General features: G+C 71.7%; 54 protein-coding genes (1 of these 54 cut by a window edge). 27 read left to right on the forward strand and 27 right to left on the reverse strand.

Features of this window, described 5'->3' with window-relative positions; all coding sequences use genetic code 11:
- Both U870_RS0102125 and U870_RS0102130 read left to right on the forward strand, forming a co-directional pair.
- Window positions 1–1,423, forward strand: a 1,423-nt coding sequence (locus U870_RS0102125) for an APC family permease (protein WP_025155770.1), incomplete at its 5' end; no start/stop codon positions are given.
- Window positions 1,424–1,547: 124 nt separating this feature from the next.
- Window positions 1,548–2,738 (forward strand): MFS transporter, encoded by a 1,191-nt coding sequence (locus U870_RS0102130; RefSeq protein ID WP_025155771.1) that lies wholly within the window; start codon window positions 1,548–1,550, stop codon window positions 2,736–2,738.
- Between the two features lie 84 nt (window positions 2,739–2,822).
- Here U870_RS0102130 and U870_RS22990 read toward each other — a convergent pair whose 3' ends face one another.
- The 3 genes from U870_RS22990 to U870_RS0102145 form a co-directional block, all read right to left on the reverse strand.
- On the reverse strand, window positions 2,823–3,188 hold the full coding sequence (locus U870_RS22990) for an SIP domain-containing protein (protein WP_025155772.1): 366 nt from the start codon (window positions 3,186–3,188) through the stop codon (window positions 2,823–2,825).
- Between the two features lie 150 nt (window positions 3,189–3,338).
- Window positions 3,339–4,511 carry a thiolase family protein gene (locus tag U870_RS0102140; protein ID WP_025155773.1) on the reverse strand — a complete coding sequence of 391 codons (1,173 nt, stop codon included), beginning with the start codon at window positions 4,509–4,511 and terminating at the stop codon, window positions 3,339–3,341.
- A gap of 51 nt (window positions 4,512–4,562) precedes the next feature.
- A complete protein-coding gene (locus U870_RS0102145; protein WP_025155774.1) occupies window positions 4,563–5,306 on the reverse strand; it encodes a glucosamine-6-phosphate deaminase in 744 nt (247 codons plus the stop codon).
- Window positions 5,307–5,362: 56 nt separating this feature from the next.
- On the opposite strand from U870_RS0102145, the gene U870_RS0102150 reads away from it, so the two are divergent.
- The gene (locus U870_RS0102150) at window positions 5,363–6,226 is read left to right on the forward strand and encodes a GntR family transcriptional regulator (RefSeq protein ID WP_025155775.1); all 864 of its coding nucleotides are present in this window, start codon (window positions 5,363–5,365) and stop codon (window positions 6,224–6,226) included.
- 10 nt (window positions 6,227–6,236) lie between these two features.
- Here U870_RS0102150 and U870_RS0102155 read toward each other — a convergent pair whose 3' ends face one another.
- Genes U870_RS0102155 through U870_RS0102165 form a run of 3 tightly spaced genes read right to left on the reverse strand, consistent with a single transcriptional unit; the run spans window position 6,237 to window position 9,930 of the window.
- The gene (locus U870_RS0102155; protein WP_025155776.1) at window positions 6,237–8,006 is read right to left on the reverse strand and encodes a dipeptide ABC transporter ATP-binding protein; all 1,770 of its coding nucleotides are present in this window, start codon (window positions 8,004–8,006) and stop codon (window positions 6,237–6,239) included.
- Window positions 8,003–8,977, reverse strand: coding sequence for an ABC transporter permease (locus U870_RS0102160; protein ID WP_205288709.1), 975 nt, complete (start codon window positions 8,975–8,977; stop codon window positions 8,003–8,005). The genes U870_RS0102155 and U870_RS0102160 overlap by 4 nt, the downstream gene beginning before the upstream one ends.
- Window positions 8,974–9,930, reverse strand: a complete 957-nt coding sequence (locus tag U870_RS0102165; protein ID WP_025155778.1) for an ABC transporter permease — start codon at window positions 9,928–9,930, stop codon at window positions 8,974–8,976. Before U870_RS0102165 ends, U870_RS0102160 begins: the two co-directional genes overlap by 4 nt.
- A gap of 114 nt (window positions 9,931–10,044) precedes the next feature.
- Here U870_RS0102165 and U870_RS0102170 point away from each other — a divergent pair, with 114 nt between their 5' ends.
- From U870_RS0102170 to U870_RS0102195, 6 genes are all read left to right on the forward strand, one after another.
- Window positions 10,045–11,688: an ABC transporter substrate-binding protein gene (locus U870_RS0102170; RefSeq protein ID WP_081815143.1), complete on the forward strand. Its 1,644-nt coding sequence runs from the start codon at window positions 10,045–10,047 to the stop codon at window positions 11,686–11,688.
- Window positions 11,688–13,316, forward strand: coding sequence for a leucyl aminopeptidase family protein (locus U870_RS22995; protein WP_025155780.1), 1,629 nt, complete (start codon window positions 11,688–11,690; stop codon window positions 13,314–13,316). The genes U870_RS0102170 and U870_RS22995 overlap by 1 nt, the downstream gene beginning before the upstream one ends.
- Before the next feature lie 60 nt (window positions 13,317–13,376).
- The gene (locus U870_RS0102180) at window positions 13,377–14,723 is read left to right on the forward strand and encodes an aspartate aminotransferase family protein (protein ID WP_025155781.1); all 1,347 of its coding nucleotides are present in this window, start codon (window positions 13,377–13,379) and stop codon (window positions 14,721–14,723) included.
- A 37-nt stretch (window positions 14,724–14,760) separates the two neighbouring features.
- Window positions 14,761–16,236 carry a xylulokinase gene (locus tag U870_RS0102185; RefSeq protein WP_025155782.1) on the forward strand — a complete coding sequence of 492 codons (1,476 nt, stop codon included), beginning with the start codon at window positions 14,761–14,763 and terminating at the stop codon, window positions 16,234–16,236.
- 87 nt (window positions 16,237–16,323) lie between these two features.
- Complete coding sequence (gene lysA, locus U870_RS0102190) at window positions 16,324–17,622, forward strand: diaminopimelate decarboxylase (RefSeq protein WP_025155783.1); 1,299 nt, start codon at window positions 16,324–16,326, stop codon at window positions 17,620–17,622.
- Window positions 17,619–19,394 carry a serine hydrolase domain-containing protein gene (locus U870_RS0102195; RefSeq protein WP_025155784.1) on the forward strand — a complete coding sequence of 592 codons (1,776 nt, stop codon included), beginning with the start codon at window positions 17,619–17,621 and terminating at the stop codon, window positions 19,392–19,394. Before lysA ends, U870_RS0102195 begins: the two co-directional genes overlap by 4 nt.
- A gap of 12 nt (window positions 19,395–19,406) precedes the next feature.
- Here the strand turns inward: U870_RS0102195 and U870_RS0102200 are convergent, their stop codons facing one another.
- The 3 genes from U870_RS0102200 to ctaD are packed head-to-tail and all read right to left on the reverse strand — an operon-like array spanning window position 19,407 to window position 22,038.
- Window positions 19,407–20,048 (reverse strand): vitamin K epoxide reductase family protein, encoded by a 642-nt coding sequence (locus U870_RS0102200; protein WP_052357512.1) that lies wholly within the window; start codon window positions 20,046–20,048, stop codon window positions 19,407–19,409.
- Window positions 20,045–20,311: a hypothetical protein gene (locus tag U870_RS24205; RefSeq protein WP_025155786.1), complete on the reverse strand. Its 267-nt coding sequence runs from the start codon at window positions 20,309–20,311 to the stop codon at window positions 20,045–20,047. The genes U870_RS0102200 and U870_RS24205 overlap by 4 nt, the downstream gene beginning before the upstream one ends.
- The gene (gene ctaD, locus U870_RS0102210) at window positions 20,308–22,038 is read right to left on the reverse strand and encodes an aa3-type cytochrome oxidase subunit I (RefSeq protein WP_025155787.1); all 1,731 of its coding nucleotides are present in this window, start codon (window positions 22,036–22,038) and stop codon (window positions 20,308–20,310) included. The genes U870_RS24205 and ctaD overlap by 4 nt, the downstream gene beginning before the upstream one ends.
- Before the next feature lie 203 nt (window positions 22,039–22,241).
- Here ctaD and U870_RS0102215 point away from each other — a divergent pair, with 203 nt between their 5' ends.
- On the forward strand, window positions 22,242–22,865 hold the full coding sequence (locus U870_RS0102215; protein WP_025155788.1) for a helix-turn-helix domain-containing protein: 624 nt from the start codon (window positions 22,242–22,244) through the stop codon (window positions 22,863–22,865).
- A 15-nt stretch (window positions 22,866–22,880) separates the two neighbouring features.
- On the opposite strand, the gene U870_RS0102220 is transcribed toward U870_RS0102215, so the two are convergent.
- Entirely contained in the window at window positions 22,881–23,780 is a 900-nt protein-coding gene (locus U870_RS0102220; protein ID WP_025155789.1) for a hypothetical protein, read from the reverse strand.
- 81 nt (window positions 23,781–23,861) lie between these two features.
- Window positions 23,862–26,399 (reverse strand): MMPL family transporter, encoded by a 2,538-nt coding sequence (locus U870_RS0102225; protein ID WP_025155790.1) that lies wholly within the window; start codon window positions 26,397–26,399, stop codon window positions 23,862–23,864.
- Window positions 26,400–26,483: 84 nt separating this feature from the next.
- Between U870_RS0102225 and U870_RS0102230 the strand changes: the two genes are divergently transcribed.
- Window positions 26,484–27,062: a TetR/AcrR family transcriptional regulator gene (locus tag U870_RS0102230; protein WP_043709215.1), complete on the forward strand. Its 579-nt coding sequence runs from the start codon at window positions 26,484–26,486 to the stop codon at window positions 27,060–27,062.
- Between the two features lie 81 nt (window positions 27,063–27,143).
- Here U870_RS0102230 and U870_RS0102235 read toward each other — a convergent pair whose 3' ends face one another.
- Window positions 27,144–27,809 carry a TetR/AcrR family transcriptional regulator gene (locus U870_RS0102235; protein WP_052357511.1) on the reverse strand — a complete coding sequence of 222 codons (666 nt, stop codon included), beginning with the start codon at window positions 27,807–27,809 and terminating at the stop codon, window positions 27,144–27,146.
- 96 nt (window positions 27,810–27,905) lie between these two features.
- Here U870_RS0102235 and U870_RS0102240 point away from each other — a divergent pair, with 96 nt between their 5' ends.
- The 4 genes from U870_RS0102240 (at window position 27,906) to U870_RS0102250 (ending at window position 30,942) form a co-directional block, all read left to right on the forward strand.
- Complete coding sequence (locus U870_RS0102240; protein ID WP_430623514.1) at window positions 27,906–29,633, forward strand: MDR family MFS transporter; 1,728 nt, start codon at window positions 27,906–27,908, stop codon at window positions 29,631–29,633.
- Between the two features lie 23 nt (window positions 29,634–29,656).
- Window positions 29,657–30,175: a MarR family winged helix-turn-helix transcriptional regulator gene (locus U870_RS0102245; RefSeq protein WP_240183612.1), complete on the forward strand. Its 519-nt coding sequence runs from the start codon at window positions 29,657–29,659 to the stop codon at window positions 30,173–30,175.
- Between the two features lie 109 nt (window positions 30,176–30,284).
- A complete protein-coding gene (locus tag U870_RS23495; protein WP_081815145.1) occupies window positions 30,285–30,548 on the forward strand; it encodes a type II toxin-antitoxin system Phd/YefM family antitoxin in 264 nt (87 codons plus the stop codon).
- Between the two features lie 4 nt (window positions 30,549–30,552).
- On the forward strand, window positions 30,553–30,942 hold the full coding sequence (locus U870_RS0102250; protein ID WP_025155795.1) for a type II toxin-antitoxin system VapC family toxin: 390 nt from the start codon (window positions 30,553–30,555) through the stop codon (window positions 30,940–30,942).
- Between the two features lie 91 nt (window positions 30,943–31,033).
- Here U870_RS0102250 and U870_RS23940 read toward each other — a convergent pair whose 3' ends face one another.
- Both U870_RS23940 and U870_RS0102260 read right to left on the reverse strand, forming a co-directional pair.
- On the reverse strand, window positions 31,034–32,158 hold the full coding sequence (locus tag U870_RS23940) for a hypothetical protein (RefSeq protein ID WP_025155796.1): 1,125 nt from the start codon (window positions 32,156–32,158) through the stop codon (window positions 31,034–31,036).
- 20 nt (window positions 32,159–32,178) lie between these two features.
- Window positions 32,179–33,285, reverse strand: coding sequence for a DUF3533 domain-containing protein (locus U870_RS0102260; protein ID WP_025155797.1), 1,107 nt, complete (start codon window positions 33,283–33,285; stop codon window positions 32,179–32,181).
- A gap of 53 nt (window positions 33,286–33,338) precedes the next feature.
- Here U870_RS0102260 and U870_RS0102265 point away from each other — a divergent pair, with 53 nt between their 5' ends.
- Window positions 33,339–34,091, forward strand: a complete 753-nt coding sequence (locus tag U870_RS0102265; protein ID WP_240183613.1) for a hypothetical protein — start codon at window positions 33,339–33,341, stop codon at window positions 34,089–34,091.
- Window positions 34,092–34,174: 83 nt separating this feature from the next.
- Here U870_RS0102265 and U870_RS0102270 read toward each other — a convergent pair whose 3' ends face one another.
- Window positions 34,175–35,185, reverse strand: coding sequence for a PHP domain-containing protein (locus U870_RS0102270; protein WP_025155799.1), 1,011 nt, complete (start codon window positions 35,183–35,185; stop codon window positions 34,175–34,177).
- A 52-nt stretch (window positions 35,186–35,237) separates the two neighbouring features.
- Between U870_RS0102270 and U870_RS0102275 the strand changes: the two genes are divergently transcribed.
- Window positions 35,238–35,795: a dihydrofolate reductase family protein gene (locus U870_RS0102275; protein ID WP_025155800.1), complete on the forward strand. Its 558-nt coding sequence runs from the start codon at window positions 35,238–35,240 to the stop codon at window positions 35,793–35,795.
- 113 nt (window positions 35,796–35,908) lie between these two features.
- A complete protein-coding gene (gene acs / locus U870_RS0102280; protein WP_025155801.1) occupies window positions 35,909–37,888 on the forward strand; it encodes an acetate--CoA ligase in 1,980 nt (659 codons plus the stop codon).
- Window positions 37,889–37,990: 102 nt separating this feature from the next.
- Here the strand turns inward: acs and U870_RS0102285 are convergent, their stop codons facing one another.
- From U870_RS0102285 to treY, 4 genes are all read right to left on the reverse strand, one after another.
- The gene (locus U870_RS0102285) at window positions 37,991–38,842 is read right to left on the reverse strand and encodes a serine/threonine-protein kinase (protein ID WP_025155802.1); all 852 of its coding nucleotides are present in this window, start codon (window positions 38,840–38,842) and stop codon (window positions 37,991–37,993) included.
- Entirely contained in the window at window positions 38,839–40,953 is a 2,115-nt protein-coding gene (gene glgX, locus U870_RS0102290; protein ID WP_025155803.1) for a glycogen debranching protein GlgX, read from the reverse strand. The genes U870_RS0102285 and glgX overlap by 4 nt, the downstream gene beginning before the upstream one ends.
- A 242-nt stretch (window positions 40,954–41,195) precedes the next feature.
- The gene (gene treZ, locus U870_RS0102295; protein WP_025155804.1) at window positions 41,196–42,944 is read right to left on the reverse strand and encodes a malto-oligosyltrehalose trehalohydrolase; all 1,749 of its coding nucleotides are present in this window, start codon (window positions 42,942–42,944) and stop codon (window positions 41,196–41,198) included.
- Window positions 42,941–45,322, reverse strand: a complete 2,382-nt coding sequence (treY, locus tag U870_RS0102300; RefSeq protein WP_043709239.1) for a malto-oligosyltrehalose synthase — start codon at window positions 45,320–45,322, stop codon at window positions 42,941–42,943. The genes treZ and treY overlap by 4 nt, the downstream gene beginning before the upstream one ends.
- Before the next feature lie 178 nt (window positions 45,323–45,500).
- On the opposite strand from treY, the gene U870_RS22310 reads away from it, so the two are divergent.
- The 3 genes from U870_RS22310 (at window position 45,501) to U870_RS0102315 (ending at window position 46,681) form a co-directional block, all read left to right on the forward strand.
- Complete coding sequence (locus U870_RS22310; protein WP_043709241.1) at window positions 45,501–45,674, forward strand: CsbD family protein; 174 nt, start codon at window positions 45,501–45,503, stop codon at window positions 45,672–45,674.
- A 157-nt stretch (window positions 45,675–45,831) separates the two neighbouring features.
- Window positions 45,832–46,365 carry a DUF6611 family protein gene (locus U870_RS0102310; RefSeq protein WP_025155806.1) on the forward strand — a complete coding sequence of 178 codons (534 nt, stop codon included), beginning with the start codon at window positions 45,832–45,834 and terminating at the stop codon, window positions 46,363–46,365.
- 49 nt (window positions 46,366–46,414) lie between these two features.
- Window positions 46,415–46,681 (forward strand): hypothetical protein, encoded by a 267-nt coding sequence (locus tag U870_RS0102315; protein ID WP_025155807.1) that lies wholly within the window; start codon window positions 46,415–46,417, stop codon window positions 46,679–46,681.
- Window positions 46,682–46,701: 20 nt separating this feature from the next.
- Here U870_RS0102315 and U870_RS0102320 read toward each other — a convergent pair whose 3' ends face one another.
- Window positions 46,702–47,553, reverse strand: a complete 852-nt coding sequence (locus U870_RS0102320) for a 3-hydroxyacyl-CoA dehydrogenase (protein WP_025155808.1) — start codon at window positions 47,551–47,553, stop codon at window positions 46,702–46,704.
- Window positions 47,550–48,245, reverse strand: a complete 696-nt coding sequence (locus U870_RS0102325; protein WP_025155809.1) for a TetR/AcrR family transcriptional regulator — start codon at window positions 48,243–48,245, stop codon at window positions 47,550–47,552. The genes U870_RS0102320 and U870_RS0102325 overlap by 4 nt, the downstream gene beginning before the upstream one ends.
- A gap of 79 nt (window positions 48,246–48,324) precedes the next feature.
- On the opposite strand from U870_RS0102325, the gene U870_RS0102330 reads away from it, so the two are divergent.
- The 3 genes from U870_RS0102330 to U870_RS0102340 are packed head-to-tail and all read left to right on the forward strand — an operon-like array spanning window position 48,325 to window position 49,209.
- Window positions 48,325–48,546, forward strand: a complete 222-nt coding sequence (locus U870_RS0102330) for a hypothetical protein (protein WP_025155810.1) — start codon at window positions 48,325–48,327, stop codon at window positions 48,544–48,546.
- 9 nt (window positions 48,547–48,555) lie between these two features.
- Entirely contained in the window at window positions 48,556–48,819 is a 264-nt protein-coding gene (locus U870_RS0102335; protein ID WP_025155811.1) for a hypothetical protein, read from the forward strand.
- A 24-nt stretch (window positions 48,820–48,843) separates the two neighbouring features.
- Complete coding sequence (locus U870_RS0102340; RefSeq protein ID WP_025155812.1) at window positions 48,844–49,209, forward strand: DUF2200 domain-containing protein; 366 nt, start codon at window positions 48,844–48,846, stop codon at window positions 49,207–49,209.
- A gap of 11 nt (window positions 49,210–49,220) precedes the next feature.
- Here U870_RS0102340 and U870_RS0102345 read toward each other — a convergent pair whose 3' ends face one another.
- Together U870_RS0102345 and U870_RS0102350 are read right to left on the reverse strand one after the other, a co-directional pair.
- Window positions 49,221–50,165, reverse strand: a complete 945-nt coding sequence (locus U870_RS0102345) for a quinone oxidoreductase family protein (RefSeq protein WP_025155813.1) — start codon at window positions 50,163–50,165, stop codon at window positions 49,221–49,223.
- Between the two features lie 233 nt (window positions 50,166–50,398).
- Complete coding sequence (locus U870_RS0102350) at window positions 50,399–51,373, reverse strand: helix-turn-helix domain-containing protein (protein WP_025155814.1); 975 nt, start codon at window positions 51,371–51,373, stop codon at window positions 50,399–50,401.
- A gap of 85 nt (window positions 51,374–51,458) precedes the next feature.
- Here U870_RS0102350 and U870_RS0102355 point away from each other — a divergent pair, with 85 nt between their 5' ends.
- The 3 genes from U870_RS0102355 (at window position 51,459) to U870_RS0102365 (ending at window position 53,519) form a co-directional block, all read left to right on the forward strand.
- Window positions 51,459–51,677 carry a hypothetical protein gene (locus U870_RS0102355; RefSeq protein ID WP_240183614.1) on the forward strand — a complete coding sequence of 73 codons (219 nt, stop codon included), beginning with the start codon at window positions 51,459–51,461 and terminating at the stop codon, window positions 51,675–51,677.
- A gap of 62 nt (window positions 51,678–51,739) precedes the next feature.
- Entirely contained in the window at window positions 51,740–52,396 is a 657-nt protein-coding gene (locus U870_RS0102360) for an HAD-IA family hydrolase (protein WP_029947083.1), read from the forward strand.
- A 121-nt stretch (window positions 52,397–52,517) separates the two neighbouring features.
- Window positions 52,518–53,519 (forward strand): aldo/keto reductase, encoded by a 1,002-nt coding sequence (locus U870_RS0102365; RefSeq protein WP_025155817.1) that lies wholly within the window; start codon window positions 52,518–52,520, stop codon window positions 53,517–53,519.
- 124 nt (window positions 53,520–53,643) lie between these two features.
- Here U870_RS0102365 and U870_RS0102370 read toward each other — a convergent pair whose 3' ends face one another.
- The 4 genes from U870_RS0102370 to U870_RS0102385 all read right to left on the reverse strand — a co-directional run.
- Window positions 53,644–54,009, reverse strand: coding sequence for a hypothetical protein (locus U870_RS0102370; protein WP_025155818.1), 366 nt, complete (start codon window positions 54,007–54,009; stop codon window positions 53,644–53,646).
- Window positions 54,010–54,249: 240 nt separating this feature from the next.
- The gene (locus U870_RS0102375) at window positions 54,250–55,170 is read right to left on the reverse strand and encodes an inositol monophosphatase family protein (RefSeq protein WP_025155819.1); all 921 of its coding nucleotides are present in this window, start codon (window positions 55,168–55,170) and stop codon (window positions 54,250–54,252) included.
- Entirely contained in the window at window positions 55,167–55,967 is an 801-nt protein-coding gene (locus tag U870_RS0102380) for a glycerophosphodiester phosphodiesterase (RefSeq protein WP_025155820.1), read from the reverse strand. The genes U870_RS0102375 and U870_RS0102380 overlap by 4 nt, the downstream gene beginning before the upstream one ends.
- A protein-coding gene (locus U870_RS0102385) for an ABC transporter ATP-binding protein (RefSeq protein WP_025155821.1) crosses the window boundary here: on the reverse strand, window positions 55,964–56,113 show its final stretch. The gene runs 879 nt beyond the window's last position; 150 of the gene's 1,029 nt are visible here — the last part of the coding sequence; its start codon lies beyond the right edge, outside the window; the stop codon is at window positions 55,964–55,966. The genes U870_RS0102380 and U870_RS0102385 overlap by 4 nt, the downstream gene beginning before the upstream one ends.

A 56,113-nucleotide genomic window follows, 5' to 3' on the forward strand; every position in this document is an offset into this window, starting at 1 on the left:
CCCGGCGGACGCCCCCGCCTCCGCGCCCGCCCGCCCCCGCCTCCGAGGCAATCTCGGCGTGGCCTCCATCGTGTTCATGGTGGTCGCCGCGGCGTCCCCGCTGGGCGTGATCGGCGGCCCGGTGCCGCTCGGCATCGCCATCGGCAACGGGGCGGGTTTCCCGGCCACGTTCATCGTCGCCACGGTCGTGCTCCTGCTCTTCGCCGTCGGCTTCACGACGATGACCCCGCACGTGAGGTCGGCCGGCGCGTTCTACTCGTACGTGGACCGCAGCCTCGGCCGCAGCGCCGGTCTCGGCACCGGCTTCGCCGCGCTGCTGTCGTATCTCACGCTCGAGGCGGCGGTGTTCGGACTCATCGGTCCGGGCGTCGACTCGCTGCTCGGCTCCTACGGGGTGCCGAGCATCCCCTGGTGGATCTACGCGCTCGTCGCCTTCGTCGTCGTGGTGTTCCTGGGCTACCGCAACATCGAGCTCTCCGGGCGGGTGCTCGCCGTGCTCCTGATAGCCGAGGTGGCGATCGTACTGGTGCTCGACGCGGTCATCGTGTTCAGCGGCGGGGGACCGGAGGGCCTGTCGACCGGGATCGTGTCGCCGTCCGCCATCCTCTCCGGGGCGCCGGGCATCGGCATCCTGTTCGCCATCCTGAGCTTCATCGGCTTCGAGGCGACCGCGGTCTTCCGCGACGAGGCGCGCGACCCCGACCGCACCATCCCGCGCGCGACCTACCTGTCGCTCGCGCTGATCGGCGTCTTCTACGCCCTCTCGAGCTGGGCGCTGATCAGCGCCGTCGGCGACTCGAAGGTCGTCGCGACCGCCACCGACCACGGCGGCACGCTGCTGGCCGACGTGACGCAGCGGTACCTGGGCACGGTCGGCGAGCACATCATCCAGGTGCTCTTCGTGACCAGCCTGTTCGCCTGCATCCTGTCGTTCCACAACATCGTGTCGCGCTACGTCTTCACCCTGTCCGGCCGCAGTGCGCTGCCGCGCCGGCTCGGGCATGCGCACGCACGCCTGGGCTCGCCGCACCGCGCGTCGATCGCCGCCGGCCTCGTCGTCGGAGTGCTGCTCGTCGTGGGAGCCGCGACCGGCCTCGACCCGATCAACCAGTACTACACCTGGCTCGCCGGCTTCTCCTCGGTCGGCGTCGTGCTGCTGCTCGGCATCACCAGCGTCGCGGTGCTGGTCTTCTTCGCCCGCAACCGCGCGGCGGCGTCGCTGTGGCGGCGAGCCGTCGCGCCGGCGCTCGGACTGCTCGGCCTCGCGGTGTTCCTGGTGCTGATCCTGCAGAACCTGCCGACCCTCGTCGGCGGCAGCGTTCCGCTCGCGATCGGGATCGTGGTGCTGCTGCTCGTCGCGTTCGCGCTCGGCCCGATCGTCGCGCGCTTCCGCGCGAGCGCGGGCGTGCGCGAGGAGGACTGACGACGAGGGCCGACGTGCCGAGGCGGCACATTCTGAGCCGCCTCGGCACGATTCGTGCGATTTCGCGCCGCCTCGGTGTCGAATCGGTGGACGAGCGCGATGTGTACGCTTGTACAATGAGCACGTGACCCGACCGATCTCCCGCCGCAACGCGCTCTTCGCCCTGTTCTTCCTCCCGGGCATCACCATCGCCTCCTGGGTCACCCGCACGCCCGACGTCCGCGACCTGCTCGGCGCCTCCACGGCCGAGATGGGGCTCGTGCTGTTCGGGCTCTCCGCCGGGTCCATGATCGGCATCCTGTGCTCAGGGGCCCTCGTGACGCGCTTCGGGACGCGGCCGGTCATCGCTGTCGGCACCTCGCTGATCGCGGCCGGATCGGCGACCATCGGCGTCGGCGCAGCGCTCGGCTCCGCCCCGCTGGTCGCGCTCGGTCTCGGGCTGTTCGGTCTCGGGATGGGCGGCGGCGAGATCGCGATGAACATCGAGGGGGCGGAGGTGGAGCGCGCGCTCGGCCGCTCGACGCTCCCGGCGCTGCACGGCTGCTTCAGCCTCGGCACCGTGGTCGGCGCCGTGATCGGGATGCTGCTGACCGCGATCGCCTTCCCGGTCGTGGTGCACCTGGTGGTCGTCGCCGTGGTCGTCGTGGCCGGTCTCGCGCTCGCGATCCGATACATCCCCGCACCGCTTCCCCGCGCCGAGCGGACCGCTGCGGCGGCGGTCGACGGGCCGCGCCGCCGCCCGCAGGTGTGGCGGGACCCGCGCCTCCTGCTCATCGGCTTCCTCATCCTGGCGCTTGCGATGGCGGAGGGATCGGCGAACGACTGGCTGCCGCTGGTGATGGTCGACGGCCACGGTTTCGACGCTGCTCTGGGCTCCGCCGTCTTCGCCGCGTTCGCCGCCGCGATGACCGCGGGCCGCTTCATCGGCGGGCGGTTCGTCGATCGCTTCGGCAGCGCGGCGGTGCTGTGCGTCAGCGCGATCGTCGGCGCGATCGGGCTGGCGCTGGTCATCTTCGTCGACGACCAGCTCGTCGCCGGCGTCGCCGCGATCCTGTGGGGCCTCGGTGCCTCTCTCGGATTCCCGGTCGCGCTCTCCGCGGCCGGGGAATCGGGGGAGCATCCGGAGGCCCGCGTCACCCTCGCGGCGACCATCGGCTACGTCGCGTTCCTCGTCGGACCGCCGCTGCTCGGCTTCCTCGGTGAGCACTTCGGCCTCCGCCACGCCCTCATCGTCGTCCTGGCGCTCGTCGCCCTCGCCGCATTCGTCGCCCCGGTGACCGCGCGCCGCCGCAGCCCCCTCCCCTCCCGCCCCTAGCCCCGGTCGACATTTCGCCGAGGCGGCGATCGCCGGGGTCTTGGGTGGCGAGAAGGCCGACTATCCGCCCCTTTTGGCGCGATCTCAGCGCGCGCGGCGGGACTCGATGCGGGCGCCGAGGTCGCCGAAGACGCGATCGGCGTTCGCGTTGCCGCGGCAGCCGAGCCACAGCACGAACGGTGCCTGGGTCTCGCCGATCGCCTCGGGCATCCACTCGTCGATCCACGCGGACACCGCCCGGATCGCGTGGTCGCCGCGACTCGCGTGCGGGCCGTCGCTCTCCAGCCAGGTCAGCTGGACGCCCGGCGGCACCGACCAGACCGCCGCGTCCATCCCGGTTCCCACCTCGATGAAGATCTGCCCGTAGGCGTCGACGGGCAGGCGGGCGACGAGCGGCTGGAGCACGGCGATATCGGTCTCGTCGCCGACGAGGAGGAAGTGGGCGGGCACGTCCTCGACGCTAGCCGAGTGCTCGTACTTAGGCAAGCCTTACCTAACCAAACCCTCAGCTCACCGATCTCTCGGGCACGCGCTCGAAGCGGCGCATTCTTCGCCGTCTCGGCGCGGACGCGTGCACTTCCCGCCGTGTCGACGCGCCGGTCAGGCCTGCAGGACGACCGCCATGCCTTGGCCGACGCCGATGCAGATCGCTGCGACGCCGATGCCGCCGCCTCGGGCCGCCAGCGCGTGGGCGAGGTGGCCGACGATCCGCGCGCCGGAGGCTCCGAGGGGATGCCCGATCGCGATCGCGCCGCCGTGCACGTTGACCATCGCCGGGTCGAGCCCCGGCCAGAGCCGCAGGCAGGCGAGGGACTGCGCGGCGAACGCCTCGTTGAGCTCGACCAGGTCCACGTCGTCCCAGGTGAGCCCGGTGCGCGCCAGCGCCCGGTCGACCGCCGCGACCGGGGCGATCCCGAAGGCGTCCGGCTCGTTGCCGACCACGGTCCGCGCGACGATGCGGGCCAGGGGCGCGGTGTCGAGCGCGTCCTCCGCACCGAGCAGCAGCATCCCGGCGCCGTCGTTCAGCGGCGAAGAGTTCCCGGCCGTCACCGTGCCGCTCTCGCGGCGGAACGCCGGGGCGAGTCCGGCCAGCGCCTCCGGCGTCGTGTCGGACCGGATGCTCTCGTCGCGGTCGAGGGCGACGCCCGGCACGGGAACCGCCTCGGCGGCGTAGGCGCCGGCCTCCCATGCCGCGGCGGCGCGCCGGTGCGAGCCGAGGGCGAACGCGTCCTGCTCCTCGCGCGGGATGTCGAACCGGTCGGCGAGGAGCTCGGCCGTCTCCCCGAGCGGCACGGTCCAGGCGGCGGGCATCGCGGGGTTCACCAGCCGCCAACCGAGCGTCGTCGAGACGAGGGCGGCGTCGCCGGCGGGATAGGCACGGTCGGCCTTCGGGAGCACCCACGGCGCCCGGGTCATCGACTCGACGCCGCCGGCGACGACGAGGGCGGCGTCGCCGGTCTCCACCGCGCGGCTCGCCTGCACGACCGCCTCGACCCCCGACCCGCACAAGCGGTTCACGGTCGCGGCGGGCACGGTCACCGGCAGTCCTGCGAGCAGCACGGCCATCCGCGCCACATTCCGGTTGTCCTCGCCCGCCTGGTTCGCGTCGCCGAGGAGTACATCGTCGATCCGTGCCGGGTCGAGCCCGGGATGCCGGTCGAGCAGAGCGCGCAGCGTGGAGGCGGCCAGGTCGTCCGGCCGCACCCCCGCCAGCGCCTTGCCGTAACGGCCGAACGGTGTGCGGACGGCGTCGTAGACGAACGCGGCGGTCATCGTGGCTCCTCACGGACCGCGCGCCTCGTCGCGACACGGCCCTCCGCCAGCCTAGGTCGCGGCGCCGACGCGGTCGAGCCGCGCGGCGGCCGCCGGGTCGGCGAAGATCGTCGCGTCCGGATGCAGTCGCAGGAAGGAGGCGGGGCAGGCCGGCCCGATCGGGCCGGCGACCGCGGCGGCCAGGGCGTCCGCCTTCGCCTCTCCGATCGCCAGCGCCACGATGGTGCGGGCCCGCAGGATCGTCGCGACGCCCTGGGTGAGGGCCCGATGCGGCACGTCCTCGGCGGCCGCGAAGAAGCGGGCGTTGTCCGCCCGCGTGCGCTCGGCGAGCTCGACCACGCGGGTGACCGAGTCGACCGGAGAGCCCGGCTCGTTGAACGCCAGATGGCCGTTCGCGCCGAATCCGGCGATCTGCAGGTCGACGCCTCCGGCTTCCTCGATCGCACGCTCGTAGTCGCGGCAGGCCGCGTCGAGGTCGGCGCGTGTACCATCCGGCACATGGAGGGCGGACGGGGCGAGTCCGAGCGGGCGCGCGAAGGCGGCGGCCAGGGTCTCGGCATAGCTGCGCGGGTCGTCGGGGGCGAGACCGACGTACTCGTCGAGCGCGAACGCGCGCACGCGCGAGAAGTCGAGGCCGGCGCGAGCGCGTTCGGCCAGGACGCGGTAGACCCCGAGCGGGCTCGACCCGGTCGCGACGCCGAGCACGGCGTCGCCGCGCGTCGTGACGAGGCGCGCGACGCGGTCGGCGGCAGCCTCGGCCAGCGTGTGATGATCCGTGACGACGATCAGCTCCATGTGTCCTCATTCCTTGTATGATGTGTGGCCTGACACGTTGAGAAGCGGAGGATCCCGTGCCACCGACGGCGCAGACGAACGACGAGGGCCGGCAGGCCGGGGGGCAGAAGCGGGTGCTGCGGTACCAGCACGTCTACGACCTGGTCGTGAACCTCATCCAGGAGCAGAACCTCCAGCCCGGCGACCAGCTCCCGAGCACCGCCGAGCTGGCCGAGATGGCCGGCGTGAGCGTGATCTCGGTGCGCCGCGCCCTCGACGACCTCACCCATCGCGGCAAGATCGTGCGGCACCAGGGCGTCGGCACCTTCGTGGCGCCGCGCCGGATCGTGAGCGAGCCGTCGCGACCCGGTGCGCTGCTGCAGACGCTGCGCGGGCCGGCCGGCGACGTGCAGCTCGAGACGGAGCTGGTGAGCATGCTCGTCGGCATCCCGAGCGACCAGCACGCGACCGCGCTCGGCATCGAGCCGGGCTCGCCCGTGTGGGAGGTCGCCCGGTTGCGCCGGCTCGGCAGCACCCCCAAGGTGCTCGAGACCGCCGTGCTGCCCCTCTCCCTGGTTCCGTCGCTCGACGAGGCGCACCTGGCGGCGGGCGGCTCGCTCTACGAGCTGCTCGCCGACCGGTACGGCTACACCGACGACTTCGTCGAGCAGGCGATCGAGGTCGACGAGCCGACGGCGTGGGAGCGGCAGCACCTGGGGCTGTCGGCCAAGGACAACGTGGTGCGCATCCGCGGCGTGAGCCTCGGAGCCGACGGTGTCGCGTTCGACAGCTTCCAGCAGACCTACCCGGCGCACGACTTCGTCTTCTACGTCTCCGGCACCTCGCGCCAGCGGCTGGTGGAACCGCACCGCGATGGCACCTGGGCGGTGCGCCCGCTCGGCGCCCCGCCTGCGCCGCCGGCCGGGGTCGCGCCGGCCTGAGCCGTGCCGGTCAGCCCGCATTCCGGCGCAGCGGGTCCGGGCTGGGCACGCTCTCCAGCAGGCGTTTGGTGTACTCCTCGCGCGGCTCGTTGACGATCTGCCACGGTTCGCCCTGCTCGACGATGCGCCCGGCACGCATCACGACGATGCGGTCGGCGTAGGCGGCGGCCGTCGAGAGGTCGTGGGTGATCATCAGGATGCCCATCCGGTGCTCGCGCCGGAGCCGGTCGAGCAGCTGCAACACGCCGGTGCGAACGGAGACGTCGAGCATCGAGACGGGCTCGTCGGCCAGCAGCAGGCGGGGACGCAGGACGAGGCTCGCCGCGATCGCGACGCGCTGGCGCTGGCCACCGGAGAGCTCGTGCGGGAAGCGCCCGGCGAAGACCTCCGGATCGAGGCCGACGTCGTTCAGCGCGTCGGCGAGCAGCGCGCGGCGTTCGGCCGCCGAGCTGCCGATGCGGTGCACCTGGAGGGGTTCCAGCACCAGGTCCTGGATGCGCAGGTGCCCGTCGAGCGCCTCGTACGGGTCCTGGTAGATCAGCTGCACGTCACGGCGCAGCGGCCGCCACTGGCGCGGGCTGAGCCCGGTGACCTCCGTGCCGTCGATGCGGATGGACCCGGAGGTCGCCGCCTGCATCCCCACCACCGCCTGCAGGGTGGTGGTCTTGCCGCAGCCGGACTGCCCGACGAGGGCCACGAGCTCGCCCTCGCGCACGATGAGGTCGACCCCGTCGACGGCGGCGGGCGGCGCGGCCGTGGTCTCGTCGGCATCGGAGAGCGCGATGCTCACCTCGTCGTCGGAGCGGATGCGGCCGGTGGCGATGCCCTCGGTCGGCGTCGCGATCGGCGACGGCGCGGGGTCGGTGAAGTCGATCGCGCCGGGCACGGCCCCTCGGCCCCGACGCCGGGCCTTCTGCCCGTAGACCACCCTCAGGCCGCGGACCTCCAGCAGATCGGCGCCCTCCGCCGGGTGCGGCACGTCCTCCACATCGTAGAGGTTGGGCGTCGCCTCGAAGAGCTCGCGCGTGTAGGGATGCTGCGGCCTCCGGTAGAGGTCGTCGACGTCGCCCTCCTCCACGATCTCTCCTGCGCGCATGACGGCGGCGCGGGTACAGGCCTGCGCGACGACGCCCAGGTCGTGCGTCACGAGCACGAGGGCGAGGTTCAGTTCGCGGGAGAGCCGCACCAGTAGCTCGAGGATCTGGTTCTGCACCACCACGTCGAGTGCGGTGGTCGGCTCGTCCGCCAGCAGCACCCGCGGTTCGCACGACAGAGCCATCGCGATGACCGCGCGCTGCTTCATGCCGCCGGAGAGCTGGTGCGGGAAGCGTGCATCGGTGCCGTCGGGCAGGCCGACCTGCCGCAGCAGCTCGCGGGTGCGCGCGACGGCCGCCTTGCCGCTGGCGACGCCGTGCACCTCCAGCGCCTCCCGGATCTGCCAGCCGATGGTGCGCACCGGGTTGAACGCGCTCATCGCGCCTTGGAAGACCATCGCGATGTCGGTCCAGCGGTACCGGCGGATCCCCGCCTCGCCGCGCGCGATGACGTCCTGGCCGTCGACGAGCACGGAGCCCGACACGGTCGCCGAGGCGGGGAGGAGTCCCATCGCCGCCAGGATGGTCGTCGTCTTGCCGCAGCCCGACTCGCCCACCAGGCCGACGCGCTCGCCGGGGGCGACGGAGAGGTCGATGCCGCGGAGGGTGTGCACCGGCTCGTCGCCGCCGTCGCGCGGGTCGAACCAGACGTTGAGATCGCGGATCTCGAGGGCGGCGGCGGTCATATCGCGTCCTTCCCGCGGCCGACGAGCGGTCGCAGCCTCCAGGTCTTCACCGACAGGTACGACGAGCGCAGCCGGGGGTTGAGCGCGTCCTCGATGGCGCTGCCGAGCAGATAGCAGCCCATGATCAGCACCGCGACCGCGATGCCCGCCGGCACGATCGCCCACCACGCGCCCGTGCTGATGGCGTCGCGCTCGAAGGCGTGCTCCATGATCGTGCCCCAGGTGACCGCGGTCGGGTCGGAGAGGCCGAGGAAGGCGAGCGCCGTCTCGTTGAAGATGGCGAGCGTGACGGCCAGCACCGCGTTGGCGATGAGGAGCGGGCCGAGCTGCGGGAGGATGTGCCGCACGATCACGCGCCCGCTCCCGGCTCCGATGGACTCCGCCCGGCGGATGGAGACCCGCTCGCGGAGCGTCTTGACCTGGGCCCGGACGATGCGCGCGGTGCTCGTCCACATCAGGAAGCCGATCACGAGCACGACGTGCGACAGGCTCGGACCCCAGACGGCGGCGACGACGATCATCAGCACGATCTGCGGGATGACGATGAAGTAGTCCGTGATCCGCATGAGCACGACGTCCACCCAGCCGCCGAAGTAGCCCGAGAGGATGCCGAACAGCGCGCCGATCACGATCGCGATCACCGCCGCCGTGAACCCGACCACCATCGAGACCCGACCGCCGAGCAGCACCAGCCCGAGCACGTCGATCCCGCCGTCGTCGCAGCCGAGCCAGTGCTGGGGGGAGGGCGGGGCGAACACCGCGCAGCTCGGCTCGGTGGTGCTGTAGGGCGCGAGCACGTCGGCGGCGAGCGCCAGCACGACGAACACGCCGATGATCGAGAGGCCGATGATCGCCGGCGGCGTCGTCATCGAGTGGGCCATCTCGCCCCACACCCCGCCACGGGCGCGGGAGCGGCGGCGGGGCCGGTTCGGGGTGGTGCCGGAGGTACCCATCGTCGTCTCCTTGGTCATCGGGACACCCGCGGGTCGAGGCGGAAGTAGACCAGGTCTGCCAGGTAGTTCAGCAGCACGACCGTGATCGTGATGAAGAGGAAGCCGCCCTGCAGCATCGGGTAGTCGCGCTGCAGGACGGCGTTGTAGAGCGCCCGGCCGATGCCCGGCCAGGAGAAGATGACCTCGACCAGGATCGAGCCGCTGACGATCGCGCCGAGGGAGAGCGCGATCTGGGTGATCGTCGGCAGCGCCGCGTTGCGGAACGCGTAAGCCGAGATGATCCTGCGACGCGGCAGCCCTTTCGCGCGCGCGGTGAGCACGTAGTCGGCGCCGAGCGTCTCGAGCATCGCGGAGCGCACGATCAGCGCGTTCTCGGCGTAGAGGGTGAGGACGAGGGTGAGCACCGGCAGGATCATGTGCCGGACGGTGTCGAGGAACTGCTCGGCGGGGGAGAGCCCGATGGCGAACGGGTCGCTCATGCCGACGGAGGGAAGCACGCCGGCGAAGAGGATGAGCAGCATCATGCCGAGGAACTGCGTGGGGAACGCGTAGAACACCACGGCGAGGTTGGTCGAGAGATGGTCGCCGAACGTGCCGCGCCGCACGGCCGAGTAGACGCCGACTCCCACGCCCAGGACGATCGCGATCACCGTGCCCGCCGTCACCATCGGGAGCGTGTTCGCGAAGGCCTGGAGCAGGTTCTCCGCGACCGGTTGCCGGTTGGCGAACGAGACCCCGAGGTTGCCCTGGAACAGTTGCTGCAGGTAGAGCACGTACTGCTTCCAGAGGGGTTGATCCAGCCCGAACTCCACCTCCAGCGCGTGCTTCAGCGCCGGGGAGGCGTTCGGCACGCGGGAGATGCGGGTGACCGCATCCCCCGGCAGCACACGGAACAGCACGAAGTTGATCGTCAACGCGACGAAGATCGTCACGACGGCGAACAGCGAGCGTTTCCAGACGTACCCTCGCATCCGGTCTCCTTCCGATGCTTGACCTCTCGCGGTGGTGGTCATCATACTAAGCGCAACAAGAGTGCGAAACCGAGAACCGGAATCGAAAACCCGACGCGACGAGGGAAGGTTTACATGAAGGTAATACGAGCACTGGCCGCGACCGCCGTCCTGGTGGCCGCCGCCGCCGGGCTGACCGCCTGCTCCCCGGGCGGATCGAGCGACACCGTCCTGCGCATCGGGGCGAGCGCCTCGATCGACTCGCTGAACCCGTTCGTGTCGAGCTCCGACTACAGCAGCGTCGTCTACGAGTACGTCTATCCGCACCTCACCGAGTACGACACGAAGGATCTGTCGCTCGTGCCGTCGTTCGCGACGTCGTGGACGACCTCCCCGGACGGCCTCACGTGGACCTTCGACACCGTCACGGGAGCGAAATGGTCGGACGGCTCGGCGCTGACCGCCGAGGACGCCGCCTTCACCATGTCGATGATCCTGAAGTACCAGAGCGGACCGACCGGCCAGCTCGCCGGATTCGTCAGCCACCTGGAGACGGCGGTCGCCACCGACGCCCACACGCTCACGCTGACCTACAGCCAACCCGTCGCGAACGTGCTGGCCCAGCTGCAGCAGCTGCCCATCCTGCCCGAGCACATCTGGAAGCCGCTCGCGACCGGCGACGGCAAGAAGATCAGCTCGTTCCAGAACGGCGCCCCGATGGTCTCGGGCGGCCCGTTCCGGATGACCCAGTACAAGAAGGACCAGCTCGCCCTCTTCGACACGAACCCGCACTGGTGGGGCGCGACGAAGCCGACGATCACCGGCTTCGGCCTGCAGTTCTTCGCGAACGACGACGCGATGGTCACGGCCCTCAAGACCGGCCAGGTCGACATGATCGGCGAATCCACCCCGGCGACCGCCGTCGCCTCACTGAAGAAGTCCGGGCTGGTCGTCGGAACGACGCCGTCCGTCGGGTTCTACGACTTCATCATCAACACCAACCCGAAGAAGAAGAACCATCCCGAACTCCTCGACCCGAAGGTCCGCGAGGCGTTCGAGTACGCGATGGACCGCCAGTCCATGGTGAAGACCGCGTGGCTCGGCTTCGCCACTCCGGGGTCGACCATCGTCTCCCCTGCCAGCGGCTGGCACGATGATTCGATCGCGGCGCTGCCCTTCGACGTCGCGAAGGCGAACGCCATCCTCGACGGGCTCGGCTACGCGAAGGGGCCGGACGGGATCCGGGTCGCCGACGGCCACCCGATGGCGTACGACGTGATCTTCCCGACCGAGATCAACGGGGCGGGTGACCGGATGTTCCAGATCATCCAGAACGGGCTGAAGCAAGCCGGCGTCAAGCTGACCATGCGCAAGATGGACACCGACGCCGCCACCTCGGCGATCAACGGCCCGGACAATAAGTACGACGAGTTCGATCTCGCGATGTGGGACTGGATCCCCCCGGTCGACCCGGACTTCGTGCTGAGCGTGCTGACCTGCGCGCAGTGGGGCAACAACAACGACAGCGGGTACTGTAACCCCGCCTACGACGCGCTGTACGCCCAGCAGGCGGTGGCGCCGACCAAGGAGGCCCGGCAGGCGATCATCGACCAGATGCAGCAGCTCGCGTTCGACGACCGGCCGTACATCGTCCTGAACTACCAGAACGTGATCGAGGCGCACTCGCCGAAGTGGACCGGGTTCGAGCTCTCCCCACTGGTGGGCTCGGTCAACAACCTCTCCACCCAGACCCTCCTCGCCGTGCATCGGGTGAAGTGATGGGACGCCCGATCGTCCTCGCCGGAGCGAACGAACTCGCCTCCGTGGTCGCCGACCGTCCGGGATCGACGCTGGTCGTCGGCCTCCGCCGCCATGACGGCGGCCTGCGCAGCGGCCCGGGAGCGGTGGCGGCGTCGCGGCTGCTCGGAGTCGACCTGGTCGCGCTGGCTTCGGCCGCCCTGCCCCCGACCGCCCTGGCCGCGGCCGACCCGACCGCGGACCGGTCGCCGTTCGCGACCGCCGTGCTCGTCCTCCCCGGTGCCGGGGGTTCGCCTGCCGGCTCGCCCGGAGGCGGGGCGCGGCGGGTCGTCGTCTGCGCGCTGGGCGACGGCGCGGGGCCGGATGGGCAGGCGCCGGATGGGCAGGCGCCGGATGGACAGGCGCCGGATGGGCAGGCGCCGGACGCCGAGACGGTGTTCGGCGCCGCACTCGCCACGGCGCGCACGGCCGGGGGTGCGATCGTCTCGCTGCTCGGCCTCGACCTGCCGGATGCCGCGGCGATCGGACTCGCCGCGCAGGGGCACCGGGCCGGCCTGTGGCGATACCGCCCGGCCGAGGTGGCCGCCGACGGCGCCGGGCCGTCGACGCCCGAGCTGGTCGTCGTGACGGATCAGGAGGGCGCCCGTCGCCCCGCCGTCGCGGCGGCGCTCGAGCGGGCGCGGATCGTCGCCGACGCCGTCGACTGGGTGCGGACGGTCGTCGAGACGCCGCCGAACCTCCTCGGACCGCGCGCGTTCGCCGACGCGATCACCGCGTTCGCCGCCGGGACCGCGGGCGACGCGGTCGCCGTCGAGGTCTGGGACGCGGCCGGGCTCGCCGACCGCGGCTTCGGCGGCACGCTGGGAGTGGGCGCGGGAAGCGCTCGACCGCCGCTGGCGGTCGAGCTGCGCGTCGCCGGCACCGGTCCCACGACCGCGCTGGCCGGCAAGGGCATCACCTTCGACTCCGGGGGAGTGAACCTGAAGCGCGATCCGGGGGAGATCGCCTGGATGAAGTCCGACATGGCCGCCGCCGCTTCGGTCGCGGCGGCGGTGATCGCGGCGGCCGCGCTCGGCGCCGCTGGGCCACTGCACGCGGTGCTGCCCATCGCCGAGAACATGCCCGGGGGAGGTGCGCAGCGGCCCGGCGACGTCGTCCGGCATCCCGGCGGCCGCACGACGGAGGTCGTCGACACCGACTCGGAGGGCCGACTCGTCCTGGCCGACGCCCTCGCCTGGTTGGCGCGGGATCGGCCGGCGCGGCTGATCGATGTCGGAACGCTGACCGATTCCGGGGCGGTGGGCACCGCGTTCTGGGGATGCTGGGGCACCTCCTCCGCGCTCGCCGATGCGCTGATCGCGGCGGGCCGGGCGGCGGCGGATCCGGGCTGGCTGCTGCCGCTGCATCCGTCGTACACGGACCTGCTCTCCTCCCGTGTCGCCGACATCGCCAATTGCGCGGTCGACGTGCCGGACACCGGCCAGCTCGCCGCCACCTACCTGCGGACCTTCATCGGCGACGTGCCGTGGGTCCACATCGACAACGGGTCCTCCGCCTGGCTCGAGCGCGATGCCGCTCCGTGGCCGGCCGGACCGACCGCCGCGCCGCTGCGCGCCGTGATCGAACTGCTCCGCCCGACGGATGCGTGACCTGCGGTCACCATGTCTATATACTCTGTATAACAAGTAGTCTTCACAGAAAGGGCGAAGATGACGTTCACAACGGCATACGCCGAGCGCACCGTCGCGACGAAAGCTCTCTTCGAGCGGGCGAAGATCACCATCCCCGGGGGCGCGGGCAGCACCGCCCGCCTCCCCAGGAACGGCTGGAACCCGTACCCGCTGTTCATGGCCGAGGGGAGCGGTTCCCGGCTGCGCGACGTCGACGGCAACGAGTACATCGACTACCTGCTGGGGCTCGGGCCGATGATCCTCGGCCACCGGCACCCGCAGGTCACGCAGGCGGTCACCGACGCGATCGCCGATCTCGGCACCTGCTTCGGCCTGCCCTACGAGCTGGAGATCGAGGCGGCCGAGAAGGTCGTCGCCGCCGTCCCCGGCATCGATCAGGTCCGCTTCACCAACTCGGGCTCGGAGGCGGTGGGCACCGCGGTCCGTCTCGCCCGCGCCACGACCGGACGACGCCTGATCGTGCGGTTCGAGGGGCACTACCACGGCTGGCAGGACACCGTGTACTGGTCCAACCACGTCGACCCACAGCTCGCCGGGCCGATCGACCACCCCCGGCCCGTCGCCATGGGCGGTGGCGTCCCGGCCGAGCTCCAGGACACGCTCGTCGTGCTCAACTGGAACGACCCGGAGAGCTTCATCGCCCTGATGGAGACCCGCGGCCACGAGGTGGCGGCCGTGCTCACCGAGCCGGCGGTCTTCAACACCGGCTGCATCCTCCCCGAGCCCGGCTACCTCGAACTGCTGCGCGAGCAGACGACGAAGCACGGCGCACTGCTGATCTTCGACGAGGTGATCACCGGCTTCCGGTTCGCCCGCGGTGGCGCGCAGGAGTGGTTCGGCGTCCACGCCGACCTGGTGACCTTCGCCAAGGGCATCGGAGGCGGCTTCCCGGTCGCCGCGATCGGCGGGACCACCGAGGCCATGCACCTCATCGCCGACGGCACCTACTCGCACTCGGGAACCTACAACGCCAACGTGATCCAGTGCGCCGCGGTGTCGGCGACGATGGACGTGCTCGCCGAGCCCGGCCTCTACGAGCGCCAGCGCGCGCTCGGCAACCGGCTCGCCCGCGGCCTGGAGGAGATCGCGACCGCCAAGGGCATCGACGCCTACGTCGAGGGGATCGGCACGGTGTTCCAGCTCTGGTTCGCCGACCAGCCGATCCGCAACTGGCGGGAGGCGGCGGCGCACGCACGCGAGGACGTGTTCACGCGCTGGTACGAGGAGATGGTCGTGCGCGGTGTGCTCTTCCACCCCCTCCAGTTCGAGAACCTCTTCGTGTCGCTGGTGCACACCGACGAGGACATCGATGCCACGCTGAACGCCGCGGAGGACGCCCTGAGCGTCGTCGCCCGCGAGTTCTAGAGTGGGCGGAGGTGCACACGACCGCGGAGGGACGCGAGTGACAGACCAGGGCGATGTGGCCATCGGACTCGACTTCGGCACCAGCGGGGCCAAGGCGGTCGCGGTGACCCCCGACGGCTCCGTGATCGCGCGCGCGGCCGCCGGGTACGAGACCCGGCGACCCGCGCCCGACGCGGCCGAGCAGGATCCGGCCGACTGGATCCGCGCCCGCGACCGCGTGCTCGCCGACCTCGCCGCGCAGACCGATCCCGGTCGGTGGGGAGCGCTCGCCCTCTCGGCGATGCTCCCCACCCTGGTCGAGCTCGATCCGGCCGGCCGGCCGGTCGCGCCCGCCATCACGTGGGAGGACGGCCGGGCCGACCCGGAGGCCCGGCGCATCGTCGCGGCCGCCGGGGAGGCCGTCGTCTACCGGACCACCGGTCAGCGGCTCGACGGCCGGTACCTGCTGCCCATGCACGCGCGGCTCGCGCGCGCGGGAGCCCACGGCGACACCACGGTCGCGGGTGCCAAGGACTATGTGTTCGCCTCCCTCACGGCGCGGGTCCTCACGGATCCGAGCACGGCCGCCGGATACGGGGCCTACGCGCTCCGCGGCGGCACGTGGAACGCGTCCATCCTCGCGGCGGCCGGCGTGGACGCCGCCCGGCTGCCGCCGATCGCCCCCTCCGGCTCCAGCGCACCCCTGCTCCCCGAGGCGGCCGACCTCTGGCGCTGCCGCCCCGGCATCCCCGTCGTGCTCGGGGCGGCGGACTCCGTCCTCGGCGCCTACGGTCTCGGGGTCCGCTCCCCGGGCGCCGTGGCGTACGTCGCCGGGACCAGCACGGTGATCCTCGGCTGGTCGGCGTCGCCCGACCCCGACCCGCTCGGCCGCTACCTGGTCACTCCGATGGCCGACGGCGGCTTCGGGCTCGAGATGGACCTGATGGCCACCGGCTCCGCGCTCGCCTGGCTCGCCGGCCTCCTCGGCATCGACGGCGGGGCGGCCGGGATCGTCGCGCTCGCCGAGGAGGGCGATCTGACGGATTCCCCGCTCGTGCTCCCGTATCTCTCGCCCGGCGAACAGGGCGCGCTCTGGGATCCGGGCCTCCGTGGGGCGATCGACGGTGTCACGCTGCGCACCACCCGCGGCGACCTCGCCCGCGGGCTACTTGCGGGGATCGTCGTCGAGTCGACGCGCTGCCTCGCCGCGCTCGCCGAGGTCGACGGTGCCGGTCCGGTCGTCATCAGCGGACGCGGCGGCGCCTCCCGGGCGTTCCGGCAAGCACTGGCCGACGCCAGCGGCCGCATGGTGCTGCACGATCCGGGCGAGCAGGACCACTCCGCGCTCGGCGCGGCCCTGCTCGCCGGCCGGACCGCGCTCGGTTGGCCCGACGTCGCGGTCGAGGCCGCCCGTCCGTCACTGCACGACGGCTTCGTCGCCGTCCGTCCCGACCCGCGTGCCGCCGACGCGTGGGCCGACCGCTACGACCGGCACGAGCGCGCCCGGCTCGCACAGCGTGCCCGCCACGACTGAACGGGTCCGGACCCGCCGCCCCGCCTCACACCGCCGCGCCTCACACCAACCCGCATCGCACCGACCCGCACCGATCTGGAAGAGACCATGAGCGACACCCTGACTCCCGCGGACATCGACCTCTCCCTCTACCCCGAGGCCACGCGGCTCGACCCGGACGGCCGGCTGCTCATCGGCGGCTGCGCCGTCGCCGACCTCGCCGAGCGGTACGGCACTCCGGCGTACCTGATCGACGAGGGGGCGCTGCGCCGGCAGGCCCGCCGCTACGTCCGGGCCTTCCAGGAGCGTCACCCGCGCTCGCTCGTCCTGTTCGCCTCCAAGAGCTTCCCCTCCGCCTCGGTCATCGGCGTCGTCGCGGAGGAGGGCTGCGGCACCGACACGGCGGCGGCCGGCGAGCTGCGGCTCGCCATCGCCGCGGGGGCCGATCCCGCACGGGCGGTGTTCCATGGGAACGCCAAGACCGACGACGACATCCGCACCGCCATCGACGCGCGGGTGCGCTACATCGTCGTGGACAACCTCGATGACGTGGAGCGCATCGCCCGCCTCGCCACCGAGCCGGTGCCGGTCCTCCTCCGCGTGAGCCCGTCGCTGGAGGCGCACACCCACGCCGCGATGATGACCGGGCACGACGCGTCCAAGTTCGGCATCCCCCCGGCTCAGGTCGCCGATGTCATCGCCACGATCCGGCGCGAGCCGATGCTCGACCTGCGCGGACTGCACGCGCACGTCGGCTCGCAGCTCCTCGACCTCGAGCAGTTCGAGGCGGAGGTGGAGGCGCTGGCGGCCTTCGAGCGCTTCGGCGTCTACGACCTCGGCGGCGGGCTCGGGGTGCGCTACGTGCCCGGGGACGTCGCCCCCTCGGTCGAGGAATACGCCGAACGGGTGGTCGCCGCCGTGCACAAGCACCTCGGAGCCGATGTCGAGCTTCTCGTCGAGCCCGGCCGCTCGATGGTCGCCCGGAACGGCGTCACCGCCTATCGGGTCGTCACCGTCAAACGGGGCGAGCGCGTGCACGCCGCCGTCGACGGCGGGATGGGCGACAACCTCGAGGTCTCGCTCTACGGCCAGGCGTTCACCCCGTCCGTCATCGACCGCTCCGGCCCGGCGGAGCGGGTGGACGTCGTCGGCCGGCACTGCGAGTCGGGCGACTTCCTCGCCCACGACGCCCGCGTGGTGTCCCCGCGGGTCGGCGATCTCGTGACCGTCCCCGTCACCGGGGCCTACTGCTACACGATGTCCAACAACTACAACACGGCGCTGCGTCCGCCGGTCGTCTTCTGCGACGAGGGCCGGTCGCGGCTCGCGGTGCGCCGCGAGACGTTCGACGACCTGCTGCGCCGGGAGCAGCTGCTGGCCGAGCCGGCGGGGGAGGCGCGGCGGTGAGCGTCGAGCCCGAGGTCGAGGCGGCCGCCGCCGCGCTGGTCGACACCCTCGCCGCGAACTGGGCCGTGCCGGGCGTCACCGTGGCGGTCACGGATCGGGACGGCGTCCTCTGGGAGCGGGTGGGCGGCCTGGCCGACCTGGCGCGGGGCGAGCCGCTGCGCGCCGACCACCTGCTCGAGATCGGCTCGATCAGCAAGGCCGTCACGGCGATCGTCGTGCTGCAGAGCGTGCGCGACGGGCTGCTCTCCCTGGACCAGTCGATCGTGAGCGTCCTTCCGTGGATCCCGGCGGCGCTGCACGATCCCGGCATCACCCTGCGCCGCCTCCTGAACCACACCGCAGGCCTGGTCGGGAGCGTCGACGCCCTGCCCGACGAGGCCGCCCAGATCGCCGGCTACGTGCCGGGGGAGCGGGGGATCGCGCCAGGCGGGCGCTTCCACTACTCGAACGTCGGCTTCCTCCTGCTCGGTCTGGCCGCAGCCACGGTGAACGGGCGCCCGCTCGCCGAGCTCGTGCGGGAGCGGGTCTTCGCCCCGGCCGGAATGCCGGATGCGATCCCGGTCATCACCGCGGCGGACGCCGAGCGGCTCGCGACCGGACACCAGCCGCGGAGCGAGGACCTCCCCGCCCGGCCGGGCGACCCGCTCGTGGCCGCGCCGCTCGTGGAGACGGCCGGCAGCGACGGGGCCATCGCCGCCACCGCCGCCGACCTCGCAGCATTCGCGCGTGTGCTGCTCCGTGGTGGCGCGGGGGACGCGGGCGAGGTGCTCGACACGGCCTCGTTCGCGGCGATGACCGGACTGCTCGCCCCGGCCGGCGAGGACGTGCTCGTCGTCCCGGGCCGGCCGGGCCCGACGTGGAGCCGCTACGGCCTCGGGATCAACGTCGAGCAGGGCGCGCACGGGCGCGTCCTGAGCCACGGCGGGGGGATGGTCGGCTTCGCGTCGTTCCTCCTCGCCGATCCCGCCGCCGGGCGTGCCGTCGTCGTGCTGACCAATGCCGACGGCGACAGCCCGGTCGCGGAGGCGATCGCCCGGTCCGTGGCGGCGGTGTTCGACGGGCGGGATCGCGGGGAGGCGCCGCGTGCGGACGTCGCCCTGGACCCGGCGCACTGGTCCCTCCCGGCACCGGAGGCGCCCGGGCCCCACGGGACGGCCGGGATCGCGGGCCACCTCAGCGTGCGGCCTCCCACGCTGTCCGCCGCCGCGGTCGGCGTGTTCGCCCGGGCCGACGGATGCATCCTCCAGATCCGCGCCTCCGCCACCGGGTACGACGTGGTCTTCGCGGGCGAGACCGCACCGTTGTGCTGGACCTGGTCCGAGCGCTGCGTCACCGCCGTCGCGGCCCTGCGCCGGTTCGCGTTGGTGTTCGATGGCGCGGCCTGGACCTGGGGCGCCGACGTGTTCGCCCGGCAGAGCGCGGAGACCGGGGGCGCGATCACCGCCGTCGGCCCCGAACGGGTCGACGGCGACCCGGTCGACGTCGTCGATCCGGCCCTTCTGCGGTCGGCGCCCGGCCACTACCGCGCCTACACCCCGTGGTACCCGCACCTGCGCATCGTCCGCCGAGGCGGCGGCCTGGTGCTGATCGCCCCGCGCGGCGCGGAGGCGCCCGCCGAGGACCAGCCGCTGGTCCCGCTCGGCGGCGGTCTCTTCCGCATCGGAGCGGATCCGGCCGCTCCCGAATCGCTGCGATTCGGGCCGGTCGTCGATGGCCACAACGTCTGGCTCGACCGGGACGGCTGTCGCTACTCCCGCTCTTTCACGCCCTGACGGCGGGGTGCGTCAGACGAATGCCCGGTGGATCCAATCGAGCTGCACCTGGGCCAGCACGGCGACGATCGCGTAGCTCGCCACCGTGATCACCGGCACCCAGCCGTAGAGCATCGCGGCGATCCGGCGGCTCCGCGTCGGAAGCGGTATGTGGCCGGTCTTCAGGTTGTAGAGCGTGACCGCCCAGAACGTCGGGATGGTCACTGCCCAGGTGACCATGCACCACGGGCACAGGATGTGCAGCGCGGTCAACGACGCCGTGATGAGGAACACGACCAGCGCGAGGGCGAGCACCACGCCGACGTTGAACGCGATCCAGAACCACCGGGCGAGGCCGCCCCGGCTCGCCAGGATGGCCACCCCCGCCGCGATCGTCGCCGTCCAGCCGATCAGGCCGAGCAATGGGTTCGGGAACCCGAGCAGCGAGCCCTGCCAGGAGGCGAGGTTCGTGGCGCAACCGATCAAGACGTTGAAACTGCAGGTCAGCTGCGCGTTCGGGTCGCGCAGCATGTCGAGCTTGTCGATCGTCAGCAGAAAGGCGGCGGCCAGCCCGATCGCCCCCGCGACGATCAGCCAGATCGCGAGCAGGCGCGGGCGTCGGGCGAGCCCGACGGGGGTGGTCTCATCGGAGGCGGTCACGTCTGCGCCGGTCATGACCACCCCGGCCACGGGAGCATGCAGACGCCGACCAGGAGCACGGTCGTCGCCGCGATCGCCACCGCGCCCGCGGCCGACCGGCGTCGTGCGTCGGGGGTGCGGCCCCAGAGCTCGGCGCGGGCGCAAGTGCGCTCCGCGTCGCGCACGATGTCGCCGATGTCCGGCAGAGCCAAATCCAGGCTGCCCCGGCGGGCGTGGAGGCGGATGAGCGCGGCCTCCTCGACCGTCATGGCGGTGGCGTGCCGGTCGGCGTGGCTCATCGCTCCACCTCGCTCGCCGTCTCCGTCGACGCACCCGCGGTCACCAGCGGCGGCAGGTCGGCTGCCGGTCCGTGGTGCAGGTCGAACGCGGGCGATTCGGAGCGGATGCGCGGGATGGACGTGAAGTTGTGGCGCGGAGGCGGGCAGCTCGTCGCCCACTCCAGGGACCGTCCGGTGCCCCACGGGTCGTCGACGGTCACCTTCGGCGCACGCCGCCAGGTCAGGTAGATGTTCAGCAGCAGCGGGATCATCGAGGCCGCCATCACCGCGGAGCCGACGGTCGAGAGCTGGTTCATCCAGGTGAAGCCGTCCTGGGGCAGGTAGGTCGCGTAGCGGCGCGGCATCCCGATGACCCCGAGCCAATGCTGGATGAGGAACGTCATGTGGAAGCCGATGAACAGCAGCCAGAAGTTCCACTTCGCGAGCGTCTCGTTCAGCATCCGGCCCGTCCACTTCGGCCACCAGTAGTACAGGCCCGAGAACGTGGCGAAGATGACCGCGCCGATCAGCACGTAGTGGAAGTGCGCCACCACGAAGTACGTGTCGGAGACGTGGAAGTCCAGGGGCGGCGACGCGAGGATGACACCGGTCAGGCCGCCGAAGGTGAAGTTGATCAGGAAGCCGATGGCGAAGAGCATGGGCGATTCGAACGTGAGCGACCCGCGCCACATGGTGCCGATCCAGTTGAAGATCTTCACCCCTGTGGGCACCGCGATCAGCATGGTCATCAGCGAGAACCAGGGCAGCAGCACGCTGCCGGTGACGTACATGTGGTGCGCCCACACCGTGATCGACAGGGCGGCGATCGCGACGGTGGCGTAGACCAGCGTCTTGTAGCCGAAGATCGGCTTGCGGCTGAACACCGGGAACACCTCGGACACGATGCCGAAGAACGGCAGCACGATCACGTACACCTCGGGGTGGCCCCAGAACCAGAACAGGTGCTGCCAGAGGAGTGCCCCGCCGTTCGCCGCGTCGAAGATGTGCGCGCCGAAGACACGGTCCGCCATCGCGGCGACGAGCGCCGCCGCGAGGACGGGGAACGCCATGAGGGCGAGGATCGAGGTGATCAGTGTGTTCCAGGTGAAGATCGACATCCGGAACATGGTCATGCCGGGCGCGCGCATGGTCATGATGGTGGTGACGAAGTTGACCGACGAGAAGATCGTCGCGAAGCCGAGCAGGATCGCCCCGGCGAACCACAGGGTGTTGCCGAGACCGGGGGAGAAGGTGTCGGAGGCCAGCGGCTGATACGCGAACCAGCCGAAGTCCGCCGCGCCCTGCGGGGTGAGCAGGCCGCCCGCGGCGATCAGACCGCCCATGATGAAGCACCAGAACGAGAACGCGTTCAGGCGCGGGAACGCCACATCGGGCGCACCGAGCTGGAGCGGGATGATGACGTTGGCGGCCCCGGTGAAGAACGGCATCGCGTAGAGCAGCAGCATGATCGTGCCGTGCATGGTGAACATCTGGTTGTACTGCTCGCCCGACAGGATGTGCAGCCCCGGCTCCATCAGCTGGGCCCGGATGAGCAGGGCCATGATGCCGCCGATGGCGAAGAAGACGCCCGACGCGACCATGTACATGTAGCCGATCGTCTTGTGATCGGTGGAGGTGATCCAGCTGACCACCATGCTGCCCTTGCTGGTCGGTCGTGCGGGCCGAGGCGCCGGTTCCGGCCGGGTCACCGGGCGCTGCTGCGGGCTGTCGTCGACGGTCGCGGTCATCGGTTCGTCTCTCCTTCGGCGGCCGTCGCCGGCCCGGTCGGAACGCCGTGGCAGGCGCTCGCCGGGACGAGTCTGGACCGCCGCCGCTCGGCCGTGCCCGCCGGAATCCCGGAAATAACCGCGCGGTTGTGGCCCGCTCGACGAGCCTTCTACAATGCGTAGAAGAACGCCTCGATCCGCGAGGCGGGAGGGAGGGCGCAGGCATGACTCGGCGGGAGACGACCGGCATCCGGCGCACGCTGCTGTCCGCACCGCGCCTCCGTCTCCTCGCGCGGCTGCAGCGCGAGAGCCCGCAGACCGCGCCGCGGCTGGCGGAGAGCCTGCACCTGCACCACAACACCGTCCGCGAGCACCTCGAGCGCCTCATCGCCGACGGTCTCGTCGTCCGGGCCTCCGAGCACCGCACCGTCCGCGGCCGTCCGCAGGTGCTCTACTCCGCCGCGCGTGGCCTGGACGGCGCGAGCGAGAGTGCCCGCCGTCAGACCACGCGCGCGATCGCGCTGGGCCGCGCCTATCGGCAGACCTTCCCCGACCCCACTGCAGAGCGCGGGAGCGCTGCCGACGCACAGCTCGACGTCGTCGAGGACTACCTCGACCGGTGCGGGTTCGACCCTCGCGTGGACCGAGCCGCCCTCGAGATCCGGCTCTCGTGCCCCTTCGGCGAGCTGCGGACGGAACTCGACGGCTCGCTCTGCTCGGTGGACCGGACCGTGGTCTGCAGCGTTCTCGCGCGGGTCGAGGGACCGCTCGATGTGACCGGCATCACACCCACCGGTGACGCACGCACCTGCGTGCTCCGGCTGGCTCCGCGCTCGGACGCCGCCTGAGCCGAGCCGAGGCGGTCAGTCCCCGGCGGGCTCGCCCAGCCCGAGCTCGCGTCGCCAGTGGGCGAGGAACTCGGCTCCGGCGTCGTCGTGGATCGCATCACCGATGGTGATCACCTCGTAGGGCCGCTGCAGGATGCCGTCCGCCGGCCGCACGTCCACGTGCGCCACCTCGAAGCCGGCGTCGTGCACGAAGTCGGCCATCTTGTAGTCGCTGCGGGAGTCGCCGACCGACCGCCAGCGCTGCGGCAGCGGGCCGCGCTCGGCGAAGTACTCGAACGCGCGCTGCGCCCCGCGGTCCTTGTCGAGCAGCACCGATTCGATGTCGGTCGAGATGATCGTGGGGTCGATGCGGAAGGGGACCTCGCCGCGGGCGTCGGGCGTCGATCGGTCGCCGTAGCGCAGGCCGACCCCGAGCCCGTTCCCGGTGAGCAGATCGAACACGGCGTCCTGGAAGCGGGGCTGCGCCTCCGCATAGGTCTCGGCGTCCACATCCGTGCGCTGCTCGACCGAGATCATCGCGCGCTTCGTCTCGTCGAAGAACATGGTGTCGGCGAACCGGTCGCGCACGAGCGTCCGCACGGCGTCCACCGCCGCGGGAGGGAACGCGACGGACTCGTCCACCGTCACCTCGCCCATCCCGGCACCCGTGATCGCCGCCCACGCGCCGCCCTTCTCGAAGACGCCGAACATCCGCGCGCCGTGCTGGTCGAGCGCCTCCCCGAGTCCCGCATCGCGGAGCGGGGCGACCACCTGGTTACGGATGAAGTCGCCCGAGCGCCCGGTGATGAAGGCGATCGGAACCCCCGCCGCCGCGATGGCGACGAGGTCCGTCACGATGCTGCGCACATTGATGGTGCGGGTGACAGGGCTGGCGAGCGGACCGTCGACGTCGAAGAGGAGACCGAGATTGTGCACACCCCATTCTCCCCCGCGCGATGTGGACCACATGTCGACTGTGCTGCGCGTTGTCCGCACATGTGGTCCACATCGGCAGGGTCAGGCGGTGGGGGCGGGCTCCCGAGCCGGCGTCCGCGTCTCGTCGACGGGAGTGCCGTCGAGGTGGTGGTGGCGTTCCAGGTTCGCGCCCTCGACGTCGACGTTCGGCAGGATGCGGTCGAGCCAGCGGGGCATCCACCAGGCACCGCGGCCCACCAGATGCATGAGCGCGGGCATGAGCAGCATGCGCACCACGAACGCGTCGAGCAGCACGCCGAACGCGAGGCCGAAGCCGAGCGAACGGATGATGGTCGAGTCCGAGAAGATGAAGCCGCCGAACACCGACACCATGATGATCCCGGCCGCGATCACCACCGAGCGGCCGGCACGGAACCCCTGGGCGACGGCCAGCCGCGCGGGCGACCCGTGGACGTACGCCTCCCGCATCCCGGTGGAGAGGAAGAGCTGGTAGTCCATCGCCAGCCCGAACAGGATGCCGACCAGGATGACCGGCAGGAAGCTCAGGATGGGTCCGGTGGTGTGGATGCCGAACAGCGCCCCGAACCAGCCCCACTGGAAGACGGCCACGATCGCGCCGTAGGTCGCGAAGAGCGACAGCACGAAGCCTCCCGTCGCGATGAGCGGAACCACGAACGAGCGGAACACGACGATCATGATGATCAGCGACAGCCCGACGACCACCGCGAGGTAGAGCGGCAGGATGCCGACGATCTTCTCCGAGATGTCGATGTTGCTGGCCGCCTGCCCGGCGACGCCGAGCGTGATGCCCTCGCCGATGGCGGGCAGCTCGCGCAGGTCGCGCACCAGCTGCTCGGTGGACGCGCTGCTCGGCCCCTCCTTCGGCACGACCTGGAACGCGGTGAGCCGGTGGTCGTCCGAGACGGCGATGGGGGCGACCGCGGCGACGTCGGACTGGGCGGCGAGCGTCTTCGCGATCGTCAGCTGGGTCGTGGTGATCTGGTCGTCGTCGAGGCCGGCGGGCAGCGTGGCCGACACGAGCAGGGTGCCGTTGGCACCGGCCCCGAACGCGTCCTCGGTCACCTGGTAGGCGCGGGCGGTGGTGGAGCCGGCCGGCTCCTGGGCGCCGTCAGGCAGACCGACGCGCATGGTGAGCACGGGGGCGGCGATCACGAGCAGCGCGACGACGGCACCGACGACGGTCACGATCGCGCGCCAGGTCTTCATCGGGCGCACCGGCGTGGCCGTCCGGTGTTCGCGGGCCTCGGCCCGGGCCCGGGCCCGCTTGGTGAGCACGCGGGCGCCGACCAGTCCGAGCAGAGCGGGCGTCAGGGTGATCGCGATCAGCACCGAGACGGCGACGGCGATCGCGCCGGCGGTGCCCATCAACCCGAGGAAGGGGATGCCGGTGACGTTGAGGGCGAGCAGGGCGATGACGACGGTCGCCCCGGCGAAGACGACCGCGTTGCCGGCGGTCCCGGTCGCGAGGCCGATCGACTCCCGCACCTCCGCTCCCTGCAGCAGCTGCTTGCGGTGCCGGTTGATGATGAACAGGGCGTAATCGATGCCGACGGCCAGCCCGAGCATCACCCCGAGCACGGGCGTGACCGAGGCCATCTGCACGACGCCGGAGAAGGCGAGGGTGCCGACCGCGGAGATGGCGACGCCCAGGATGGCCGTGACCAGCGGCAGAGCAGCGGCGATGACCGAGCCGAGCATGACGAGCAGCACGATGGCGGCGATGATCACGCCGACCAGCTCGCCGACGCCGAGGATCTCGGGGACGCCCTGGGCGAGCTCGGTGGAGAAGTCGGCCGTGACGCCCTCGACCGGAGCCTTCTCGAAGTGCTCGATCACGGCCTCCTTCGACGCCTCGGGCAGCTCGAGCCGGGGCTTGTCGAACGCGATGCTCACGAGTGCCACGGAACCGTCGGACGAGACCAGGCGGATGTTCTTCGCAAGGTCGAGGAGTTCGGTGCCCTGGTCGAGCTTCGCCGTCTGCGTCGTGAGCTCGGCGCGGCCCTCGGTGAGCTTCTGCTGCTGTGCGGCGAGCTGCGCCTTCCCCGTGTCGAGCTGCGCCTGCTGGGCGTCGAGCGCGGTCGTGGGCTGCCCGGCGGCGACGAGCTGCGCCTTGCCGGCGTCGAGCTGCTGCTGAGCGGCGGCCAGCTGTGCAGTACCGGCGTCGAGCTGGGCCTGACCGGCGTCCAGCTGCGCGGACGCGGAGACGATCTGGGCCCGGCCGTCGGTGAGCTTCTGCTCCTGCTCGGCGCGCTGTTGCTCTGTCGCGAACGGATCGGTCACCCCGGAGACGTCGGGCAGGCTCTTCGTCGACGCGATGCGGTCGGCGATGGCCGACTTCTGCGCCTCCGTGAAGGCCGAACCGTCCTTCGTCGTGAGCACGACGGTGCCGGAGGCGCCGCTGAACTTCGGCAGCTTCTTCGCCAGTTCGTCGGTGACCGCGCCGGAGGCGGTGCCCGGGATGTCGAAGCTCGAACTGAGGCCCTTGTAGCCGATGAGGAACCCGGCACCCGCGATGGCGAGCACCACGATCCACGCTCCGATGACGACCCAGGCCCGCTTGGCGGATCCCTTGCCCAGGCGGTACAGCAACTCGGCCATCTCATCCTCTCCTGCGACGTCCGGGCGCCGACCGTTCGATGATACGCACCGTCTCGTTTCGAAAGATGAACATAGGATGTGAGGATGACGGGCCGCAGTGGACGCTCGCGCAGCGAGGAGGCGCGCGTCGCCATCCTGGAGGCGACCGCTCGGCTCTTCGCGACCCGCGGCTACGACCATCTGACCATCGAGGGCGTGGCCGCCGAGGCGGGGGTCGGCAAGCAGACCATCTACCGCTGGTGGGGATCGAAGAGCGAGCTCGTGGTCGACTGCCTGGTCGAGGGCGTGCTCATGCCCGACCCGCTCATCCCGCCGGACACCGGCGACCTGCGCGCCGACCTGGTCTCCTGGTTGCACGATGTCTTCCGCGTGCTGCAGCAGTCGGAGGGGGAGGACCTGATCCGCTCGTTCGCAGCGGCTGCCGCCGAGAACGCCGAGGTCACCCGCCGCATCCGCGACAAGCTCGGCGCGGGCTCCGCCCTCTCGGCGCGCCTGGAGTCGGCGGTCGCGGCGGGACAGCTGGCCGCCTCTGTCCCGATGTCCGAGTTCGGCGAGGTGCTCGTCGGGGCGATCATCCTGCGCGCGCTGGCCCGGGTCGAGACCGACGACGCCTCCGCGGAGCGGCTCATCGCCGTCGTCCTCGACGGCCCCGCCCTGCGCTGACACCCCGAACGATCTGTCAGGACACGCCGCGCGACCCGTCGCGCTGACGGCGTGTCCTGACAAATGGCTGGGGTGCGGGAGTTAGAGCACCGTCGCCATCGAGCGCACGATCGTGACCGTGCGGGCGGCGACCTGGTCCGCCGTCCCGACCGCGCCGGCGTCCGCCCACTCGCGGACGGCGATGCGCACGGCTCCGATGCACACGACGACGAGCATCTCGGCGCGCGACTCCCGGTCGACGTCCGGGTCGGCGATCGCCGCGCCCGCCTCCTCCGCGCGTTCGATCAGCTCGCCGACCGCGCCGATCAGCCCCTCGCGCAGATCACCCAGGCGCCGGAGGCGGCGGTACACGACGCCGGGATCGCGGGCGGCCAGCAGCATCCGCGCCTCGTGCAGCGACGGATCGCTGGTCTCGACGGGCAGTCCGCGGAAGAGTGTGTGCACCACCGCGGGGACGAGGTCGCCCTCGTAAGCCTCCTCGAGATGCGCGGCGACGAGCTCCCGGTCCCCCCACGCCCGGCGGATGCCGTACAGGGCGTCCTCTTTGCTGTCGAAGTAGTTGAAGAAGGTGCGGTGCGACACGGGGACGCGGGCGCAGATGTCGTCGACGGTGACGTCATCGGGGCCGCGGTCGAGGGCCAGCTCGACGGCCGCGCGCTCCAGGTCGGAGCGCGTCTGGGCCTTCTTGCGCTCGCGGAGGCCGGGGGCCGGCGACACTGCCGGCGGGATGTGCGGAAAATCATGCATAAGAGGAAATTTTGCGTGAATGCAGTTTGTTAGTTGATTTCGGTCACCTAATTATATATGGTTGCTCTCTGTCAACCAATTGTGCGAAGGAATCACATGTCAGGAACTCTCACCAAGGAGGACGAAGCACCCGCTTCGGCGATGTCGCACCGCCAGGTGCTCGAATCCCTCTCCGGGCTGCTGCTCGGAATGTTCGTCTCGATCCTCGCGGGCACGGTCGTCTCGACCTCGATGCCGCGGATCATCTCCGAGCTCGGCGGCGACCAGACCGCCTACACCTGGGTGGTCACGAGCACGCTGCTCGCCACCACGGTCTCCACCCCGATCTGGGGCAAGCTGGCCGACCTCTTCAATCGCAAGCTCCTCATCCAGCTCGCCCTGGTGCTGTTCGTCCTCGGCTCGGCGCTCGCCGGCTTCTCGCAGGACACGAACATGCTCATCGGCTTCCGCGTGGTCCAGGGCCTCGGCGCAGGCGGACTCACCGCGCTCAGCCAGATCATCATGGCCGACATCATCAGCCCGCGTGAGCGCGGCCGCTACATGGGTCTCTTCGGCGGCATCATGGCGGTCGGCACCGTCGGCGGCCCGCTGATCGGCGGCCTGCTCACCGACTCCATCGGCTGGCGCTGGAACTTCTTCGTGGGCGTGCCGGTCGCGATCGTCGCGATCATCCTGCTTCAGGTCACACTGCGCCTCCCGAAGCGCCCGTTCCGCAAGGTCCGCATCGACTACCTCGGCGCGGTCCTGCTGGCCGGCGGCATCTCGCTCATCCTCATCTGGATCTCGATGGCCGGCAACAACTTCGATTGGTGGAGCCCCGAGACGTTCTGGATGGTCGGTGGATCGATCGCCCTGCTCGTCGGCGCGGTCATCACGGAACTGGTCGTGAAGGAGCCGATCATCCCGCTGGCGATGTTCAAGAACCGCACCTTCACCCTCGCCGTGATCGCATCCATCTCGGTGGGCGTCGCGATGTTCGGCACCTCGGTCTTCCTCGGCCAGTACATGCAGGTCGCTCGAGGGGCCACCCCGACCCAGTCCGGACTGCTCACACTGCCGATGATCCTGGGTCTGCTGCTCTCGTCGACGATCGTCGGCAACCTGATCAGCCGGTTCGGCAAGTGGAAGAGCTTCATGGTCGTGGGCTCGATCCTGCTGACCATCGGGCTCTTCCTGATGAGCACGATCAAGTACGACACGAACTACGTGCTCGTCTCGGTCTACATGCTCATCCTCGGCGCGGGGGTCGGCATGGTGATGCAGAACCTCGTGCTCATCGTGCAGAACACGGTGCGACCCGAGCAGCTCGGCGCCGCCAGCTCGAACGTGGCGTTCTTCCGCAGCCTCGGCGGCACGATCGGCGTCTCGGTCATGGGCAGCATCCTCGGCACCAAGGTCGCCGACGGGATGGCCGCGCACGGCTCGCAGCTGCAGGGGATCCTCGCCAAGCTGGGCAAGCAGGGCCAGGAGATCGCGCAGCTGCTGCAGAGCGGCACCCTCCCCGAGGTCAACACGCTGCCGCCGGCGGTCCGAGCGATCGTCGAGTCGGTGTACGGGCAGGGCGTCGCGGACGTCTTCCTGGTGGCCGTGCCGCTGGCGATCGTCACGATCATCGCGATCGCGTTCCTGCCGAACCTGAAGCTCGGCACGAAGACCGCGGTCGAGCTGATGGAGGAGGACAACCCCGGATCGGCCGTGGAGGCCGCCGAGGAGAACCTGGTCGAGGTCGCCGAGGCGATGATCGCGGCCCCGGCGACGGGATCCGTCGGAGCCGTCCGATCGGGTCGTCCGGCGGGCGGGGATCCCGTTCAGGAAGACCGCTGACCGGAGCGGTTATGATCGCGGCCATGGACAACACCGAGCGGGCGACGGCGGAGGACGCCGCCGCCCGCTCGGCGCAGGATCGGCCCGCGCCGGCCGGCGACGGCGTCGACCGCGCGATCGCCGCGGTCGAGGAGCAGTTCACGATCCTGTTCAACCAGGTGAGCTCAGGGATGCGGGAGCGCGCCGCGCACGTCCACCCCGACCTGCAGCCGGTGGGCTACCGCCTGCTCAGCACACTGGTGCGCACGGGTCCGTTGCATGCCGGGGCACTGGCCGAGCTGCTCTCGACCGACAAGAGCGTGGTCAGCAGACAGGTGCGCATCCTCGAAGATCTGGGCTTCGTCGAGCGGCGCGTCGATCCGTCCGACCGTCGCGCGAGCTTCCTCGTCGCGACGGCGCCCGCGATCGAGAAGATCAACGAGGCGCGTGCGGCCGATCAGGCCCAGCTCTACCGCAGCCTGCGCAAGTGGGGGGTCGACGACGTCGGCCGCCTCGCCGATCTGCTGGCGCGCCTGAACTCGACCCGGCTCTCGTCGTCCTGACCGCCTCGTGGCGCGGCTCAGGATGGCAGCGCGGTAGACGATCGCGTACGTGCGTTCATTCGGAGAGACGCGGTCGGCCTCGGGGCCCCATTGTGCTACTCTGTAGAACATGCATTCGGTGGGGATTCGCGAATTGAAGCAGAACGCTTCAGCCGTCGTGGCCGACGTGGCAGCCGGTGAGACGGTCGTCATCTCAGACAGAGGTCGACCCGTCGCCCGCCTGACCCCACTGCCGCGCTCGGTCTGGGCGGGCCTGGTGGAATCCGGGTTGGCTCACGAACCGGTTCTGCCGTCTGAGTCGATCATCTATCCGGCTCCAGGACCGAGCGTGTCGAAGGCCCTGGCGGAAGACCGCAGCGACGACCGCTACTAGGCGCATGCACTATTTCGACACGTCCGCGCTTGTGAAGCTTGTCGTGGAAGAACGCGAGTCGCCCGCGCTTTTCGAGTGGCTCCACGCTGAGCCCCGGAGGATCATCACCTCCGACCTGTCCCGCACCGAATTGCTCCGTGCGGTTCGACGGGTCTCGCCGGGGCGCACTGCCACGGCGCGCACGCTGTTGCGTGCGTGCGGGACGGTTGCAGTATCGACCGAGATCTGCGATCGAGCCGCCCTACTCGATCCGGAGCATGTTCGCAGCCTGGATGCGATTCATCTTGCGACCGCACTCGCGCTCGGGGACGAACTCGACTCGTTCGTCTGCTACGACGACAGACTCACTGAGGCCGCCAACGTGAACGGACTGACCACCGTGGCGCCCGAATGACGACTGTGAGTCCACATCGGCCCGAGTGAGCATCATCGGTCGGTCCGTGGGCCGAGGCTGAAGCAATCGGCCCCGCGAGACGTCCGCCGTCCTAGGTGTTGTCGAGCACCCAGCCGAGCACGTGCGGGAAGGCGACCATGGCGGCGACCACCGCTGCGATGATCGCGGCCGTCCAGACGCCGGAGCGGCGCCGCAGCCGACGGCCGGCCTCGGCCACCTGGGTGCGGGGGTTCCGTGCCTGCGGGTCCGTGTACGTGCTCGCCTGGTGGCCGAGCTCCGCTCCGAGCAACTCGGCGAAGCGCAGGAGCGCGGGGATCTCGGTGCGGTCGAACCGCCGCCGGGCGCGCGCGGAGGCGACGAAGACCCGGTCCTCGACCACCTCGATGTCCCAGTGCCGCCCGTTCTCGAGCAGGCACACGAGCACGTCGGGGGTGAGCAACTGCAGGGCGTCCCGTTCATATCCCTCCGGGGCGTAGACCGCGAAGTGCCGGTCGACGTCGCCCTCGAGCGAGAGCCGTTGCGCGCCGGGGAGGAGGGTGCGCAGCCGTCCGTTGCGGAGCGAGTCGATCATCAGATGGGGGAGGGGGCGCGGCATCCGCAGGGCGAGGAAGCGGAACGCGTTGCGGGGTCCCGACGGATCGTTCCTACCGCCCGTGTAGGCGGCGACGGCGATCTGGACCGTCGGGCCCGGGACGCTCCCCTCGATGGAGAGGGCGAACTCCGCGCGGAAGCGGGAGGCCTCGCCCACATCGCCCGCCCCCGCCCGCCTGCTCCGGCGCGGTGCGGTCCCCGGTCCTTCCGCGAAGAGGATGCCCAGCGGGGCGGGCGCTGACGCCAGCCGCCGGAAGACGAGACCGTGCCGTTCGCCGAAACGGCGGATCGCGATCGACCGCCGCGTGTCGGCGGGCATCGAGAGCAGCGCCCAACTGAAGATCCAGAGCAGGATCGCCGTGAAGAGGAGTGCGACGATCAGCAGCCCGCGAGCAGCGTCGATCCACGGCGGCAGCGGGACGGCGACAGGCACCTCGAATGCGATGCTCGTCCAGGTCGCCGTCGCGGCGATCGCGAGCGGTAGGAGCAGAGCGCCCTGGGCGGCGCTGCGGAACGCCTCGGGATCCTCCGCGCGCACCTCGCTCCACGGCACGCGTCCGGGGTAGTCGGAACGGTAGCGCTGCAGCCGAGGATCGATCGCGCCGGAATCCGCCCAGTGGTCCACGCGCCCACGATAGCGCGGGCCTACCCGGTCACGGCCTCCGCACCGGCGTCGCCATCCGTGCGCCCGCGCCGCCGGGCGATGCTGCGCCAGGTGTGCAGGATGTCTCCGGGTGCCCCCGGGCCGTAGCGGAAGAGCCGCACCGCGATGAAGAGACCGACCGAGGCGAGCAGCCACGCGCCGAGGACGAGGTAGGGCTCCAGATGGAGGTTCTCCGGGAAGTAGGTCAGGTCGCGCACCGCGCGCACGGTCGCCCCGGTGGGCAGCCAGCGGCCCATGAACTGGTAGAACGGCGGCAGCAGCTCGGGTGCGACCGCTCCGCCCGACGACGGGTTGCTGATCAGCACGAAGATGATCCAGGTCGGCAGCATCGCCCAGCGGGCACCGATCAGCACGCGCCAGAAGCTGTAGGTCGCTCCCGCGATCAGCATGGTGAGCGCGAGCACGCCCCAGACGGCGAAGAACGGGATGGGCAGCACATCGAGCAGGGGCCCGACGGTGAACGCGATGGCGAAACCGCCGAGGACGGACCGCGCGACGTCCCAGAACAGCTCGCCCGCCAGGGTGAGCCGCGCCGCGTTGACGCGGGTCTGGATGGCGCCGACGAACCCGATCACCACCGCGGCGAGGGCCACGTAGAACAGCACCAGGCCGTTGGGGTCCCGCTCGGCGAGCGGGTGGGCGTCGATCACGGTGACCGGCTGCCCGATGGACTGCTCCAGGCGCGGCGCGTCGGCCTCCAGCAGCCGGGCCACCGAGGCGCCCGACGCGCTGGAGACGTAGAGGCGCACCGACCCGTTCAGCTGTTCGACGAGGGCGCCGTACACGACCTGCTCCCGGATGGCGGCTTCTGCGTCGGTCTCCGTGGCGTAGGGACGCACGACGAAGGTGGTGCCCGTGCGCGCCTCCAGCTCCTGCGCCAGCTCGCCCGGCGTGTGCGTCGTCGAGACCAGGCCGATCGGCACGTCGTGCGGCTGCGGGTCCCCCATCGCCCAGGCGTAGGTCCCGGCGAACAGCCCGGCAACGACGGTGACGATCAGGGTGACGACGAGAGCGGGCAGGTGGGGGCCGTCGCGGAAGCGCGACGGTCGGGGCTGCGCGGGTTCCGTCGCACTCACGTTCGAGGTCATCTGAGCCTCCTCCCGGTTCCATTCCAGCACGCCTTTGGTACTCTCGGTCGGGTATGCAGCCCGCATCCGCTCCCCCCGGCGTTCGCGGCCGCCGTTCGGCCGGCCGTCGCTCGGCCGTGCCCGCACGCGCGCTGCCCCTGCTCCAGCGGATGCCGTTGCGTCATCGTCTGGGGGTGACGCTCGCCCTGGTCGCCCTCGTCGCCGGCTTCTCGATCGTGCCCACCGACGCCGCTCTCGCGGCCACCGTGCTGGCCGCGCCCGTTTCGACGCTGGCGCCCGCGGACGCCCCGGCCGACGCGACGGTGGAGCCGGAGCAGCGCCTGGCCGTCGACGCCACCATCGCCGCCCCGGTCATCGATCGCGACGGTGTCGGCGCCACCGACGGCGTCCAGACCCTGGTGCACGTCGGCACCAACGAGTCCTGGGCGAAGCTGGTCCTGATGTTCGGCGGCTGGCCGCAGACCGACGCCAACGTGACCGTCATGCTGCGCTGGATGCGGCAGGAGAACGGACCGCCCGACTGGTGGAACCGTAACAATCCTCTCAACAACGGCTACGGCTCCGGGGGCGGCGCCGGCCTCGGCAGCTACTCCGATCTGGTGAGCGCCGCCGAGTACTGCGCGAAGAACCTCCAGCGCGGCTACCCGGGGATCGTCGCTGGCCTGCAGGCCGGGTCGAGCGCGGACGCCACGGCCGCCGCCATCTGGGCGTCGCCCTGGGCGACGAGCCACTACGCCAACGGCGCCCACTGGAGCACCCGTCCGGTCGACATCGTGCAGGCTCCCGCGTCCGCCTGGGGGCAGTAGCCCCGCTGCGGCGCTCTCGCGAGGTTCACGTCGTCGCGGTCATTTCGGCTTTGTGAGCGCAACGACGTGAACCTCGCGGGCGGTCATGCCTTCGCCAGCCAGTCGCGCAGCCGATCCAGCGGCCAGGTCGTGACGATCCGGTCCGCCGGAACGCCGTTCGCCGCCGCGCGTGCGGCGCCGTAGGAGAGGAAGTCGAGCTGCCCGGGCGCGTGGGCGTCCGTGTCGATCGCGAACACGCAGCCGGCGTCGAGGGCGACGCGGATGAGCTCGTCCGGCGGGTCCTGGCGCTCCGGCCGCGAGTTGATCTCGACCGCCACCCGGTTCTCGGCGCACGCGGCGAACACCGCCTCGGCGTCGAACTCCGACGGCGGCCGGGTGCCCCGCGACCCCTGCACCAACCGCCCGGTGCAGTGGCCGAGCACGTTGGTCTGGGGGGAGCGGATGCCGCCGAGCATCCGCGCGGTCATCGTGCGGCGGTCGGCGCGGAGCTTGGAGTGCACGCTCGCGACCACCACGTCCAGGCGATCGAGCAGGTCGGGGGCCTGGTCGAGGGTGCCGTCCTCGAGGATGTCGACCTCGATCCCGGTGAGCAGGGTCACCGGCCCGGCGTCGAGGGCGGCGATGGCCGCCAGCTGCGCGGTGAGGCGCTCGGCGGTCAGACCGTTCGCGACGGTCAGAGTGGGGGAGTGGTCGGTGATCGCCTGGTACTCGCGCCCGAGCAGGGCTGCAGCGGCCGCCATCGCCTCGATCGGCGTCGTGCCGTCCGACCACTCCGTGTGGGCGTGCAGATCTCCCCGCAACTGCGCGCGGAGCCCGGCGCCCGCGGCGTCGAGCGGCTCGGTGTTCTTCGCCCGCAGATCGGCCAGGTAGTCGGGCACGTCGCCGGCGACGGCCTGCGAGATCACCTGGAAGGTGCGGTCGCCGATCCCCTTGGTACGCGTGAGACGGCCGTCGGCGACCCGGTCGGCGAGCTCGCCCGCGTCGAGGGGCGCGATGATGGCCGCCGCCGTGCGGAACGCCTTCACCTTGAAGGTCGGGGCCAGGTCGCGCTCCAGCCAGAAGGCGATCTCGGTGAGGGCGTCGACGGCATCCATGCGCCCATGCTCCCACCGACTCGTGTCGGCCGTCACCGGTACCGTCGGCGGCATGGGAAAGATCGTCTTCGACACTGCCACGACCATCAACGGCTGGATCGCCGACGAGCAGAACTCGCTGGCCTGGCTCTTCGCCGTCCCGGGCGGGGAGGAGCCGGCCGAGGGGCTGTTGCCGGCGGATGCCGCGGTCATGGTGGAGGGGTCGACCACGTACGAGTGGGTCCTGGCCGAGTCGGACATCCTGGCGCACCCCGAACGCTGGCAGGAGTTCCACGGCGAGAAGCCGACCTTCGTCTTCACCACCCGGGAGCTGCCCGTGCCGGAGGGCGCGGACATCCGCTTCGTCTCGGGCTCCGTCGCCGACGCCCTCCCCGCCCTCCGCGAGGCCGCGGACGACGGCGACATCTGGGTCGTCGGCGGCGGCGACCTGGCCGGGCAGTTCCTCGACGCGGGCGCGCTCGACGAGATCGCGATCTCGATCGCGCCCGTCGCGCTCACCGGCGGAGCCCCGCTCCTCCCGCGCCGCATCGAGTCCGACCGGCTCACGCTCGAATCCGCGGAGGCGATCGGGCAGTTCGCGCGGCTGCGGTACCGCGTGCGGAGCGCATAAGGCTTCCGCAGGTTCTCATGAGCTCGGGCCGGAGGCCAGAACAACGCACGCCGGGTTACGCAGCGTTGCGCCCTGCCCGGCGGTCGGCGAGCGGGCTCGGCTAGCGTCGGACCGTGAGTGCGCCCATCGAGAATCTCGGCCGTGAGAGCCGGCTCTACGAGCCGTCCCCGGAGTTCGCTGCGCAGGCGAACGTCGACGCGAGTGTGTTCGCCGACGCGACCGACCCGGTCGCGTTCTGGGAGCGGCAGGCGGCCCGCCTGCAGTGGGCCGAACCGTGGCGCACGGCGCACACGTGGGAGCCGGCCACTCGGGATGCCGACGGCGCCCTGAGCGTGCCGCGTGCCGAGTGGTTCGCCGGTGGCCGCCTCAACGCCGCCGTGAACTGCGTCGACCGGCACGTCGATGCCGGGAACGGCGACCGCGTCGCGTTGCACTTCGAGGGCGAGCCCGGCGACACCGAGACGATCACCTACGCGGAGCTGCAGCGGCGCGTGGCGCAGGCGGCCAATGCGCTCACCGCGTTGGGGGTCGGGAAGGGCGACCGCGTGGTCGTCTACCTGCCCGTGATCCCGGAGACCGTGGTCATCACCCTCGCGATCGCGCGTGTCGGCGCCATCCACTCGCTCGTGTTCGGCGGCTTCTCGGCGGAGGCCCTGCGGTTCCGAGTCGAGGACACGGGCGCGAAGCTGCTGGTCACCTCCGACGGTCAGTTCCGCCGCGGGACCGCGGTGCCGGTCAAGGCGAACGCCGACGCCGCGGTGGCGGGGGACAACGCGATCGAGCACGTGCTCGTCGTGCGCCGCACCGGGGAACTGACACCCGACATCCCGTGGACCGCGGGCCGCGACGTGTGGTGGCACGACGTCGTCGACACCGCCGAGGACGTGCACGAGCCGGAGTCCTTCGACGCGGAGACGCCGCTCTTCATCATCTACACGTCCGGCACGACCGGCCGCCCGAAGGGAGTCGTGCACACGACCGGCGGCTATCTCACGCAGGCATCGTGGAGTCACTGGGCACTCTTCGACGCGAAGGAGTCGGACGTCTACTGGTGCACGGCCGACCTCGCCTGGGTCACCGCCCACACCTACGTGCTCTACGGTCCGCTCTCCAACGGGGCGACCTCCGTCATCTACGAGGGCACCCCGAACACCCCGACGACCGGCCGTCACTTCGAGATCATCGAGCGCTACGGCGTGACGACGTACTACACGGCGCCCACGCTCATCCGCACGTTCATGACCTGGTTCCCCGACGGCCTCGGCGACCAGTGGGATCTCAGCAGCATCCGGCTGCTCGGCACGGTGGGCGAGGCGATCAACCCCGAGGCGTGGGTGTGGTTCCGCGAGCAGATCGGCGCCGGTCGTGCGCCGGTGGTCGACACCTGGTGGCAGTCGGAGTCCGGCGCCGCGATCGTCGCGCCGCTGCCGGGCGTGACCGCCCTGAAGCCGGGGTCGGCCACCGTCGCCGTCCCGGGCGTGACGGTGCGCGTCGTCGACGAGCGCGGGGAGGATGTGCCGCGCGGGTCCGGCGGCTCGATCGTGATCGACGGCACCTGGCCCGCCATGGCGCGCACCGTCTGGGGCGACCCCGGACGCTACCGGGACTCCTACTGGGCGCCGTTCGCGGATCGCGGCTACTTCCTGGCCGGGGACGGAGCGGCGGTGGACGTCGACGGCTACATCTGGCTGCTCGGCCGGCTGGACGACGTGATCAACGTCTCGGGGCACCGCCTCTCGACGATCGAGATCGAGTCGGCGCTGGTCGCGCATCCCGGGGTCTCGGAGGCCGCGGTCGTCGGCGTCGGCGACGGGACGACCGGCCAGGCGGTCGCCGCATTCGTGGTGCCGTCCGGATCCGCTCCGGGCGACGGCGAGCTGCGCGACCAGGTGACGCGCGAGATCGGCGCGATCGCGAAGCCGCGGCACATCGTGCTCGTCGACGACCTCCCCAAGACGCGCTCGGGCAAGATCATGCGCCGCCTGCTGGTCGACATCTTCGACGGCCGCCCGCTGGGCGACACCACGTCGCTGCAGGACGAGACCGTGCCGGCACGCATCGTCGCGGCCGTGCGCCCCGCCGTGCGCACGTGAGCGCAATTCCGGATATCTACGCGCCCATGCCCCGAATCACCGTCCGAACGGCGAAGTGAGCGGCGCGTCGCGACGGGGCTCCGGAGTTGGAGCCCCGGCCGGTCAGGCAGCGGGGCGGGAGGCCGCGATCACGGCCTCGCGCAGCACGGGCGTCAGCTGCTCGGCGGTCGGGCGCGCAGCAGGGTCGCGGGCCGTCATCGCGCGCAGCAGCTCCGGCCAGCCGTCCGGGAGGGCGTCCGGGATGGGTGGGTCGTGCTCCAGGCGGCCGAGCGCCGACGAAACGGGGTCGCCGGGGAAGGCCACGTTGCGCGTGAAGCACTCCAGCAGCACCAGCCCGAGCGAGTAGACATCGCTCGCTGCCGTCGCCGGCTCGCGGGACGCCTGCTCAGGGCTGAGGTAGGCGGCGGTGCCGGTGGTACGACCCTCCTCCTCGTGCGCGGGAGCCCCGGCGATGCCGCTCGCGATGCCGAAGTCGGTCAGGCGTGCCCGGGCCCGGAACGTGGTGGTGCCGTAGGTGACGAGCATGATGTTCGACGGCTTGATGTCCCGGTGGACGACGCCGTTCGCGTGCACGTACTCCAGCGCCTCCGAGATGTCGTAACCGACCTCGGCGATCTCCTCGACAGTCAACTCGCGCTGGGCCAGGGTGGAGGAGAGGTCGCTGCCCGCGACGAGCTCCATGACCAGGAACGGGCGCGGATCCTCCGGGGCCGAGTAGTCGATCCCGGCGTCGATCAGGGACACGATGCCGTGGTGCGACAGCCGTGCCAGCGCCGCCTGCTCGGTTCGGTACTGCGTCATCTCCTCCTCGCCGCCGGAGCGGTAGAGCTTGATGGCGACCTCCCGGCCGAGGATCTCGTCGGTCGCGCGGAAGACGCTCGCCTCCCCGCCGCGGCCGATCACGGTCTGCGGTCGGTAACGGCCGAGCAGGGCCGGGATCTCAGGGGCGCTCACGCGTGCTCCTCGGGGTGGTCGGTGTTGTGGTCGGTGCCCTGGTCGGTGCCCTCGTCGGCGCTCCGGCCCGTCGTGCGTCGCGACCGCAGCAGGGCGAACGAGCTCTCGCCGAGGATCACGGTCGCCTCGTCCGCATCGACGGTGAGCTCGGTGTCGCTCGAGAGCTCCAGCTCCCAGGCGCCGCCCGCGGCGGAGGGGAGAGCGAAGTCGACGCCGTTGCCCGCCGCGTTGAGCAGCAGCAGGAACGTGTCCGCTCCCTCGTGGCGCAGCTCGAAGGCGATGGACCGCGCCTCCGGGTCGGACCAGTCGTCGTCGGCGAACGGCCGGCCGTCGGCGCGGAGGATGCAGACGACGTCCGGTCCGCCGACCTCCGGCGCGTGCCGGTACCACTCGGGCCGCAGAGCGGGTTCCGTCCGGCGCAGCTGGATGAGCTTCGACGTGAACGCGTGGAGGTCCCAGTCGGCGTTCGCCCAGTCGAACCAGGAGATCTCGTTGTCCTGGCAGTAGGCGTTGTTGTTGCCCCGCTGTGTGCGGCCGATCTCGTCGCCGCCGAGGATCATCGGGACGCCCGCGGAGAGCAGCACCGTGGCGAGGAAGTTCTTGCGCTGCCGCACCCGGAAGGCGTTCACGCCCTCGTCGTCCGTCGGCCCCTCGACGCCGTAGTTGCTGGAGCGGTTGTCCGACTCCCCGTCGCGGTTGTCCTCTCCGTTGGCTTCGTTGTGCTTCTCGTTGTAGCTGGTGAGGTCGGCGAGGGTGAAGCCGTCGTGCGCGGTGACGAAGTTGACGCTCGACAGCGGCGCGCGACGCGACTCCTCGTAGATGTCGGGGCTGCCGAGCACGCGCTGCGAGAGGGTGGCCAGCACGCCGGGCTCGCCGCGCCAGAAGTCGCGCACGTCGTCGCGGAACTGGCCGTTCCACTCCGACCAGTCGGCCGGGAACCCGCCCAGCTGGTAGCCGGCGACATCCCACGGCTCGGCGATGAGCTTCACCTCGGCGAGCGTCGGGTCCTGCTGGATCAGGGTGAGGAACGCGCTGTGCAGGCTCGCATCGCCGCCCTGACGGGTCAGCGTCGTCGCCAGGTCGAAGCGGAATCCGTCGATGTGCATGTCCTCGACCCAGTAGCGCAGGGAGTCCATGATCAGCTGCAGGGCGGCCGGGTGGCTCACGTTCACGCTGTTGCCCGTGCCGGTCGTGTCGAAGTAGTGGGCGGCGTCCCCGTCCACCAACCGGTAGTACGACGGGTTGTCGATGCCTTTGAAACTGTAGGTCGGGCCGAGGTCGTTGCCCTCCGCGGTGTGGTTGTAGACCACGTCGAGGATCACCTCGATGCCGGCGGCGTGGAGCGCCTTCACCATGCCCTTGAACTCGTCGACCTGGTGGCCGGTGTCGCCGGTCGCCGCGTACTCGTTGTGCGGGGCGAAGAAGCCGATGGAGTTGTAGCCCCAGTAGTTGCGCAGGCCCTTCTCGACCAGGTGCGAGTCCTGGACGAACTGGTGGATGGGCAGCAGCTCGACCGCGGTGACGCCGAGGTTCTTGAGGTACTCGACGGCGGCGGGATGCGCGAGGCCCGCGTAGGTGCCGCGGAACTCCTCCGGCACCCACTCCATCAGCTTCGTGAATCCCTTCACGTGCAGCTCGTAGATGATCGTCTCGCTCAGCGGCGTGCGCGGCCGCTGGTGGTCGCCCCAATCGAACTCGCGCGGGTCGACGGCGACGCCGAGCGCGACGTGGCGGGCGCCGTTGGTGTCGCTGCGCCGCTTCGGCCGGCCGAGCTGGTGGCCGAACACGGCCTGCGTGTTGTCCCACGACCCGGTGACGGCACGGGCGCGGGTCGGCAGCAGCACCTTGGCGGGGGAGAAGCGGAGGCCGTTCGCCGGGTCCCACGGGCCGTTGACACGCAGGCCGTAGCGCGTCCCCGCGACGAGGCCGGGGACGAACCCGTGGAAGACATGGCCGGTGCGCTCGGGGAGCGTGGTCCGGGTCTCGCGTCCCCGGGCGTCGAACAGGGAGACGATCACCGTGTCGGCGTTCTCGCTGTACACGGCCACGTTCGCGCCGCCCTCCTCGAGCGTGACGCCGAGCGGGTACGGGCGGGAGCGCTCGCCGCTCACGCGGCGACTCCGGCGGAGCGCGTCGCTCCCGCAGAAGATGCGTCGTCGCGGGGGTGGGACGGGCTGGGCTCGGTCACGGCGCCTCCGATCGTGGAACAGCCACAGTATCGGCGCGCGCAGCCCCGTCGCCAGCGGTTGACACGGCGCCGCGCGGCCGTTAGCGCTCGACGCGGACCGACGAGGTTCACGACGTTGCCGTCATTCCGCCGGAATGGGCGCACCGTCGTGAACCTCGCGAGGGGTCAGCCGTCAACTCGGGTGATGCGGACCGCGTCGCCGAACGTGGCGACGGCCGCCCCGGCGGTCGCGGCCTGCCGGGCTGCCGACTCCTGCGCCGCGAGGCCGCTCCCGCTCAGCGCCGCCTCCACCCGGAGGCCGCCCCGCGTGAAGGCGAGCACCCCGTCCGCGACATCGACCTCCGTCGCCCGAGCCGTCGCCGGGATCGTGCGGCGGAGCGCGGTCAGCGTGCGGTACCAGTCCAGGAGGCGCGCGTGCTCGGGTCGCGCGGGCTCCGACCAGTCGAGCTTCGAGCGCTGGAACGTCTGCGGGTCCTGCGGGTCGGGCACGACGGCCGGGTCCCACCCCATTCGCGCGAACTCGGCGATGCGGCCTCGGGCGGTGGCCTCCCCGAGCTCCTTCTCCGGGTGGGAGGTGAAGAACTGCCACGGGGTCGTCGCTCCCCACTCCTCGCCCATGAAGAGCATCGGCGTGAACGGGCCGAGCAGGGTGAGGGCGGCGGCGACGGCGAGCGAGCCCGGCGACAGCGTCGCGGTGAGGCGGTCGCCGGCGGCCCGGTTGCCGATCTGGTCGTGGTCCTGGCTGAAGACCACCAGGCGGGTGAAGGGGATGTCGGCGTCGATCGGCCGGCCGTGGTGGCGGGCCCGGAAGCTCGACCACGTCCCGTTGTGGAAGAACCCCTGCTCGAAGACCTTCACCAGGGCGGTCGGATCGCCGAAGTCGGCGTAGTAGCCGGTGGTCTCGCCCGTCAGGTTCGCGTGCAGCGCGTGGTGCACGTCGTCGTCCCACTGGGCGTCGAGGCCGTAGCCGTGACGCGCGCGGGGGCGGATCAGCCTCGGGTCGTTGAGGTCGCTCTCCGCGATCAGGGTCGCCGGGCGCCCGGTCTGCTCGGCGACGGCCGCGGCCTCCCTGGCCATGGCCTCCAGGATGTGCTCCGCGCGGGAGTCGTGCAGGGCGTGCACGGCGTCGAGCCGGAGCCCGTCGACGTGCAGATCGGCGAGCCAGTAGCGCACGTTGTCGAGGATGTAGCGGCGCACCTCGTCGGAGTCGGGGCCGTCGAGATTGATCGAGGCGCCCCAGGTGCTCTGCGCATCGCCCAGGTAGGGGCCGAAGACCGGGAGGTAGTTGCCGCTCGGGCCGAGGTGGTTGTAGACGACGTCCTGGATGACGGCGATGCCGCGCGCGTGGCAGGCGTCGACGAAGCGCTGGTAGGCCGCCGGTCCGCCGTACGGTTCGTGCACCGCGTACCAGAGCACCCCGTCGTAGCCCCAGTTGTGCGGGCCATTGAAGGCGTTGACCGGGAGGAGCTCGACGGCCTCCACGCCCAGGTCGACGAGGTGGTCGAGCCGCCCGGCCGCGGCGTCGAGCGTCCCCTCGGGGGTGAAGGTGCCGATGTGCAGCTCGTAGATCACGGCGCCGGTGAGATCGCGCCCGGTCCACGCGTCGTCGCCCCAGGTGTACGCGCCCGGGTCGAACTCGCGGCCGGGCGCGTGCACGCCGTGCGGCTGACGGCGGGAGCGGGGATCGGGCCGCGGCTCGCCGCCGTCGACGGCGAACGCGTAGTCGACGGGGTCGGCCGCGGCGTCGAGAGGCTCGGCCAGCCGCCACCAGCCACCATCGCCGCGGGCCGGCGGCGTCGGCGGCACCGGCGTCGGCGGCATCGGCGTCAGCGGCAGCGGGTCGCGCCCGGTGACGACCAGGTCGACGGTGCGGGCGTGCGGCGCCCAGACGGGGAAGGTGCGGTCGAGACTCATCGCGCCGCCTCCGTCCGCTCGGCGGCGGTCGCCGGCACCAGCAGCGCGACCGGATAGCGCTCGAACACCGCGAGGAGTCGCGTGCGCCCGCGGTAGAGACGCCCGGTGAGCTCGTCCCGCAGGGCGCCGGGGCCGAGCTCGATCACGGTCTCGCCCCAGCCTCCCGCCGCCAGCCGGTACGGCAGCCGGGTCGCCAGGGTGATCGCACCGCCTCGATCGAACCCGATCAGGTGGGCGGCGGCCGGTCCGGTGGCGAACACGGGCCGGTAGCCGGTGAACAGCTCCGGCCGGTCGCGACGCAGGCGCAGCGCGCGGGAGGTGACCAGCACCTTCACGGCGCCGGACGAGTCGATCGGCGGCAGCCGGCCGTCGTCGACGTGCGCCAGGAGGCCGGCCGCCGCGTCGAACTCGACCGCGCGTCGGTTGTCCGGATCGACGAGCGAGCGGTCCCACCGCTCGGTGCCCTGATACACGTCCGGAACGCCGGGCACGGTCAGGTGGATGAGTTTGGCGGCGAGTCCGTTGCTCGCGCCGGGGGCCTCGACGATCGCGGCGATGGCCTCCACTTCGGCGCGCACCCGCTCATCGTCGAACACGGCGTCGACGAGGGCGGCCATGCGCTCCTCGAAGGCGGTGTCGGGGTCGGTCCAGGAGGTGGAGGCCCCGGCCTCGCGCGCGGCCTTGGTGGCGTAGGCGTGCAGCCGGTCGCGCGACGCGGGCCAGGCGCCCACGATCGACTGCCAGAGCAGATCCTCCAGCGGCTCGTCGTCGAGGGCCACCTGCTCGCGCACCGCGCGCAGGAACCGGGCCCAGCGCTCCGGCAGCTCGGCGAGCACGGCGATGCGCGCCCGCGTGTCCTCGCTCCGTTTCGTGTCGTGGGTCGTCAGGGCGGTGAGCGAGTGCGGCAGCGCCGCCAGTCGGGCCTCCTGGGCACGGTGGAACGTCTCCACCGGCAGCGCGAACCGAGCCGGGTCGCCGCCGACCTCCGTCAGCGAGACCAGGCGCGGGTAGCGGTAGAACGCGTTGTCCTCGACCCCCTTCGCCATGATCGCGCCGGTGGTCTGCTCGAAGCGGACGGCGGGGGAGGCCGTGCGCGCGTCCGGTGGGACGTCGACCCTCCCGACGCGTCCCGCGACCGCCGCGATGGCGTCGGCGAGGTCGGGCCGGGATGCCGTGGCCGCCTCCTGCGCCTCGGCCAGGTGCTCGGCTCCGAACGGCAGGTAGCTGCGGTACACGGGGAAGCAGGCGGCGAGTTCGGCGACGGCGTCGCCGAGCGTGTCGCCATCCGGTGCGGTCGCGGCCGCATCGGTCGCGGCCTCGCCGGTCGGGCCTTCGCCGGACGCGGCCTCGGCGTCCGCGGCCTCGATCTCCCGCACGACGCGGAGCACCTCCGATCGGAGCATGCCGTCGGCCACCGCGCGCTTGCGTTCGCGCACCAGCCCGGCCCACTCCGGCGCCCCGGCGATCGCGGTCAGCTCGGGTTCTCCGGCCGGGTCGGTGAGCACACGGTCCACCAGGCCCAGCGCGTCGTAGCCGGTCGTGCCGGCGATCGGCCATCCGGGCATCCGCTCGGCGCCTTCGAGGATCTTCTCGATCCAGATCGGGGCGTCGCCCGCGAGCCGGGCCAACCGCTCCAGGTAGCCGCCCGGGTCGCGCAGGCCGTCCGGGTGGTCGACGCGCAGACCGTCGACGAGGCCCTCCCGCAGCCACCGGCCGATCTCGGCGTGGGTGTCCGCGAACACCCGCTCGTCCTCCACCCGCAGACCCGCCAGCGTGTTCACGGCGAAGAAGCGCCGGTAGTTCAGCTCGTCGTCCGCCCGGCGCCACGACATCAGCTCGTAGTGCTGCCGGTCGTGCACCTCGCGGGGGCTGCCGTCGCCGGTGCCCTCGGCGATCGGGAAGCGGTGGTCGTAATAGCGCAGCTCGCCGTCCTCCACCCGCAGCGCGTCCAGCTCGTCGGGACCTTCGCCGAGCACGGGGAGGCGCACACGGCCGCCGCCGAACGTCCAGTCGATGTCGAAGAAGCCCGCGTGCTCGGCGTCGGGGCCCTCGGCGAGCACCTCCCACCACCAGGCATTGTCGTGCGGCGTAGCCACGCCCATGTGGTTCGGGACGATGTCGACGAGCACGCGCATCCCGCGCTCGTGCGCCGCCGCCGAGAAGTCGCGCAGCGCCCCCGGACCGCCGCGCGACTCGTCGACCCGGCTGTGGTCGACGACGTCGTAGCCGTGGGCCGAACCCTGTTCCGCCTGCAGCAGGGGGGAGAGGTACACCCAGTCGGCCCCGAGGCGGTGGACGTGATCGAGCACCTGTGCGGCGTCGCGCAGCGTGAACGCGGGGGAGATCTGGAGGCGGTAGGTGCTGGCGGGGTGCGGGATGCTCACAGCCCCTCATTCTGTCCGTCGCGCCCGGGCAGGTGAAGAGGCGCACCGCGAGGTCGCCGGGGGTTGATTTCCCAGGCGCGCCGTGCGGACTGGACGATCCGCCGTGGCAGTGGGAGCGTCGGAGTCGTCCCGTTGCATGGATGACGAGGACTCGCAGACGAAAGGGGACGACATGGGACTCGACGACAAGATCGAGAACGCGGGCGAGAAGCTGGGCGGCCAGGCCAAGGAGGCCACCGGCAAGGCGACCGGGGACGAGCGCCTCGAAGCCGAAGGCAAGGGCGACCAGATCAAGGCCGACATCAAGCAGGCGGCCGAGAAGGTCAAGGACGCATTCAAGCACTGACCCGCGTGACTCGGACGCCCCCGACCGCAGCAGCGGCCGGGGGCGTTCTGCGTCTGCGGCCTGCGTCCGTCTGGAGATCGTGAGGATGCGTCGCGGCGGCGTGAGGATCCCGTGAGGATCGCCCCACCGGTGCGCGCCGCGGACTAGACCAAGAGGCGTGACCACCACGATCCTCCCTCCTGCACCGCGCACCCGCACCGCCCGCCTCCTCGAAGGCGAGCACCGCTGGGGCCGGCTGGAGGAGAGCTCGGCCCTCTTCACGGCCCGCACGGGCGTGCGGGTGCGCCGGCTGGTGGTCTACGCGCCCGGCGCCGACGCCGCGGACCGGCGGATCCTCACCCTCTGGCGGTCCTGGCCGGCCGTGGGCGGCGCGCTGGCGTTCGCCGTCGCGCTCGGGCTCGCCCCGACGGCGCCCGCCGCTGCCCTCGCCGGGATGCTCGCGGTCTACGTCGGAGGGATCGTGATGGTCGCGCGTCGCTCGCGTCGCGCCCGCCATGCCTGCCGCTCGGTGAAGTGCTCGAGCGTGCAGCTCAGCACCGGCGAGGAGACCCTCGGCGACGAGAACCGGCTGGAGGAGGCGTTCGCCGAACTGGTGCTGCTGGAGCGCCTGCGCGACCGGGGTCGGATCACCGAAGTCGGGTTCGAGCTCGGCTGGGCGCGTGTCTACGACAGTCTCGGAACCCGGGGTTAACCGCGCGTTCATCTGGTGTCCACCGCGCGGGCGGAGTAGTTTTCGCCGCATGGGAGACCGTGCGGAGCGCGCCAGGGCGTGGCGCGGAGTGAGCGTGGGGACCGTGCTCGCGGTCCTCGCGCTGATCGCCACGGCGGCGCTCGCCGTGGCCATCCCGACCCAGGGCGAGAACCCGCGGGCCTGGGGGATCATCGTGTGCGGGGTGGTGACCGCCGGGCTGTGCGCGTCGGTCGCCCGCCGCAACTGGCTGCTGTTGCGCCACTTCCGCGGCGACGACCTGCCGACGGTCGCCGCCGCGCGGGTGCGGCATCACTGAGCCGGGCGCGCCGCTCCGGGTCAGTACCGGTAGAAGCCCTCGCCGGTGGAGACGCCCAGCTTGCCCTTGTCGATGTAGTTCTCCTTGAGGTAGGCCGCGAACTCCTGCTGCTTCGGGCCGGCGACGGAGGAGATGTTGTAGGCCGTGGTCAGGCCGACGATGTCGAAGATCTCGAACGGGCCCTTCGGAGCCCCGGTGCCGATGCGCCAGGTCTTGTCGATCGTCTCGGGCTCGGCGATGCCGTCGACCAGGAGTTCGGCCGCGGCGTCCAGCAGCGGGACGAGGAGGGAGTTGAGCACGTAGCCCGCCTTCTCCTTCTTGATCTCGATCGGCACCATCCCGATCGCGGAGGCGAAGTCGACGACCTGCTGATAGACGGCGGGGTCGGTCTTCGTCGTGCCCATCACCTCGGCGGTGTTGTTCACCCAGACGTGGTTGGCGAAGTGCAGCGCGAGGAACTTGTCGGCGCGGCCGGTGTAGCCGACGAGGTCGCTCGGCAGCAGGGTGGACGAGTTGGTGGCGAAGATCGTCTTCGCCGGCGCCAGCTCGCCGAGCTTGGTGTAGATGTCACGCTTGAGGTCCAGGCTCTCGGGCACGGCCTCGATGACGAGGTCGGCGTCCTTCACCGCCTGGGCGAGGTCGTCGGAGTAGCGGATGCGGCCCAGCGCCTGCTGTGCGGCACCGTCGGCCGCGCCGGCGACCTCCTTCTCGTACAGTGCGGCGAGGCCCTCGAAGCGCTCCCTGGCGGTGTCGAGCGCGTCCGCGTTGATGTCGTACGCGGTGACGGCGAAGCCGTGGAACGCGGTCTGGAACGCGATCTGCGATCCCAGCACGCCGGTTCCGAGAACGGTGACACTGGTGATGTCGGTCATTTCTCTTCCTGTCCTGACTGTCCTGAGGTGGTCGGGTCTGTCTCGTAGCCGCGGACGATCACCTCGAAGTCCGCGGCGAGGTCGGTGAGCAGGTCGCCCGTGGGGCGGCCGTGGGCTGCGGCGTCCGCGATCGCGAAGTGCAGCGCCGCGGAGAGCGCACGGGCGGCCGACGCGGGGTCGGGCGCGACCGCTTCGGGTGCGGTCGCGTCCGCGTGCGCGCGGCGCCACGCGTCGGCGAGCAGGGCGCCCATCCGCTCGCGGAGGTCGCCGAAGAGGGCGAGCCCCTCCTCGCGGTAGCGTTCGCCGGGCTCGCCGAACAGCAGCTCCCGCTGGTAGGCGAGTGTGTTCTCGTCGTTGTCGCGGCCGGCTCGGGCGAGCGGGGTGACGAGGGCGAGGAGGCGGCGGGTGGCCCGGGCCTCGGGGTCGTCCCGGTCGACGCCCTCCTGGATGCGCTCGCGGCTGCGTTCGTTGCTGACCATCATCAGCAGCTCCGCCTTGGTGGAGGCGTACCGGAACACCGTCCCGGCGGCGACGTCGGCCTCGTCGGCGATCCGCTGTGTCGTGACACCCGCGAAGCCCAGCTCGTCGAAGAGGCGCTCGGCGGCATCGAAGATGCGCGTCTGCTTCTCTTCCTTGTTGCGCTCGCGGCGCCCTGCCGGCATCGTCCTCAACTCCTTAGTGAGTTTGCTCATTTATGAGTGTACTCACTTTTAGCTCGTGTCGCCACCCGAGCCCCTTCAAACCGCAGTGAAGTGGGGGGATGGTGGGGTGATGCGTAAGAACCTGTTGATTCTCGTGATCGTCGCCCTCGCCGCCTACCTCGTCGGCGTGGAGTCGGCGAAGCGACGAGGGAAGAACTACGAGGACCTGAGACACCAGTTGGAGCGGATCTGGAAGGACCCCGACGCGCGCAAGTCCCGCAAGCGATTGGCGCGGAAGGCATCCAAGGCCGCGAAGCGCTTCGGAGACTCGCTGGAGAAGAAGTTGTCCTGAGGCGATCGAGTGAATGACGTCACACCGAAGGAGATTGATCTCGCCGCCTCGCTCCTTCGGCGCGCAGAGGCGGACCAGCACGCAGCGCACCGACTCGGCGGAGCCGATGACGTCTCTGCCATCCGCCGCGAAGTGCGTCGCCGTGCGCGCGCCAACGGGACCAGAATCCGTACCGGGATCGTGGACGGCACGCTCGTGGTCATCCTCGCCGACGCCGATCTCTGGGCGGAGTCGGCTGCCGTGATGCGGGAGAAGCTGCGACCCCCCGACTGACGGCAGGCTGGTTAGGCTCGGGGTATGGCCACTCAGCGCATCTTCGCGATGACCTTCGCGAGCATCCATCCGCTCTACGTCGCCAAGGTCGAGCGCAAGGGTCGCGACGCCCGCGATGTCGACCGCGTCCTCTCCTGGCTCACCGGCTACGACGAGCAGGGCCTCGCCCGCGCGATCGCCGACGGTCGCTCGCTGGAGGAGTTCTTCGACCGGGCGCCCGCCATGAACCCCGACGCCACGCTGATCACGGGAGTGATCTGCGGCGTGCGGGTCGAGGAGATCGAAGACCCGCTCATGCAGCGCATCCGGTACATGGACAAGCTGGTCGACGAGGTCGCCCGCGGCAAGAAGATGGAGTCGATCCTGCGCACCCCCGTCGCCGGGGGCTGACCGCCGCGCCGTCAGGGCAGCAGCAGCACCTTCCCGCCCGGATGGCCGGACTCCACCAGCCGGGCCGCGTCGGCGGCGTCGGCGAGCGGGAAGGTGCGGGCGATGTCCACCTCGAACTCGCCGCGCGCGATGAGATCCAGCACCAGCGCGTAGGCCTCGTCGCGCAGCGCGTTCTGCTCGGCCGTGAGGGGCACCGGGTTGCCGCCGGCCCAGGCCTGGATGCCGAGCTCGGCCGCGCGGCCGCCGACCACGACGGTCCCGATGCGCGACCGGTCGTCGACCAGGGCGAACGACGTCTCCAGCGCCTCCTCGCTGCCGACCGCGTCCAGGATGCGGTCGAAGCCCCGCGGGGCGGCCGCGCGCAGTCGCTCGAGCAGCCCATCGCCGTACGCGACCGGAGTGGCGCCCAGTTCTCGCAGTCGTTCGTGGTTGGCGGGGGAGGCGGTGGCGACGACCGTCGCTCCCGCCCGCCGTGCGAGCTGCACGGCCGCGCGCCCGACCGCGCCGGACCCGCCGTGGATCAGGAGGGTCTCGCCGTCCGCGACGCCGAGCGAGACGAGCGCCTGGTGTGCCGTGCTCACCGGGATGCCGATCGACGCGGCCTGCTCCCAGGTCACCCCGGCGGGCTTGGCGACGAGCTGCGCGGCGTCCGCCACGAGATGGGTCGTATAGGCGCCCTTCGCCCCGCGGACCACGACCTCGTCGCCGACGGTCCAGCCCTCGACACCCTCGCCGAGCTCGAGGATCGTCCCGGCCGCGTCGCCTCCCGGCACCCGCGGCCCGGTGAAGGGGCCGCTCGGGCGGCCGCCGCTGCGCAGCTTGCCGTCGATCGGGTTCACGCCCGCCGCACGCACGCGGACCACCACGCCGCCCGGGGGCGCCGACGGGTCGGGGATGCGGGTGACCTCCAGGACCTCGGGCCCGCCCAACTGCTCGTACTGCACCACGGTCGCCATCGCGCGTCCCCTTCTCGTCGGCCGGCGTCTCCGGCCTCCCCAGGATGCAGCCCCCGCGGCCGCCCGCGCATTCCCGTGCGACGCCGTGTTGCGTCCGCCCGCCCCGCGAGCGCCCCATCCAGTGGTCGCGACACGCCGCGCCCGGCCCGAGCGGCGCGGCGTGTCGCGACCACTGGTTCCGCCCCGGGACCACTGGTCGCGCGGGGTGGGCGCCGAGCGCGTGGGAGCGTCGGTCAGTGCATCGCGACCGGCTGCGCCTCCCGCTGCGCGAACGCCGCCCGGTAGCGCGTGGGAGGCACGCCCACCTCCTGGTCGAAGTGGTGGCGCAGCAGGGTGGCGCTGCCGAAGCCGCAGCGGCGGGCGACCTCGTCGACGGGGAGGTCGGTGGTCTCCAGCAGCAGCCGCGCGTGCAGCACGCGCTGCGTCGTGAGCCACTGCATCGGGGAGACGCCGGTCTCGGCGACGAACTTGCGCGAGAAGCTGCGGGTCGACATGTGGGTGTGCGCGGCCAGAGCGCTGACGGTGTGGTTCTCGTCGAGCCGGTCGGTCAGGTATTCGATCAGTTCGCTGAAGGTGTCGTCCGCGCAGTCGGAGACCGGCTTGTCGATGTACTGCCGCTGGCCCCCGTCGCGCTGCGGCGGTACCACCATGTTGCGGGCGATGGCGTTGGCGGCGCTGCTGCCGAGCTCGCGCCGGACGAGGTGCAGGCAGGCGTCGATGCCGGCGGACGTCCCGGCGCTGGTGATCACGTCGCCGTCATCGATGAACAGCACATCCGGGTTCACGCGGGCCTCGGGGAACCGGCGCTGCAGAGCCTCGGCGTAGCGCCAGTGGGTCGTGCACTCGCGGCCGTCGAGAAGGCCGGCCTCGCCGAGCACGAAGGCGCCCGAGCAGACGCTGAGCAGGGTGGCGCCGCGGGCGGAGGCGCGACGCAGGGCGTCGAGCAGCTCCTCCGGGTACGACGCGCGGATGTTCGCGGCGGGGAGGGCGATGAGGTCGGCGTCGTCCATCGCGCTCAGGTCGTACGGCGCGAGGACGTGCACGCCGTTCGGGCCGACGACGGGCGCTTCCGGGTCGATGGCGCAGACCCGGAAGTCGAACGGCTCCAGCCCGGCGTAGCTGCGGTCGAGGCCGAAGACCTCGCAGACGACGCCGAACTCGAACATGGCGAACTCGTCGATGAGTGGCACCGCGACGGATCTCAACATCCCCTCATGGTACTGGCCGAATCTTTGCGAAGATAGACCCAGAGCCATCTCGTGGCCGATTCTTTACGCTCGTAACGTCTATGACATGGCTAACACGACCTGGACACCGGGCATAGAACACGGCTGGATCGCCCATCCGGCCCGCACCGTGGACGGCGGTCAGCCGCCGCGCCGCCGCCGCTTCGTGCTGAGCGACTGGCTCGCCTCCGCGATCGCGGCGCGCGGCGGCACGCCCTCTCGGGAGACCGAGCGCGCACTCTCCGACCTGCGCGCCGTGCGCGACGCCCGGGACCCGCGCGCCTGAGCCTGCGTCGCTCCAGACTCCGCGGTTCCGGGGTCGGCATCCCCGCCCCCTAGGGTGAGGGGATGGATGTGACTGCGCGCGGATTCCTCTTCGACATGGACGGCACCCTCGTCGACTCGACGCCGGTCGTCGAGCACGTGTGGGGCGAGTTCAGTGCCGCGCACGGGCTCGATGCCTCCGCCGTGCTCGACTATGCGCACGGCCGGCCCGCTCCTGCGACGGTCGCGCATTTCCTCCCGCAGTACTCGGCCGAGGAGCGCGAGCGGATGACCGACCACCTGTTGCAGGAGGAGGTCACCCGCACCGACGGGATCGTCGAGATCCCGGGCGCCGTCGCGCTGATCGCGGCGCTGGTGGACGCCGGCGCTCCCGTCGCGCTGGTCACCAGCGCCCCGCTGCCGCTCGCGGTCGCCCGGATGGAGGCGGCCGGGGTCCCGCTCCCGGCGGTCGTGGTGACGCCCGCCGACGTCGAGCACGGCAAGCCCGCGCCCGACCCCTACCTGCTCGGCGCACGGCGGCTCGGCGTGCCGATCGGCGAGTGCGTGGTCTTCGAAGACGTCGAGGCGGGGCTGCGCGCCGGCATCGACGCGGGCGCGCGCACGGTCGTCGTCGGGTCGTATGCGTCGCCGCTCACCGAGGGACTCACCCGCCTGCCAGACCATCGCGGCGTCACCGTGACCGCCGCCGCCGGCGGCGCCTTCCGCCTCCGCACCCCCTAACCCCTCGTCTCCCGCCCGCACATTCGGCACGAATGTGGAGAATGGTGGCCGCATTCTCGACATTCGGCACGAATATCGCCGGGGATGAGACCGGTCCCGCGGCGTTGGTAGGTTGGGGAGCGTGACTCATCTCGCCGACCCGAACCGCTACGACCGCATCCCGTACCGCCGAGCCGGCCGGAGCGGCCTCGTGCTCCCCGAGCTCTCGCTCGGCCTCTGGCAGAACTTCGGGCACGCCCGCGCCTACGAGGTGCAGCGCGCCATCGTCCTGCGCGCCTTCGACCTCGGTATCACCCACTTCGACCTCGCCAACAACTACGGCCCGCCTCCCGGTGCCGCCGAGGAGGTCTTCGGCCGCATCCTCGCCACCGACCTGAAGGCGTATCGGGACGAGATCGTCGTCTCCACCAAAGCCGGTTACGGGATGTGGCCCGGCCCGTACGGCGACGGCGGCTCGCGCAAGTACCTGCTGTCGTCCCTGGACCAGTCGCTGAAGCGGCTCGGTCTCGAATACGTCGACGTGTTCTACCACCACCGTCCCGACCTCGAGACGCCGCTCGAGGAGAGCATGGGCGCCCTCGTCACGGCGGTCACGTCGGGCAAGGCGCTCTACCCGGCGATCTCGAACTACGACGCCGTGCGCACCGAGGAGGCCGCCGCACTGCTCGCGGCCGCCGGCGCCCCGCTGCTGCTGCACCAGCCGCGCTACTCGATGTTCGACCGCACCGTGGAGGGCGGCGTCCTCGACGCCGTCGACAGGGTCGGCGCGGCCGCGATCGTCTTCTCGCCCCTGGCGCAGGGGATGCTCACGGACCGCTACCTGAACGGCGTCCCTGAGGGCTCCCGCGCGGTCACGAGCGTCTTCCTGCACGCGTCCGACATCACCGACACCTACCTGGAGCGCGCCCGCGCCCTCAACGAGATCGCCGCCGGTCGCGGCCAGAGCCTCGCCCAGCTCGCGCTCCAGTGGGTGCTGCGCCGCCAGACCGTCGCCTCGGCGATCATCGGCGCCAGCAGCGTCGCCCAGCTGGAGCAGAACGTCGGCGCGCTCGCCGGCGCCCCGCTCAGCGAAGCCGAGCTCGCCGCCATCGACGAGTTCGCCGTCCACGGCACGCTCGGCTAGCCTCCCGCGCCCCACCACCGCGCGCCGAGACGGCGAAATGTGGCACGAATCGCACCGAGGCGGCGGATGATCCGCCGCCTCGGTGTGCTCGGTGTGCTCGGTGTGCTCGGTGCGCTCGGGACGGTCAGAAGGCGAAGAGCTGTCCCAGCACGACCAGCAGGATCAGCAGGATCACCACGACCGCGCCGATCACGGTGATCGTGCGGGCGGAGAGCTTCGCGATCCCGTAGCCGACGATGAACGGCAGGGCGAGGCAGGCGAGCGCGAGCACCCACCAGAACGCCTGGAACCCGAACTGCGACGCCGACTCCAGACGCCCGCCGAACAGGCGCTGCGTGGCCGGATGCGTCGCGAACGCGATGCTTGCCGTCAGCGGATAGGCGATCAGGACGGCGGTGACCAGTCCGGCCAGCGCTCCCCAGAGCCCGCGGCGGTCGCCGATCTCGAGAGTGGTCTCCTGGTGCGGCCCCTGACGGCTCTTCGTGCTCATGCGGCACAGCATATCGACGGTGGCCCACCGGGCACGAGGGGGACATCCCCGGTTGACTGCACCGTCTACTCCACCGTTACGCTGGAGGGGTCAGCCGGTCCGCCCAGTGCGCGCTAGGGGGCGTCTCGAACGGACCGGTGGCTTACCCGAATGCCCGTATGGGAGTGGTGCCCCACTCCCATACGGCCGCGGGTGGGGCGACGTCGCGCGCATCGCGGGCCTGATCGGCGCCCGCTCGGCCTACGGCCTCACCGACCCGATGCTCGCGACGCCGGGCTCGGCTTCAGCCGCCGCACCCGCCGCTGCACCCGCCGCCGCGCCCGCCGCCGCACCCGCCGCCGCACCCGCCGCTGCACCCGCCGCCGCGCCCGCCTCGGCCGCCGCACCCTCCCACAGCCGGAACAGCTCGTCCGCGACGTCCGGTGCAGCGACCAGGATGCCGCCCTCGGACGGGAACAGGGTGGGGCGCCCGGTGCGGTCGAGGACGACGGCGCCGGCCTCGTGTGCGATCAGGGCCGAGGCGAGGTGGTCGATCGGGCTGAACCGGTGGATGATCGCGCCGCTGCCGCGTCCGGCCGCGGGGCCGAGCAGGGTGAGGGTGCCCGACCCCATGATGCGGAGCGTGCAGTAGACGTCGGTCAGGCGGCGGGAGAGTCCGCTCAGGCCGGGCCACGCGCGGTGACCGGCGAGTTCGCTGCCCACCACGCCGCCGCGGAGGGCGCCGCCCGGGGCGATGGTGAGGGTGTCGCCGTCGCGGCGGGCGCCCTGCCCTGCGATCGCGTCGAAGAGGGCGTCGTGCCACGGGTCGGCGACGACACCCAGCACGGGCCGGTCGTCGACGGCCAATGCCAGTGAGAACGCGGTCCAGGGGAGGCCGTTGGCGAGGTTGGCGGTGCCGTCGACCGGGTCGAGGTACCAGGTGGGGCGTCCGCCGACCGCCGTGCCGCCGAATTCCTCGCCGACGAAGGCGTGGTCGGGGAAGCGGTCGAGCACGACCTCCCGGACGCGCAGCTCGACCGAGCGGTCGAGTTCGGTGACCAGGTCGGCGGGGTCAGCCTTGGTGGAGACGGTGGTGACGCGGTGCGACCGGGTCTCCGCCGCCGCCCATTCCGCGAGTTCGAGGGCCAGTGTGCGGGCGGCGAGGGTGTCGTCGGGGGTCATCGGTGCCCTTCCGGGGTGGAGATCGGGGTGGAGATCGGGGTGGTGGTCGGAGTGGAGTTCGGAGTGGAGGCCGGGGTCGGCGCAGGGTCGGCCACCGTCGCCCGATCGGCCGCGATCATCGCCTGGAGCCGGTCGAGCCGGTTCGTCGTGATGGTGTCCACGCCGAGGGCGAAGGCGCGGGCGAGGTCGTCGGGCTCATCGAGCGTCCACACCGTCACCGGGAGGCCGAGGTCGTGCACGCCGCGCACGAACGCGTCGTCGGCGATGGGGAACGGGACGTTGACCGTCACCGGGTGGAGGCCGGCGAGCTCGGCCGCGGTCGGCACCCGCAGGGCGCGCCACGGCAGCCAGATGCGCGCCTCGGCGTCGAGGGAGCGGAGCACCCGCATCCCGTCGAGGTCGCCGCACCAGTCGACGACGACGCCCGAGGCCGCGACGACCGCGTGCGCGGGGGCGGCGAAGCGGGCGTCGTCCATGTCGATCACCAACCGGCTCGTCGCCGTGGACGCGTTCGGACCGGCGAAGAGGGCGAGCACCTCGGTCAGCAGCGGCGGCCGATCGTCGGGTCCTCCGAACGCGGCGAGGTCGGCCGTCGGGACCTCGGCGATCGGGCGCGGGTCGTCCCAGAGCCGCGCGAGGGTCGCGTCGTGCAGCACGACCACCTCGCCGTCGGCCGTGAGCCGCACGTCGATCTCGACGATGTCGGCGCCTTTCGCGATGGCGGACCGCACAGCGGGGAGGGTGTTCTCGCGGAACACGGACGAGTCGCCGCGGTGCGCGGACGCGCGCGGGCTCATGCCGGCACCGCTTCCGCGTGCTCGAGCAGGCGTCCGTCGCGGTAGGCCAGGGCAGACGACACGGCGGCGAACCCCACGCTCCCGAGCTGCGGCGCCGGTCCGGGGACGTAGGCGGACAGGGTCACGTCGTCGCGCCGCAGCCGCAG

This window comes from Leifsonia aquatica H1aii, assembly GCF_000633535.1.
In the GTDB taxonomy this organism is placed as follows: domain Bacteria; phylum Actinomycetota; class Actinomycetes; order Actinomycetales; family Microbacteriaceae; genus Leifsonia; species Leifsonia aquatica_A.

Bases quoted from the DNA above. Each gene is read 5' to 3' on its own strand.
- U870_RS0102380 (WP_025155820.1), bottom strand. From the start codon at position 55,967: ATGAGCCCGCGCGCGTCCGCGCACCGCGGCGACTCGTCCGTGTTCCGC.
- U870_RS0102265 (WP_240183613.1), top strand. From the start codon at position 33,339: ATGCAGCCCGCATCCGCTCCCCCCGGCGTTCGCGGCCGCCGTTCGGCC.
- U870_RS0102155 (WP_025155776.1), bottom strand. From the start codon at position 8,006: ATGACCGCCGCCGCCCTCGAGATCCGCGATCTCAACGTCTGGTTCGAC.
- U870_RS0102345 (WP_025155813.1), bottom strand. From the start codon at position 50,165: ATGGCGACCGTGGTGCAGTACGAGCAGTTGGGCGGGCCCGAGGTCCTG.
- U870_RS0102235 (WP_052357511.1), bottom strand. From the start codon at position 27,809: ATGCATGATTTTCCGCACATCCCGCCGGCAGTGTCGCCGGCCCCCGGC.
- U870_RS0102170 (WP_081815143.1), top strand. From the start codon at position 10,045: ATGAAGGTAATACGAGCACTGGCCGCGACCGCCGTCCTGGTGGCCGCC.
- U870_RS0102250 (WP_025155795.1), top strand. From the start codon at position 30,553: ATGCACTATTTCGACACGTCCGCGCTTGTGAAGCTTGTCGTGGAAGAA.
- U870_RS22995 (WP_025155780.1), top strand. From the start codon at position 11,688: ATGGGACGCCCGATCGTCCTCGCCGGAGCGAACGAACTCGCCTCCGTG.
- U870_RS0102180 (WP_025155781.1), top strand. From the start codon at position 13,377: ATGACGTTCACAACGGCATACGCCGAGCGCACCGTCGCGACGAAAGCT.
- U870_RS0102270 (WP_025155799.1), bottom strand. From the start codon at position 35,185: ATGGATGCCGTCGACGCCCTCACCGAGATCGCCTTCTGGCTGGAGCGC.
- U870_RS0102230 (WP_043709215.1), top strand. From the start codon at position 26,484: ATGACGGGCCGCAGTGGACGCTCGCGCAGCGAGGAGGCGCGCGTCGCC.
- U870_RS0102165 (WP_025155778.1), bottom strand. From the start codon at position 9,930: ATGCGAGGGTACGTCTGGAAACGCTCGCTGTTCGCCGTCGTGACGATC.
- U870_RS0102160 (WP_205288709.1), bottom strand. From the start codon at position 8,977: ATGACCAAGGAGACGACGATGGGTACCTCCGGCACCACCCCGAACCGG.
- U870_RS0102215 (WP_025155788.1), top strand. From the start codon at position 22,242: ATGACTCGGCGGGAGACGACCGGCATCCGGCGCACGCTGCTGTCCGCA.
- treZ (WP_025155804.1), bottom strand. From the start codon at position 42,944: ATGAGTCTCGACCGCACCTTCCCCGTCTGGGCGCCGCACGCCCGCACC.
- lysA (WP_025155783.1), top strand. From the start codon at position 16,324: ATGAGCGACACCCTGACTCCCGCGGACATCGACCTCTCCCTCTACCCC.
- U870_RS0102140 (WP_025155773.1), bottom strand. From the start codon at position 4,511: ATGACCGCCGCGTTCGTCTACGACGCCGTCCGCACACCGTTCGGCCGT.
- U870_RS0102315 (WP_025155807.1), top strand. From the start codon at position 46,415: ATGGGAGACCGTGCGGAGCGCGCCAGGGCGTGGCGCGGAGTGAGCGTG.
- U870_RS0102200 (WP_052357512.1), bottom strand. From the start codon at position 20,048: ATGACCGGCGCAGACGTGACCGCCTCCGATGAGACCACCCCCGTCGGG.
- U870_RS24205 (WP_025155786.1), bottom strand. From the start codon at position 20,311: ATGAGCCACGCCGACCGGCACGCCACCGCCATGACGGTCGAGGAGGCC.
- U870_RS0102275 (WP_025155800.1), top strand. From the start codon at position 35,238: ATGGGAAAGATCGTCTTCGACACTGCCACGACCATCAACGGCTGGATC.
- U870_RS23495 (WP_081815145.1), top strand. From the start codon at position 30,285: ATGCATTCGGTGGGGATTCGCGAATTGAAGCAGAACGCTTCAGCCGTC.
- U870_RS0102320 (WP_025155808.1), bottom strand. From the start codon at position 47,553: ATGACCGACATCACCAGTGTCACCGTTCTCGGAACCGGCGTGCTGGGA.
- U870_RS0102375 (WP_025155819.1), bottom strand. From the start codon at position 55,170: ATGACCCCCGACGACACCCTCGCCGCCCGCACACTGGCCCTCGAACTC.
- U870_RS0102245 (WP_240183612.1), top strand. From the start codon at position 29,657: ATGGACAACACCGAGCGGGCGACGGCGGAGGACGCCGCCGCCCGCTCG.
- U870_RS0102360 (WP_029947083.1), top strand. From the start codon at position 51,740: ATGGATGTGACTGCGCGCGGATTCCTCTTCGACATGGACGGCACCCTC.
- U870_RS0102350 (WP_025155814.1), bottom strand. From the start codon at position 51,373: ATGTTGAGATCCGTCGCGGTGCCACTCATCGACGAGTTCGCCATGTTC.
- ctaD (WP_025155787.1), bottom strand. From the start codon at position 22,038: ATGACCGCGACCGTCGACGACAGCCCGCAGCAGCGCCCGGTGACCCGG.
- U870_RS0102370 (WP_025155818.1), bottom strand. From the start codon at position 54,009: ATGAGCACGAAGAGCCGTCAGGGGCCGCACCAGGAGACCACTCTCGAG.
- U870_RS22310 (WP_043709241.1), top strand. From the start codon at position 45,501: ATGGGACTCGACGACAAGATCGAGAACGCGGGCGAGAAGCTGGGCGGC.
- U870_RS0102240 (WP_430623514.1), top strand. From the start codon at position 27,906: ATGTCAGGAACTCTCACCAAGGAGGACGAAGCACCCGCTTCGGCGATG.
- U870_RS0102340 (WP_025155812.1), top strand. From the start codon at position 48,844: ATGGCCACTCAGCGCATCTTCGCGATGACCTTCGCGAGCATCCATCCG.
- U870_RS0102325 (WP_025155809.1), bottom strand. From the start codon at position 48,245: ATGAGCAAACTCACTAAGGAGTTGAGGACGATGCCGGCAGGGCGCCGC.
- U870_RS0102330 (WP_025155810.1), top strand. From the start codon at position 48,325: ATGCGTAAGAACCTGTTGATTCTCGTGATCGTCGCCCTCGCCGCCTAC.
- U870_RS0102225 (WP_025155790.1), bottom strand. From the start codon at position 26,399: ATGGCCGAGTTGCTGTACCGCCTGGGCAAGGGATCCGCCAAGCGGGCC.
- U870_RS0102145 (WP_025155774.1), bottom strand. From the start codon at position 5,306: ATGGAGCTGATCGTCGTCACGGATCATCACACGCTGGCCGAGGCTGCC.
- U870_RS0102355 (WP_240183614.1), top strand. From the start codon at position 51,459: ATGGCTAACACGACCTGGACACCGGGCATAGAACACGGCTGGATCGCC.
- U870_RS0102260 (WP_025155797.1), bottom strand. From the start codon at position 33,285: ATGACCTCGAACGTGAGTGCGACGGAACCCGCGCAGCCCCGACCGTCG.